Raw genomic sequence first — 57,671 nt, forward strand, 5'->3', positions numbered from 1 at the left:
ACTTTTTTATCTTCAAGTGAGTCGTGATCCACGGTAATACAAAGCGGAGTTCCCGCGGCATCCTGGCGACGATATCTACGGCCAATCGCATCTTTTTCGTCATACTGAACTCTAAAATCCCATTTTAATTCTTCTATAATTTCGTGCGCAAGCTCTGGCAAACCATCTTTTTTAACTAACGGAAGAACCGCGGCTTTAGTTGGTGCAAGAACAGCCGGTAGTTTTAGAACCGTTCTGCTGGTGCCGCCTTCCAGCTCTTCCTCTTTTAATGAAGCCGAAAAAACCGCTAAAAACATTCTATCTAAACCAATAGAAGTTTCAATTACATACGGCACATAATTTTCTTTCATTTCAGGGTCATAGAAACGCAGTTTCTTTCCTGAATGCTCTTCGTGTGCTTTTAAATCGAAATCTGTTCTTGAATGAATTCCTTCTAATTCTTTAAATCCGAATGGGAAATTAAATTCTATATCTGTAGCGGCATTCGCATAATGCGCCATTTTCTCATGATCGTGAAAACGGTAATTTTCTTCACCCAAACCTAAAGAAGCGTGCCACTTCTGGCGGGTTTCTTTCCAGTGCTCAAACCATTTTAATTCTTCACCGGGACGCACAAAAAATTGCATCTCCATTTGCTCAAATTCCCTTTGACGGAAGATAAACTGTCTCGCTACAATTTCATTTCTGAAAGCTTTTCCTATTTGTGCAATTCCAAAAGGAATCTTCATCCTTCCGGTTTTTTGCACGTTAGAAAAGTTCACAAAAATTCCCTGCGCAGTTTCAGGCCTTAAATATAAATCTGTGGCCGAATCGGCTGATGCTCCAAGTTTAGTTCCGAACATTAGGTTAAATTGCTTAACGTCGGTCCAGTTCTTAGAACCGCTTTCAGGACAGGCAATTCCCAACTCTTCAATTAACGCTTTTACATCGGCTAGATTCTCATCGGTAAGTGATTTGGCAAGGCGCTCAAGAATTTCTTTCTCCTCCTTTTTATACCGAAGCACCCTTGGGTTGGTTGTTACAAACTCTTCTTCATTAAACTTATCACCAAAACGTTTTTTCGCCTTTGCAATTTCCTTCTGCGCTTTTTGATTGATCTTTTCAGCATAATCTTCCACCAAAACATCGGCGCGATAACGCTTTTTAGAATCTTTGTTATCAATTAAAGGATCATTAAATGCATCTACGTGGCCAGAAGCCTTCCAGGTGGTTGGATGCATTAAGATTGCCGCATCTAAACCTACGATGTTCTGGTGCAGTTGCACCATACTTTTCCACCAGTAATCTTTGATGTTTTTCTTTAATTCGGCCCCGTTTTGCCCGTAATCATAAACGGCACTAAGTCCGTCGTATATTTCACTCGATGCAAAAATATACCCATACTCTTTAGCATGGGATATTACATTTTTAAAAAAGTCTTCTTGTTTTGCCATAGCGCAAAAATAAAAAAACCGCCCTGATAAACAGCAGGGCGGCCTTTGATTTTTAGGTTTTAATCCGGAATATTCATCAATTTCAATACTTACCTTTGTAATGACAAAGTTTCACTAACATTTTTAATATTAAAAATGAAGTTCAGCTAAGTCGGAATTAACCGCTTTAATTGCATTTTTACTTTATTTCAAGAATAGTGGCGGTTAATTATCTTAGGTTAAAAGAGGCCGTTCCCAATAAAGTTGCATTTGCATAAACATATACTTTATAGGTGCCTTCAAGTAATTTATCTTCGTTAGTATTAGCCAGTAAACAAACATCAAGTTCGTTATTCTCGTAGTAAACTTTTGAAGCCGCACTGTAAACCATTGCTCCACCTTCGTGTTCTACCACAATCTCGTCACCTACCAGTTCATTTTCAGGATTATAAACCTGTACGTACATATCTCTTTCTCCAGGACCGGCAAGATCGTTGGCTGTAATGGTAAAGCAGGTTCTCACCTGGTCTATTCTTCGAGTACGGTCGTTTTCTACTAATTTCCCGCTATTTCTAACAATCACACCTTCTCCTCTTAGATTGGTGATTTTTAACTGGGCTGCACGATCTACCTTATTAGAAAGATCCTGGTTTGTAGTTTGTAGAGAATCAGATATACGAGTACGTTCCTCTAAAACTACATTCGTACTGTCTAAAGTTTGAGACATCATTTGGTTTTGACGGTTCAAACTATCTACCACTCTAAACAAACGCTCTTTTTCAGCCTTCAGGTTTCCAATTTCACGACGATAGCGTGAGATCAATACCAGGTTAGCTTCATTATCTTCAACCGAATCCAGTAGACGTTCAATTCTATTCCTTGCATCTACAAGGTTCTGATCCATAATTTGATTTTCCTCAATGGCTTCATCGTATTTCACGATCAAATCATTAAGCTCATCTTCAATCACCTCTTTTTCTTTGGTAAGGATGGCCTTATTTTCTTTCTCTTCGTTATAGAATTTAATTGTATAAATACCCAGGGCCAGTAAGGCCACGGCTAAAACTCCCGTTAAGATCTTAAGCGCGGTGTTATTTTTCTTTTCGGTCATCATATAAATAAATTTTGTTTGTAAATTTAGGAGTTTATTAAGGCAAACTGCAAGGACTTAACAAATGTTTCACGATTTAGCCAACCTGTTCTATCCTAAGATCTGTAATTGTTGTGACAGCCCATTATTAAAAGCCGAACAAGTAATTTGCACTTCCTGTTTGCACCAACTCCCGGCTACTAATTATCACTTTGATAACGAGAACACCACCAAAAAAGTATTTGATGCACGATTAAGCATTGAAAATGCTACTTCTTTGCTATATTTTAGAAAGAAAGGAATAGTGCAAAATCTTATCCATAACCTTAAATATAAAAAGCAGGAAGAAGTTGGTGATTTCCTGGGAAACTGGCTTGGGGAAGAATTAATTACACATCAGGGTTTTAAAGCTGTTGATTGTGTCATTCCGGTTCCGCTTCATTCTCAGAAACTAAAGAAAAGAGGTTTTAACCAGGTTACAGAATTTGGAAAAGAACTCGCAAAAAAATTAGATGCCGAATTTATTGAAAACGTGCTGGTAAAGAAATCGACTTCCAGAACCCAAACATTTAAAAAACGCCTGAGTAGATGGGGCAGTATTGACGCTACATTTATGGTAGAAAACGCTGAAAAATTAGAAAACAAACACCTTCTACTAGTAGACGATCTCGTTACTACCGGCGCAACCCTGGAAGCATGCGGAACCAAACTTCTAAAAATTAAAAACACGAAATTAAGTATTGCTACGATGGCAATTACAGACTGATAGCCGCGTTAAAACCTAAAATAATTGTTTCTTTGTCTTTAGATTTCATTTTTTTATTATGCTGAAACGAATTCCCGGAATTTTAATAGTTGCTGCGCTGGTTTTGCTATGTGTACAATGTGCCAAAAAAGGAATGCCAGAAGGTGGCCCTGAAGATGAAGAACCACCAAAATTTATTAGAGCAAATCCTGAAAATTACAATACGAATTTCAATGCAGATGAAATAAGGATCTTTTTCAACGAGTACATAAAATTGGAAGATGCCCGGCAGCAAATAGTAATTTCACCGCCAATAGAACCACGCCCCAGCATCTTGCCAATGGGCTCGGCGCGTAAAGATGTGCGTATACAAAACCTGGATTCGCTTCAGGAAAACACCACTTATACCATTAATTTTGGGAAAAGTATTGTAGATAATAATGAAGGCAATCCGCTACCCTATTTCAAATACGTATTCTCTACCGGGGATTACCTGGATTCCTTAAAAATTTCAGGAACAATAAAAGATGCGTATCAAAAAGCCCCTTCAGAATTTATTTCGATTTTTTTATATGAAGTAGATTCTACTTTTTCAGATTCATTAGTTTATAAAGAAACGCCCAGATACATTACCTATACTTTAGACAGTACCGTAAATTTTGAGCTCGAAAATCTTAAGGAAGGTACTTATCAAATACTTGCTGTTGAAGACAAAAACGACAATTATAATTTTAACCCAAAGACCGAAAAAATAGGGTTTATAAAAAACTATATCACGCTTCCCACAGATTCCACTTACAACATTACTATTTTTAAAGAGCATTTAGATTTTGAAGCGGAACGTCCAAAATTGTTAAAAGGAAATCAGATACTTTTTGGTTACGAAGGCTCTAAAGGAATAGATAGTGTAGAAATTAATCTGCTAACTCCAAAACCGGAAGGCTTCCAGTCCCGAATTGTAAAAGATCGCAAAACTGATACGCTATACTATTGGTATAATATTAGACCAGAAAATGACAGTCTTTCTTTTGAAGTGGTAAGTCCAAAACGCCGTGATACCTTATTCACAAAGATAGCAGAAGCTGAACGGGATTCTCTTCAAATTACTTCAGAACCCACGGGATCTATAGAGTTTGAACAAAGTTATCGCTTACGAGCAAATACCCCAATTACCGGTTTTGATAGGGACTTGATTAGCATAAGGGATAGAGATTCTACTTTAGTACCTTTTAATGCTGAAATGCGTAGTCTGGAGAATGAAATCGTAATTTCTTTTGATAAAGAAGAAAGTAGTAAATACCAGGTAATGACCTTGCCCGGCGCGGTAACCGATCTTTTTGGGGAGACCAACGATACGATTAGAAATACACTTAGCACCAAATCTTATGCAGATTACGGGAGTATTATTTTAACACTCCAAAATGTTGACAGATTCCCGATTGTAGTCCAACTTACTAACGAAAAAGGTGAAGTTCAACAAGAAAAATATTCAACCGGCGAGAGTAATTTTCATTTCCGATTCCTGAAACCGGGAAAACACCTCATTAGGGTGATTTTTGATGAAAATGAAAATAGAAAATGGGATACCGGAGATTATCTTAAAAGAATACAACCCGAGGAAATTCAGTATTACCGCGATACCATAGAAGTAAGATCTAACTGGGATATGCCAGAGACTTTTACTTTAGACTAAATTCATCGCGATCCTGAAGAAACTTGAAATGACTTCGGGTTTCTTCCAGTTGCTTTTTATCCAGGGAAATTTCCTTTACAAAAGGTTCTTCCCTATCCAACTCGGTCATATTCTGGCCTAAACCATCGTATACAGAGGTATGCCCATTATATTCGGCTTTATTTCCATCTTTTCCGGTTCGGTTTACGCCAATGCAGTAACTCATATTTTCTATTGCGCGGGCTTTTAAAAGTACATCCCAGGCAAAAACCCGTTTCTTTGGCCAATTGGCAACATATATTAACAGGTCGTAATCTTCGGTATTCCTTGAAAAAACCGGGAATCGAAGGTCGTAGCATACTAACGGACAAATCTTCCAACCCTTATATTCCAAGACCAATCTTTCTTTTCCGGCGGTATAGGTTTTATGTTCATTGGCCAAAGTAAAAGTGTGGCGCTTATCATAGATTTTATAAGTTCCGTCAGGAAAAACAAAGAAAAGCCTGTTGTAATAATTATCATTTTCGGTAATGATAAGGCTTCCGGTTACCGCTGCATCTTTCAGTTTTGCCATTTCACGCATCCACTGTAAACTTAAACCATCGGTTTGTTCGGCCAGTCTTTCAGCATTCATGCTAAAACCGGTAGTGAACATTTCGGGCAGGATAATTAGATCTACATCTTCAGAAAGTGCTTTGATTTCTTTTGAAAAAAGACTTCTATTTTCCTGCGGATCTTCCCACTTTAAATTTGCCTGTATTATCGCGGTATTTAGTTTTTGTGCCATACCCAAAATTACCAAATTTTAAATTTCTGCTGCTAAATCCTTGTTAAACAATTGTAGAAAACTCGCATAATGGATAGTTTTAAAATGTAAAATCATACAATATGAAAGTACAAACTTTATTGAAAAAGGATTCTTATTCCAAAGCCGCCGGTCGCGGATTACTGGCCGGAGTTATTGGCGGATTAGCCGGAACAGCGGTAAAAAGCCTGGTAGAACATTTTTTAACTGTACGGGAAGTGGAGCAGCGTTCAGCTCAAATTAAAATTGTAGATGATCTTTCTACAAAAATCACCGGTTCTCCAATAAGTGTTGATAATGAAGAATTAGCCGAACAATTAGTGAATTTCCCAATTGGCGCCAGTGTTGGTGCGGCTTACGGTTTTGGCAAAAAAGACAATGAAAAATTAAATATTACAGACGGGATAATCTTAGGCGGTTCTACCTGGATCTCCACTCACGAAACATCCCTCCCAATGATGGGATTAGAACCAAAACCTACAGATGTTCCCATGAGAATGCAATTTAATGAACTATTTGCCCACGTTCTTTTTGGAATTACTACCGAAGTGGTTCGCAGTACAGTTTTGCAAAGATTAAACGAGAGAGATTAATTTTCCAGGCTTTTTAGCATTCTTTTAATCCTATCTTCCAGTTTTTCTGAAGATAATTTTTCCCGAAGTCTATCGGTAATAATCGGAAAAGAGAACGGTGTTGGTTTTTCGCATTTTTTCCAAATGATCTTTTGGTGATGAATGCGCTCTAAAGCCATTCTTAATCGGCCTTCTTCCAATTGATGCTCAAAAGTTTCCCTAAAGGATTGCAAATACAATAAATTATCATCTTCATAATCTTTAAAAACGCTGAACAACAATTGTGAGCTACTTTGCAAATGCTTGCTTTTAATCAATTTATTCGGGTAACCGGTAAAAACCATCCCGGCAATTACCGCAATATCCCTAAATTTTCGCCTGGCCATTTCTGTAGCGTTTAAACTCTTATAAAGATCATCCATCAAGAATTCTGCGGAAAAAAGATCGTTATCTAAAACCTGTTGCATATCAATTTCCTGGTCTGAGAGTAGTTCAAATCCGTAGTCGTTAAAGGCTATACTAAACGAAATAGGCGAAAGTAAACTGATGCGGTAAGCCAGTAAACTTCCCAAAGCCTCGTGGACAAAACGGCCCTCAAACGGATAAAATATTGCATGATAACCTTCGCGAGTCTTAAAAGTTTCTATTAAAAACTCATCTTGCCTGGGGATAATCGATTCTTTTTGCTGCCGTTCCAGAATTGGTTGTAAAGCTTTTAATTCCTCCGATTTTCCCTTAGAACCTGCAGCAGTTGAAGCTGAGGCCGCATACATTTCTTCCCGAAGCAACTCACTCATTTGCGCTGAGAAGGCCATTCTCCCGCCCATCCAACTAGGCACTTTAGAAGTTTTTTTCTTCGATTTTCTAACTAAAACTTGCATACTTTTTATACGCACTAATTCCAGGTTTCTTCCGGCGAAGGTAAATACATCACCAGGCGTAAGTTTGGAAATAAACCATTCTTCTATAGACCCTATAAATCCACCTTTTAAATATTTAACCGTGAGTACCGCGTCGCTTACAATCGTCCCAATTTGCAGTCGGTGACGCATAGCAATCCCGCGGTTATTTACTTTAAAAAGACCGTCTTCTTCAATTTCAATTTTCTTGTATTCATCATAAGCCTGCAAACTCTGGCTGCCTTTGGTAACGAAATTTAAGATCCATAACCATTCATCTTCAGTAATGCCCTGGAAACAAAACGTAGATTTAATTTCGGGCCAGATTTCCTTCGGAAAAAAACCATTAGAAACCGCTAAAGTTGTGAGGTATTGCACCAGAACATCAAAACTTAACAGATATGGAATTCTATCTTCTACAGCAGTCTTTTGTACCGCTTTTTGTAAAGCTGAAGCTTCAATAAGTTCTATAGCGTGTGTGGGTAAAAAATGAATTACACTTTCTTTTCCCGGTTGGTGGCCGCTTCTTCCAGCCCGTTGTAAAAACCTTGCCACACCCTTTGGTCCGCCAATTTGAATAATGGTTTCCACAGGTGCAAAATCCACTCCCAAATCAAGGCTAGAAGTGCAAACCACAGCTTTTAAAGTTTCATTTCTAATAGCCTGTTCAACCCAAAGCCTGGTTTCTTTATTAATGCTACCGTGATGCATCGCAACTTCCCCGGCAAACTCCGGATATTTATGCATTAATTTCTGAAACCAAAGTTCGCATTGCGAGCGAGTATTGGTAAAAAGCAGCGTGGTTCTGGAATTTTTAATAATCGGCACTACCTCATCAATCAAGTGCAAACCCAAATGGCCTCGCCAAGGAAACTTTTCCATTTTCTCCGGAATAATAGATTTCACGCTGATTTTCTTCTTTAGATTCGCCCTGATTAAAGTTGAATTTTGAAAGGCTTCGGAATCAGGACCGAGCAAAACCTCTCGTGCCTGTTCGAGATTACCAATCGTGGCCGAGATTCCCCAAATGCGTAGATCTTTTGAAACCGTTTTTAAACGAGACAAAGCAAGTTCCATTTGCACGCCGCGTTTAGTACCCAGTAATTCGTGCCATTCATCAACTACTACAGCATTTAGGTTTTTAAATGTTTTATCGTAGTTTTTTGAGGAAAGCAATAGCTGTAAACTTTCAGGTGTGGTAATAAGTAAATCGGGCATGGATTTTTTCTGCGCTGTGCGAACTTTTTGCGGGGTATCCCCTGTGCGAATTCCTACGGTTAAACCACTCTCAATTTCGTCAGCAAATCGTTGCGCCGACTGTTCAATTTCTACCGACAGGGCACGAAGTGGTGTGATCCAAATTGCTTTTAATCCTTTTTTTTGCTTCGTTTTATAATCGGGGTTTTTCTTAAGATAATCCAGTACTATAGGAACCCAAAGTGCATAGGTTTTTCCGCTACCTGTTGGTGCGTTTAAAAGTCCATTTTTTTTCTGCAAAAAAGCTGTCCAGGTTTGTTTCTGAAAAGCAAAAGGCTTCCATCCCTGATTAGAAAACCAGGTTTCGGCAATTTTTGTGAGTTCGTTTCTATTCATGTTTTAACCCTTCCGTCTTATCCAGCTAACGCTGAATAATCCACCTTCCCTTAAAAAGGGAATGAACGTTTTGATGTTTAAATTTACTCTTTTAGAGTTCCCCTCCTTTTTAAGGAAGGTGCCCAACAGGGTGGAGTGGTTCACTTTTTAAAATTATCCTCGATCTCTTTCAAAACCGAAGGCAAAAAATCAAACACCATTCTATTTTCAAACCGTATGACTTTAAATCCCCAATCTTCCAGTTTTTTAGTTCTTTTTTCATCTTTTTCTTCAGCGAGAGGATTTTTGTGCACATCCCCATCAAGTTCTATAATGAGTTGTTCTTCTGCGCAATAAAAATCCACTATAAAATTTTCTATACTATGTTGTCTCCTAAATTTTCTTCCCTTGAGCTTTCTTCGTTGTAACTGTTTCCATAAAAATGCTTCAGCAGGAGTTAAATTATTCCTTAAAGCTTTTCGGTAGGGTTCGAGATGTTTTCTATTATGGCTTGGTTTTTTCATTTTTTTTAATTTTCTCTGCAACCCTTCCATCTTATCCTGCTAACGCTGAATAATCCACCTTTCCTTAACAAGGGAAGGAGCGTTTTGTTGTTTTAATTTCCTTTTAGAGTTCCCCTCCTTTTTAAGGAGGGGTGCCCGATAGGGTGGGGTGGTTAATCCGGAATTAAATCCCGCAACTCACCCAATGTATTTGCTTCGTGTATGTTTTTATCGGTACGCCAGCGTACCATTCTGGGAAAACGGGTTGCTACCCCGCTTTTATGGCGTTTGGACTCTGCTATTCCTTCAAAAGCAATTTCAAAAACGTGGTGTGGTGTCACGCTTCTAACGGGTCCAAAACGCTCTAAAGTGTTTTTCTTGATCCACGCATCGAGTTTTCTAAATTCGGCATCGGTTAAACCGGAATAAGCTTTGGCAAAAGTTACCAGTTCCTTTTTATCATCATTCCACAAACCGAAAGTATAATCGGTAAATAAATTGCTTCGTCTTCCGTGACCACGCATGGCATAAGTGAGCACCGCATCTACCGTAAGCGGATCTACTTTCCACTTCCACCAGTCGCCTTTTTTTCTTCCCACTAAATATGGAGAATCCAATCTTTTCAACATCAAGCCTTCCGATTTTTCCTCCCGGGCACGTTCGCGTTCTTCGGCAACTTCAGCCCAATTTTTAAAAGAAATTCGTTCAGATAAATGCAATGGAACTTCTTCAGAAGAAACCCCGGCATAGAGTTTCTCCAGAATTTTTCTTCTTTCAACAAATGGCTCGGTTCTAATATCTACTCCTTTCCATTCCAAAACATCATAAGCTTTTAAAATTACCGGGGTTTTCTCCAGTAATTTTTTACTGATATTTTTTCTTCCAATTCTTGTTTGCAAATCTTTAAAGGTTCCAATTTTCCCGTCTGGAAAAGGCAAAATTTCTCCGTCTATTACCGTTCCGTTGGGAATTTTCCCCACGAAATCTTCAAATTCGGGATACTTATCGGTGACCAGTTCTTCCCCCCGGCTCCAAACAAAAAGTTCGTCATTCCTAATAATTACCTGAGAACGGATGCCGTCCCATTTATGCTCTGCACTCCAATTAGCCACATCTCCTAATTCTTCAATTTCATCATCTATGGCATAGGCCAGGTAAAACGGATAAGGTTTTGACAAATAATCTTCTTCGTTTTCTTCTAAAATCAGTTTTTTAAAAGTGGTTTTTTCAGGCTTCCAGTTACCCATCATCTTATAGGCAAGAATATCTTCGTCGATATCAGTTGCTTTTGAAAGTGCACGCGTCATTAATTTTTGACTTACACCTATGCGAAAACTTCCGGTGATGAGTTTGGTAAATACAAAACGCTCGTAATAATTAAGCTCCAGCCAGTTTTTATGCAAATAGTCCTTTTTTTCTGATTCGGCTTTAGGTTTTAACTCTAATATTTCCTGGAGGAATTGATTAAGGCTTTTTTCGGTATTTTCTTCGGCTGGCGGAATTACCAAAGCGATTGTTTCTGCCAGATCGCCAACAATATGATAAGATTCTTCAAATAGCCATAAAGGAATATTAGCCAATTCTGAAGCCCATTGGCGCATTAAAGTAGTATTTACAGGCCTTGGTGGCCTGCGATGTGATAAAATAGCGATAGTCCAAACCTTGTCTTTATCTGCGGCATTTTTAAAATAATGCGTTAAGGCCTCAACTTTTAGGGTAGTTTTGTTAGTGCTGTCCAGGGTTTTTATAAGCTCTGCAAAGTCCTTCATATTAGTTTAGTTTACTTACTTCTCGATTGCGCTCGAAGTGACAAAGCATTCAACTTTCTATTTCTTTTTTCGATTCTTCCTCTCCCATTTCCCCTTCGTATTGGGTTTCTTCGGTTCGGGCGTCAAAACCTAATTCTCTTAGATAACGTGAGAATATATCGGTATAACCGTGCGTGCAGATCACTTTTTCGGCCCCGGTGGCTTTTATAGATTTTAAAAGCCCCTGCCAATCGCAATGATCGGAAAGGACGAAGCCACGATCTATGGCTCGTCTTCTACGGGCTCCGCGGAAAGTCATCCAGCCGCTAGCAGAAGCCGTAACATAAGGCACCATTTTTTTAATCCACGGGCTGCCATGGGCGCTAGGTGGCGCCACAACTATATTCCCCTTAAATTCATTTTTCTTGGTATCACGGGTAACTCGCGTAGTTTCGGGCATTTCAGATAAAGGGCGAATCACTTCCGTCATATTCTCAATCGCGCCGTGAGTGTAAATTTTTCCTATGGAAGTATCTAGATGTTTTAGCAAACGCTGTGCTTTTCCGAGGGAGTATCCAAAAATCACAGAGGTTCTCCCATCTTCCTTATTTTGCTGCCACCAATTATTGATCTCGCTAAAAACTTCTGCCTGAGGTTGCCATTTAAACGCTGGTAATCCAAAAGTACATTCGGTGATAAATGTATGGCACTTTACCGGTTCATAAGGCACTGCTACCCCATCTTCCTCATCTTTGTAATCGCCGGTAAAAACCCAAACTTCGCCTTTATGCTCTACTCTAATCTGCGAAGAACCAATAATATGCCCGGCCGGATGCAGGGAAAATTTCACGCCATTAATGCTAAAAGTTTCGTTCCATTCTTTCCCGGAGACTTCAATTTCACCCAAGCGATGTTTTATAATAGGAACATTGCTGTGATGGGTAATGTATTTTTTATGCCCCCAGCGGGAATGATCTGCATGACCATGGGAAATAATGGCTTTATCTACCGGTTTCCAGGGATCCAGGTAAACATCTGCAGCTTCGCAGTAAATTCCTTTTTTATTAAAAGCGAGTAATGGTGGTTTCATTTTTCTTAAGTACTTGAATTGAAATTACCCAAAATGCCACGCCTAAAAAAAGGATTAAGAAAAGATTAGGGATTGATTAAAAGCTCAATATTTTAGAGATTTTTTGGTGAAAAATACTTTTAGCTTTAAGTATCTTTGTCGTATAAAATATATTTAAAATGTCATTTTCAGATTTATTTGGTTCGGGAGAACATCTTCGCAATATCAACCATTTCGCTTCTATTGTAAACCTGGCCAGTGTAGATGGTGAGATCAACGAAAAAGAGCGTGTACTTTTAGAGCGCTTTGCACGGAAGTTAGATATTAGCGAACAGGAATATAAAATGGTTATTAAGAATCCACAGGAATTTCCTATTAGCGCTTATAATAGTGTGGAAAAACGTTTAGAGCGTTTGCACGATCTTTTCAAGATTATTTTTGCAGATAATGAAATAGACCACGAAGAGGAAACCCTTATTAAGCGTTATGCTATAGGTCTTGGTTTTTCAAATGAGAATGCCGAAAAAATAATTAAAAGATCTATACAGATCTTTAGTGGACAACTAAATTTTGAAGATTACCAGTATCTATTAGATAAGTAAACAAGTTCGCAGCAAGCTTACGAAACATTTTTTTTGGAAAATTTAATTTGATTTCGAGACATCCCGACTCTTCGGGACGAAGCATTTAATCTCGATTATCGAGTAAAACATATAAATTATTTGGACTTGTGAAAGTCTGAAAAAACTTCAGGCTAAAATAATTCCTACACTTCGGGATTATTTTAGCCTGATATTTTTTATAAACTAAGTGGTTATGCTTTTTAACTATACTTCTGCATAAATTCTTCAGCCTTATCTACCATATTTTTACTTCCGCAGAAAAAAGGTGCACGCTCGTGTAATTCTTTTGGCTGAATGTCCATAATTCGATTAAATCCGTCGGTGGCTTTACCTCCGGCCTGTTCTACGATAAACGCCATTGGGTTACATTCATACAATAACCTAAGTTTACCATTATTGGCTTTAGAACTTTTTGGGTAGATAAAAATTCCGCCTTTGATCATATTCCTGTGAATATCTGAAACCATAGAACCAATATAGCGTGATGTGTAAGGCCTATCATCTTTTTCTTCCTGGCAAAATTTAATATATTTTTTAACGCCCTCCGGGAAGTGCACATAATTCCCTTCGTTCATAGAATAAATTCTTCCATTTTCTGGAAATTTCATGTCTGGATGCGATAAATACCAGGAACCCAGGGCAGGGTTTAAAGTGAACCCGTTCACGCCACAACCTGTGGTATAAACAAGCATGGTAGAAGTTCCGTAAATAATATAACCGGCTGCCACCTGTTTATTTCCCGGTTGCAAAAAATCTTCACTGGTTACCGGCGTGCCGATTGGAGTCACACGACGATAAACAGAAAAAATAGTTCCTACAGATACGTTAACATCAATATTAGAGCTCCCATCCAGCGGATCCATAAGGACTACATATTTATTTTTGTTGTCATTATTTTTTCCTGAAATAGTAATAAAATCGTCATTTTCTTCTGAAGCGATTCCGCAAACAATCTCCCGATTAATTAGCGTTTGAATAAAAGTTTCGTTGGCATAAACATCTAATTTCTGCTGGTCTTCACCCTGGATATTGGTATCGCCGTGCAAGCCTAAAATATCTACTAAACCTGCTTTATTCACTTCGTGATTTACCACTTTAGCCGCCAGGCGTAAGGACCTAATTAAACGGGATAGTTCTCCCGAAGAATAAGGAAAAGCCTCCTGATTTTCTATAATGAATTCCCCTAAAGTTTGATTTTTCTTAACCATTTTGAACCAATATCGTTATTTGCTTCAAAATTATTCATTTATTTTAGTTACTAAAACGTTTTCGCTATAAAGTATTGAAAATTCACAAAAATTTAAATCAGTCAAAAGCCTGGACTATTATTTCTAATATTTCCGGGAAATTTTTAGAATTATCTAAATTGAAATTTCATTCTTTACTTTTGTAGATAAAGCAAATTAAAATGGAATTTAAAATTAGAAAAGCAACACTGGAAGATATGCCGGCAGTTCTGGAACTTATAAAGGAACTGGCTGAATTTGAAAAGGAACCCGATGCGGTAATTATTTCGGCAGAAGACCTTAAAAGAGATGGTTTTGGTACCAATCCGGCCTTTACCTGTTTTGTAGCCGAGGCAGCCGGAAAGATTGAAGGAATGGCATTATGCTATTTTAGATATTCTACCTGGAAGGGAAAAACAATTCATCTTGAAGACCTTGTAGTTAGAGAAAGTATGCGTGGCAAAGGCTTGGGCAATGCGCTTTACACACGCGTAATTGAATTCGCAAAAGAACAGGGCGTAAAACGTACCGAATGGGTGGTTTTAGACTGGAATACCCACGCTCGTGACTTTTACAGTCGCAGTGGCGCCACCGTTTTTACCGACTGGTGTACTGTGCAAATGGAAGAGAACGCGATGAATAAATTTCTGGAGAAATCACGTTAATTATAAGCTAAGCCCGCTAAAATAGGCCCGCTTATTAAAATGTATTCCTATTTTTGTAGAAACACCAAATTTATGGAATACGTTATACGTGAAGCTAAGCGGGAAGATATGCCCGCGGTTTTAGAACTTATAAAAGAACTTGCTGCTTATGAAAAGGCTGCCGACCAGGTTGAAATTCGAGTGAGCGACCTTGAGCACGAGGGTTTTGATGAAGGCAACTTTAAATGTTTTGTAGCCGAAGTAGATGGAAAGATTGAAGGAATGGCACTTGTTTATTTTAGGTTTTCTACCTGGAAAGGCCGCACCGTTCACCTGGAAGACCTTATTGTTAGAGAAAGTATGCGCGGCACAGGACTTGGTGGCGCCCTTTACAAAAGAGTAGTAAAATATGGCCACGAAAATAGCGTTAGAAGAGTAGAATGGGTAGTTTCTGAAGGAAACAAAAATGCACAGGAATTTTACGAAAATACCGGGGCAGATATCAAGAAAAACTGGTATACCGTACATATGGATGAAACCGGAATCCAGAAAAATATCGATTAAAATTTTATGAAGGTTTTTAAGTTTGGAGGCGCATCGGTTAAGGATGCTGCCGGGGTAAAAAATGTTCAAAATGTACTAGAGAAAACCGGGAACGGTCCTAAAGTGATCGTGATCTCTGCGATGGGTAAAACCACTAACGCGCTTGAAATTGTAATTAAAGATTATCTTTTTGAAAAAGAAATTCCTAAAAGCCTCGAGGCGGTTGAAGAAACCCATTTTGAGATTTTAAACGAACTTTTTGAAGATACCAAAGCGTCAGTTTTCACTAAAGTTAATACACTTTTTACCGAGCTTAAAAATTTTCTTCAGCATAATAAATCTGAACAATACGATTTTGTTTACGACCAGGTAATTTGCTACGGTGAACTGGTTTCTACCACTATTGTAAGTGAATATTTGAATTCACAAAATGTAAATACCAATTGGGTTGATGCGCGTGAATTTATAAAAACCGATAGTGTTTACCGGGATGCCGGTGTAAACTGGGAAGAAACCCAGGAAGCAATTCAGCGCAACCTCAATTTAAACAAAATAAACATCACCCAGGGTTTTATAGGCTCAGATCCAAATAACTTTACTACCACGCTTGGGAGAGAAGGTAGTGATTATACCGCGGCAATTTTCGCCTATTGCTTAAATGCCGAAAATGTGACTATCTGGAAAGATGTGCCCGGGGTTTTAAATGCCGATCCGCGGGTATTTAAAGATCCAGAATTACTTCAGCATATTTCCTATGAAGAAGCTATAGAACTTGCCTTTTATGGAGCTTCGGTAATTCACCCGAAAACATTGCAGCCTCTTCAACAAAAAGAGATTCCGCTATTTGTAAAACCATTTTTAAAACCGGAGAGTGAAGGTACTAAAGTGGGAAAAGGAGCATTAATTTTTCCTGAAATTCCCTGTTTCATTGTAAAGAACGACCTGGTTTTAATATCGCTCTCTACCCTGGATTTTTCTTTTATGGTAGAAGAAAACATCAGTGAGATCTTTAGGCTTTTTCATGAGTATCAAATGAAAGTAGATTTAATTCAGAATTCTGCCATTAGTTTTTCGGTTTGTGTAGACAATAAATTCAACCAGTTAGAAAAACTTATTCAACATTTAAAAGCAAGATTTAAGGTAAGTTTTGTGCCAGGAGTTTCACTGTTCACCATTAGACACTTTAATGATGAAGCTATTGCCAGTCTTGAAGAAGACAAAGAAATTTTATTAAAGCAGCTTACCCATAATACCCTTCAAATTGTGACTCGCAATTGAATATTTTTTATTGCAACTAATTAAACCAACCAAAAAATGGGAATTGTAAGTGCCAGAGAGGTAGCCAAAGTAATGAACCTTGAAAAATTGGGATTTTTAGGAACTTCTATGGGTTGGCTAATTTTAAGAACCACAAAACTCTCCCGGCTTAATAAAGAATACCAAAAGCGCAAAAACCTCAACGGAATTGACTTTATAGATTCGATTTTAGAAGGTTTTGAAATCGATTTTGAAATTCCGGAGAAAGACCTAAAACGAATACCTAAATCTGGAGCATTTATTACAATTTCCAATCATCCACTTGGCGGAATTGATGGAATGATCTTGATGAAATTACTACTCAATCAACGTCCTGATTATAAGGTTATCGCAAACTTTCTACTTCATCGTTTAGACCCACTGCGCCCTTATATTATGCCGGTAAATCCTTTTGAAGATCACAAAGAGGCAAAATCGAGTTTAGGAGGAATTAAGGAGGCTATCTCCCATTTAAAAGAAGGTCACGCATTGGGAATGTTTCCCGCAGGAGAAGTTTCTACTTATAAAGATCAAAAAATAATTGTAGACAAAGCCTGGGAACCGGCTGCAATGAAACTTATACAAAAAGCCAAAGTTCCAGTAGTCCCAATTTATTTTCACGCCAAAAACTCTACTTTTTTCTACCGCTTAGCTTCTATGAGCGATATATTGCGCACGGCGAAACTGCCCAGTGAAATGCTCACACAAAAAAAGAGAAAAATTAAAGTGCGCATTGGCAATCCAATTGCAGTAGAAGACCAACTAGAACACTCTAATATAGAAGCTTTCACAGCATTTTTACGTCGAAAAACCTATATGCTAGCCAATGTTTTTGAAAAGAAAAATCTATTTGATAAAATTCCAAAGACTTTAAAACTTCAGAAAAACCCTAAAAAGATTGCGGGAGAAACGGCTGAAATCTTAATGGAAACAGAGGTTGAAAATTGCCGCAAAATGGACAAACGTTTACTGTCCAGTAAAAATTATGAAGTATTTCTGGCTAAAAAAGAAGTGATTCCGCATATCGTTGCTGAACTGGGTAGGTTACGCGAAATCACCTTTAGAGCAATTGGCGAAGGGACGAACAATGCTACCGATCTTGATAAATTTGATGATTATTATTACCACCTATTTTTATGGGATAATGAGGCCAAAAAAGTAGCCGGTGCTTACCGAATGGGAATGGGAAATGAAATTTATGCCACTCACGGGATTGATGGATTTTACCTTCAGGAACTTTTCAAATTTGAACCCGAGCTTCATAAAATGATGAGCCAGTCTATAGAAATGGGCAGGGCCTTTATTGTTAAAGACTATCAGCAAAAACCAATGCCGCTGTTTTTACTTTGGAAAGGCATTGTGCACTGTACTTTGCGTTTCCCTGAGCATAAATATCTTATTGGCGGTGTAAGCATCAGTAATAAATTTTCAAATTTCTCCAAGTCATTAATGATCGAGTTTATGAAATCGCATTACTACGATCCTTATATCGCACAGTATATTAAGCCGAAAAAAGAATTCAAAGTAAAACTAAAAGATGCCGATAAGGATATCCTTTTTGATGCCAGTAAAGCTGACTTAAACAAGTTCGATAAAATTATAGATGAAATTGAGCCCGAAAATATGCGGCTGCCGGTGTTGATCAAAAAATATATCAAACAAAATGCAAAAGTTGTGGCGTTTAATGTAGATCCGCTTTTTAATAACGCCGTAGACGGACTGATGTATATAAGAATCGCCGATTTACCTGAAAGTACCGTAAAACCAGTGATGGAAGAGTTTCAGAAAGAGCTTGAAAAGAAGTTCAATTTAAAACATTAAGCTGTTAATTTCATGTTATTCTGAAGCTTTCATTATGAAGGTTTTTAATTCATCCTTATCTTGAATTTGATAAAATTAAAGTTAGAAATGGAAAAGATACTAATAGCCGGTTCAACCGGACAAACAGGGAAAAGGGTTATTGAAATTTTAAATAATACCGAAAATTTTAAACCCATTGCCATGATTCGTAAAGAGGAGCAGAAGCAAATCTTTGACGATATGGATGTAGAAAGTGTAATGGCAGATCTTGAAGGCGAAATAGACCACGCTTTTAATGGAATAGATCGTGTTATTTTTGCTGCTGGTTCTGGTGGTAGTACTGGCCCGGAAAAGACAACCGCAGTAGACCAGGAAGGCGCAAAAAAAATGGTAGATGCAGCCAAAAAGCATAACGTAAAGAAGTTTATTATGCTTAGCGCTATGGGAACCGATAAGCCAGAAGAAGGTGGCGATCTTGAGCATTATCTAAGAGCGAAAAAAGAAGCCGATGATTATCTTGTAGACAGTGGAATTGTTTACACTATTGTACAGCCAGGAAGGCTTACCGACGATATGGGGCTTGCTAAAGTAAAATTAGCACCAAAACTAAATGAACGTGGTGAAATATCTCGTGATGATGTGGCATTTTTGTTAGTAATGTGCCTCGCCGATCCATTAGGAAAAAATATGGCTTTTCAGGCATTGGAAGGTGAAGAGTCTATTAAATCTGCGCTTGTAGAATTAAGCCAGAATAATTAAAAATATCTTTAGATAGAACTTATTAAAATGCTGTTTGGTAGTTCCCAAACAGCATTTTTTATTTTATAGATTGTCATTCACAAATTTCTCACACCAGTCTTTTATTTGGTTCCTGGTGCTTCTAAAAGCTTCCTGAATTTCTTCTTCTGAACCTTTTACCTTTGAAGGATCTTTAAAATTATGATGTAACCTTACCGCATTTTTCGACGGAATAAATGGGCAGTTTTCATTGGCATGATCGCAGACGGTAATAATAAAATCGAAGTCCATTTCTTTATATTCGTCTACATTATTGCTGGTATGATGAGAAATATCTATCCCATCTTCTTTCATAATGGCTACCGCTTTTTTATTTAAGCCGTGAGTTTCAATTCCGGCGCTATAAATATTAGCACGCGATTTGGCAAAATGCTCTAAATATCCTTGTGCCATCTGGCTTCTGCAGGAATTTCCGGTACACAGTACAAGTACGTTTTTCATAAAAAATAAATTAACAGCAGCCACCGCCGGGAGCACATTCATTTACACTCAGCTCTTCCGATTGGGCTACACCGCAGGCTTCCTTAGCTTTACAATCGGTTGGATTTATATCTAACTTGATCAATAGGTTGCCATTTTTAATTGCAAAACCGGTTACAAATAATTGTGCGGTATGAAAGTTAGCATTGCTATATTCAAACTTCACCTCAGCATCCATATCGTAAGATTTCATTTGGCCTACTCTATCAAGAATTGCCAGGGCTTTGGAAACCTTCATAAATTCAGTTTTCCCAATTTCTTCCGGACTTTCCCAGAGTTGAATAATGGTTTCGTTCCAGGCATCAGTTCCGGCTCCGCAATCTACCGAGTCGATTTTTAAATGTTTTACTTCGATTATATGGTAATTAGCTCCTACCAACAGGTTAGGTGCATATTCAAAAAGTAAAGGTTTTGCCTGGTGAGATTTGAGTAAATCGAATAATTCTGAAGTTTTCATAGCTCTATATATTAATATATCGCAATATTACGATTAATATAATTTATAAAAAATATAATGCCAATTTTTATTCCTGAAAAATAAGTGTAGATAAAAATAACCCCTCCGCCTATCGGCACCTCCGCTTAAGAAAAGGGGAGGAACTCTAAAATTTTATAAAAAAGCCCTGTCATTAGGCTCCCAAAGTTCTATTTTATTTCCTTCCAGATCCATTATCCAACCGAATTTCCCTTCTTCTACTTTCTGGATTTCATCCATTACTTCAACTCCTTCTTCCTTTAAAGTTTCCAGCAGTTCTTCAAGATCTTCAACGCGATAATTCATCATAAAATCCTTTTCTGAAGGTTTAAAATGCTCGGTATCTTCCTTAAAAGGGCTCCATTGCGTAGAACATTTATTCCCATTTTCGTCCAGCCACCAAAACGTGCATCCCCATTGATCTGTATTTAGACCAAGATGCTTGCTGTACCATTCTTTTAACGCTTTTGGGTCTTTCGTTTTAAAGAAAACTCCGCCTATTCCCGTAACTCTTTTATTCATATTTTCTGAATTAATTTTTATGAAAATACGCTAATTCGGTTGAAATAATCTCTGTATGATCAATTACTTAACAAGCTTCAGATTACTCAGCTTACCATCCCCTTTTTGCAATTACGAAAGCTCATAAAAAAACCTCACAGATCTCATAAGCCTGTGAGGTTTATACTTTATCTACTTTCAAGAAAATTACTTCTATTCTCCTTTTCCGAATTTATCAATAATTTTTCCAGCAATTACACTCGCCAGTCTTTCGTGAGATTCCTTGGTCCAACCCGCAACGTGAGGACTTAAAATCACATTATTCAAGAACATAAGTTCACGCATTGCATCTGGAATTTGATTTTCTATACTTAGCGAAACGTTCTTTTTATTAGAAAAAAGACTTTCAAAAGAAGCTTTTTCATATTCTAAAACATCAAGCCCGGCACCGAGTACACGTCCATCTTTCAAGGCATCTACAAGATCTGCGGTTATTACATTCTTTCCTCGGGCAGTATTGATAAACCAAAATGGCTTTTTATAAGCATCAATAAATTCTTTATTGATCATTTGGTCGGTTTCAGGCGTCCATGGTGTGTGCAAGCTCACTACATCACATTTCTCTCGAAATTCCTCTAAAGATACCTGGCGTACGTGTTCATCGCCTAAACCCTCTTTAATATCGTAGCAAATTACCTCAACATCAAATCCGCGAAGTTTTTTTGCGAAGGCTTTTCCCATATTTCCATAGCCTACAATTCCAACGGTTTTCCCATCTAATTCAAGGCCCCTATTTTCTTCACGGTGCCAAAGTCCGTCCCGAACTTCCCTATCGGCTTTATTCAGTTTATTAAAAAGGGAAAGTAGCATTGCCAGGGTATGTTCCCCAACGGCATTTCGGTTTCCTTCTGGCGCAGAAAATAAAGTGATTCCGTGAGCTTCGGCATACTCCACGTCAATATTTTCAAGACCCGCTCCTACCCTGGCTATAAATTTTAAATTAGGAGCAGCATCAATAAACTCCCGATCTATGGTATAGCGGCTTCTAATCACGATCCCATCGTACAAATGCTGATTCTCCAGCGTTTCTTCGCGGGACTGGCTAAAACCTTCGATGTTTTGATGCCCGGCATCTTGTAATTGTTTGATTAAGGTTGGATGATTGGTATCTGAATGTAAAATAATCATTGCTCTAAATTGAGTTTTTATTTTTATAAATAACGGCCGCCGGGAGAAAGCGCAAAAAAGGCTACTCCTCGTTAATTAAATTAGGTTGAAAAATGGAATAATTATATGAAAATGATGGCGGTTTCATCTTTGTACTCACTAAGTGAGATTTTATAAGGCTGAATGAAAAATTTTCACGTCAAGCTAGATAAACTTATTTCAGCTTCTATAATGTTAGATCCTGAAATAAGTTTAGGATAACGTTTTGGACAGCCTGATTATGTTTTTCAAATTAGTGTAGCCTGCAAACTTCTTACAGGCATTTTAATAATGAACCGGCAAAGTTAAAGAATGATTTTTGTAATGAGAAACCTAAGGGGTTTAACTTAAAACCCAAGCACCAATTTAGAAATATAGAAAAAGAGAAAAATTCCGAAGATATCATTACTCGTGGTGATAAAAGGTCCCGTAGCAATGGCAGGGTCAATACCCTGTTTGTTTAAAATGATGGGTACAAAAGTTCCCACCAAAGCGGCAACAATAATTACTGAAAGTAAAGAAGCAGCTATAGTTACACTTACCAATTGATCCTGACCTACAATTAACCCAAATAAAATAACCAGGATTCCCAACGCGACTCCATTTATTAAACTAAGACCTACTTCCTTTACTAAACGCTGTAATAAGCTACCACGTAAATTATCATTCGCAAGTCCCTGAACAATTATGGCACTGGATTGAACACCTACATTTCCCGCCATCGCGGCGATTAAAGGCGTAAAAAAGAATAAAATCGGGAATTGTTCGAGAGCCTCTTCAAAACCTTTCATAATATAAACACTGCCCAGGCCACCAAAAAGGCCCAGCACTAACCAAGGTAAGCGCGCTCTTGTTAATCTTAACAGACTATCATCGGCTTCTACATTTTCAGAGATACCCGAAGCCATTTGGTAATCTTTTTCGGCTTCTTCTTTTATAAAATCTACAATATCATCAATAGTAATTCTTCCTACCAGGCGTCCCATTTCATCTACTACAGGGATAGCTTCAAGGTCATACTTTTGCATAATTCTAGCTACTTCATCGCCCTCGGTATGCACATTTACAAAGTCTACCTGCGGTATATACACATCGCTAATATTAGCGTGACTTGGCGCGGTAAGTAAATCTTTTAATGACAGTCGCCCTTTTAATTTATTTTTACTATCAACTACATAGATAGAATGTACCCGGGTCACATTTTCGGCTTGCTCACGCATCTCTGTCATACAACCGGTCACACTCCAGCTCTCCTGTACTTTCACCAGCTCTTTAGCCATAAGACCACCGGCAGAATCTTCATCATAACGAAGCAGCTCTACAATATTATCGGCGTGTTCCTCGTCTACGAGTTCTGCGATAACGTTTTGCTGGCGTTCAGGAGAAAGTTCAGAAATAATATCGGCAGCATCATCGGTATCCATTTCTTCCAGCTCTTCGGCAATTTCTTTAGCCGAAAGGGTATCTAAAATACGCTCCCGAACGCCTTCTTCCAGCTCCATTAAAGCTTCGGCTGTTTTCTGGCTGTCTAAAAGTTTAACCACATACGTGGCTTCTTCCAGAGAAAGTTCGGTTATAATTTCGGCAATATCAGCGTGGTGTACATCTTCGAGATGCAATAACAATTCCTCGTTATTCTCTTCGGCAACAAGAAATTTTATTTTCTCAATTAATTCACTGCTGATTTGAAATTGCATAAGGCTGAATTTTAAGGGTCAAATCGATAAATTCCCGGAAACCTAGTTGTTCCGGGCGTTTTCCAAATATAATATCTTCCCTTAGATTATCGGGTAAATCGAAACTTTTTAAACTATTTCGCAAGGTTTTTCTACGCTGCTGAAATGCTGTTTTTACGACTCTAAAAAACAGTTTTTCATCACAAGGTAGGCTAAAATCTTCCTTTCGGGTTAATCGCAATACTCCGCTATCTACTTTTGGCGGCGGATTAAATACTGAAGGTGGCACGGTAAACAAATACTCGGCTTCATAAAAAGCCTGCACCAGTACCGAGAGGATTCCGTAGGTTTTATTGCCTTCTTTCTCACAAATTCGCTTAGCAACTTCCTTTTGAAACATTCCTGAAAATTCAGGAATTTGATGTTTTAACTCTAAAACCTTAAAAACAATTTGGGTTGAAATATTATAAGGAAAATTTCCAATAACCGCAAAAGCTTCATCTCGAAAAACCGTTCCCAGGTCGTATTTTAGAAAATCGTATTGATGAATTCTATCTTCAAGTTGTGGGTAATGCTCCTGAAGGTAAGTAACACTTTCTGTATCAATTTCAATTACGTGAACTTCAGCATCCTGTTTGAGAAGATATTTGGTTAAAACGCCCATTCCCGGGCCTATTTCCAAAACTTTATTATAGCCTTTATAGCTAAGCGTTTCAGCTATGTCCTGCGCCACACTTTCATCGGTCAAAAAATGCTGGCCAAGGTGTTTTTTAGCTCTTACATCACCATCCTGTGCCTGAGGTGTTTTACCTTTCTTTTTGTATTTCCCCATAAATTATTGTTCGCTAATTACTTGCATCTCGGTTCTAAAAGCGACGAATTTACCTTCAAAAACTTTACTTTTTCCTCTCATTCTATCAGCATCCTCTTCGTAATATTTCTCCAATTCAGCCTTACTTTCAGCTGTATATTGAACAGAATAGGTGATGCCACCCATAGTTTCGGTGACCATTACACGCGTCATTAAAGCTTTTTTGAACTTCCCGGTATCCAACATCTCGGGAATATGTTCCTGTTTCATCCATTTTAACCACTCGTCGTGAATAGCTTCTTCTACATTTATGGTAACGTTGTATATGTACATGTTGATTTTTTAAGGTGTTTCTTCGTAATCTCCTCTAAGCGCGCGGTACTTTTTGCGGGCTTCCACAAAATAAATACTGTCGGCAAAGTTAAAGATTATTTGCTCGTAATATTCTTTGGCTTTTTCAGGGTTTTCCAGCTCATTTGCATATAATTCTGCTAAATAATAATGGGCGTTATCAGCCAGAATATCAGCATTAAAATTCTCAATAATTGCAAGATAATTGTCCTCAGCCTTTTCCGGTTGTCCTGTTTCTTCAAATAGTTGAGCTTGCTTGAGCAAAGCTTCATCTTCTATTTTTTCGCCTTTATGAAGGTTTAAAATTTCTTCAAAAAGTTGAATTGCTTCTAAATTTTTCTCCTGAAAAGCCAGCAAATCGGCGCGAGCATATTTTTTAAGCGCAGTTTGAGTGGTATCTTCTATAGAATTATCTTCAATAAGCAAACTCAGCTCCATCGCGTCATTAGCGATAAGTTGCGAAGTAGAAGATTTTAAAATATCGAGTTGCTGTTTGGCCCATTTAAAATCTCCTTTATAATAGCTGGTTTTAGCCACTTTAAAACGTGCATTTTGCGAAATTTGGTCGTTTTTTACCAAATTTTGAACCTGGGAATAATAAATAAGGGCTTCGTTAAATTTCTCCTGAAGCACTAAAATATCTGCAAGCGCCAGTTTAATCATCGCTTTATCAAAATCGCGATTAGCCTGCTCTGAAAGCCTTTTTAATAAGCCGATAGCTTCTTCCTGCTTATCCTGTTTAAAGGCCAGAAAATTGGCAAAATCTATTTGCAAAGCCAGGGTGTTGAGACCGGTTCCAAACTGCTCCAGCAGTTCAGCATATCTTTTTTCTACTTCTGCATAGTTTCTCTCATTTTCATTTTTCAGCTGTATTTTTAACAAAAACTGATTTCCTTGTAAAACCAAATTTTCTACAGGTGCTTCTTGAATTACGTATTCAACAATTTCTGTTGCAGCTTCAAAATCTGAAGCTTCCTTGGCCATAATTGCAAGGTTTAAAATGCTCTGTAAACTTTTATCACTTCTTCTATAAATAGCTTTTTCCTGCGAAAAGGCTTTTAAAAATTCCTCTTCCTGGGTAAAAAGCCAGCTGAGCATTTCGTTATAAAGCAACCTGGGATTTTTTTGCAGCTTAGTAAGCAATAACCTTCTGAAAATGGTATTGGCTTCACTTGAAGCATCTGCTGAGATATACTTGCCGAATTCTCGATTGGCGATTGGGAAAAAGTCGGGATTCGCTTCTATAAGTTCCAGGTAATTCTCAAACATAAGTTCGGTTTTACCCTGTTCCCCGTAAATTCTTGCCAGTTGCATATTAAAGTTTAGCTCATTATTTAGCTGCATTGCCTTTTCATAGGTTTCTGCAGCATATTTTAGCAAACTATATTTCTGAAAGGTTCTGGCTATGGAATAGGCGTAATTAGGACGAGCGTCTACAGCGCTTAAGGCTTCTGCATAGAATTGCTCTGCTCTTTCTGTATTTTGCTGAAGTTCATAATTATGTCCCAACTCTATTAAAAGTGTTGGATTATTTGCTGAATTATTCAATTTCTGCCGAAGTAATTCTTCTGATCTTTTAAAATTCTCCAGTTGCTGATGACTTTGCACCACCCCGAAAAAATAGGAAGTATTCTGCGGATTTTCCTCTAGTAATTCCTCGTAGGTTTTAAGCGCTTTCTCAAATTCTCCCTGGTCGAAAAAATTACGCGCCAATACCTCAGATTGCGCAAGGGCACCTGAAATTGAGCAAATAAAAACGAGAAAAAATAAGACAGAGCGCATCCTGTAAATATAAGGATTTGACCTGTGAATAATTATGTTTAGCCGCTTAATCTATAAGATCGAAACCTGTGTAAGGCACCAAGACATCAGGAACTTTAATTCCGTCTTCGGTTTGATAGTTCTCCAGAATTCCTGCAAGAACACGCGGCAGGGCCAAAGCACTTCCATTAAGTGTGTGCACCAATTCCTTTTTTCCTTCCTTATTCTTATAGCGAAGTTTAAGTCGGTTAGCCTGGAAAGTTTCAAAATTTGAAACCGAGCTAATTTCCAACCAACGATCTTGTGCGGTAGAAAAAACCTCAAAATCGTAAGTAAGCGCTGAAGTAAAACCAAGATCACCACCACAAAGCCTTAAAATTCGGTAAGGTAATTTTAGATCGGCCAGAATATCTTTAATATGCTCAACCATATTATCTAAAGCCGCATAAGAATCTTCAGGTTTTTCAATTCTTACCAGCTCCACTTTATCAAATTGATGTAAACGATTAAGTCCGCGAACGTGGGCGCCATAAGAACCTGCTTCCCGTCTAAAACATGGAGTGTAGCCGGTACATGCAATTGGAAAATCTTTATCGGTTAACAAACGGTCGCGATACATATTCGTCATAGGCACCTCGGCAGTTGGGATCATATAAAGATCATCGGCCGGGATGTGATACATTTGACCTTCTTTATCCGGTAATTGTCCCGTTCCTAAACCTGAAGCTTCATTGATCATTAAGGGTAATTGATATTCGGTATAACCGGCATCAATAGCTTTATCTAAAAAATAAGTGATCAAAGCTCTTTGTAAACGTGCGCCTTTCCCTTTATACACAGGGAAACCTGCACCGGTTACTTTATTACCCAGTTCAAAATCTATAATATCGTATTTCTTGGCAAGTTCCCAATGTGGAAGCGAACCTTCAGCAAGCACAGGTACATCCCCCTCTTTAAAGATCTCTTCGTTATCATCTTCGGAAGTTCCTGCAGGCACAGATTCGTGGGGAACGTTAGGAATAGTATAAAGCAAAGTTTCCAGTTTTGCTACAGTTTCAGAAAGCTCCTCTGAAAGTGCTTTAGAATCTTCCTTTAGATTCCCGGTTTTTTCTTTGATGAGATTGGCTTTTTGATGTTCACCATTTTTAAACATCATCCCAATTTCTTTGGAAAGCCTGTTAGATTCAGCTAAAATATCATCGAGTTTCACCTGGGTTGCCCGACGTTTTTCGTCTAACTGCAATACCTCCTCAAGAATACTTTCGGCTTCAAAATTTCGTTTTTTGAGTGCCTTAATGAATTCCTGCTTATTTTCCCTGATATTATTAACCTGTAACATAGCTTTCTATTTCCTAATTTGAAGCTGCAAATGTAAGAAAAGCACTGAAGAATTCTAGTCTAATTTTGAAGGTAAAATCCAGTCGTGATGCTTAAAATGATGCCATTTTTCGGCGGCAAGATCTACTTTTGGATCAATAAACGGCTCATAAGGACGACCGTTGATGCTTATTTTAGATTTCACAAACACCTGCACGTCTTTTCCTTTTTCGGCATAATCTTCCTTAAGATGCTGCGCAAACTGCCACATCATATCTGGCTTACTGGTTACAGATCGCATTTGCTTTCTAGTTAAATAGCGAGCTTTGTTCACGTGAATGGTATCGGTTGTTCCTTTTTCCACCACTTTAAAAGTGGTTTTTCCAGAACGGGAACGCAACATCATCCGCCAGCTTAGTCTATGCCCTTCTTCTGTCCAGAGTACATTATCCTTAAAAAACCAGTGCCTAAGCGGTAAACCAATTTGGATAACGAACCAAAGCGCGAGAACCACAATTAGTGGTTTTTTATAGGAAGGCACTATAATTTCCCCTTTATCGTAATGTGGTTTTTTGTTCCGAAGAATGTATTTATTGATTTTTTCTGAAGGAAAAAAGAACAAACAAAAAGCCAGGGACAAATATGGAAAGATCCCAATATGAAAAATAAAACTATTAAAAAGATGAAAGAAAATGGCGAGGATAAAAGCCGGCATTCTTGTTCGTTTCCATAAAAGTGCAGGAATAATTAATAAATCGAATATTAACCCGAAATACGTAATAACATACCTAACCCAGGTCTGCTGAAGTATTTCTCCTACCAACCAATAATCGGCTTTTCCGCGCATGAGCATAGCGGGTAAGGTACCGTCAAGCCAATCTGGGTATAACTTTGCAACTGATGCATAGGTATATACAATCCATAATTGCAGCACAATAAAAAGCCAGACCCATTGCGGCATGGCAATTTTTCTAAATTCTGGGTTTTTCCAGGCGTCAATGGAGAGATATCGATGTGCGGGCAAAAAAAACATAATTCCGCATAACAGCATCAGCAAATAATAATGATTGTTATAGGAAGATTTTTGCATCAGGTAAACCGATGCCCACATTATGGTATAGCAAAATATACTGAAACGGTACTTAAAGCCCAGCATTACAAAAATGCCAAAAAGACCCATTAGTCCGTAGTAAAACAACATTCCATTACCCGGCAGCGGTTGCAAGAATTCAAAACCTATAAAATTAAAAGTAAAGTCGGGCTCAATGAGAGTTCTACGAATCCAACCGGTGAAAATTGCGCCAACGGCTTCAATGGTAATAAGCAAGCCAAAAATAATTCGGAAAGCAATAAGCGCCGAATTATCTACTTGCTTAAAAAGCCATTTATTGAGCATAATTATCTCTAATGTATTGCCTTGAAAAAGCTTCGTCCTGTTTCATTGCGATTTTTAAAGCATTTACAGAATCAAATTTTTTCTCATCGCGAATCCTTACCAGCATTTCTATTTTTAGCTCGATGCCATAAAGATCCCTGTCCAGGTTAAAGAAATAAGTTTCTATGGTTTGGTCTTTTCCTCCCACCGTGGGATTGGTGCCAATATTCATCATTCCAAAGAAGCGTTCTCCTTTAATTTTAGAACACACAACATACACCCCGTTTTTCGGAATTAACTTATAATCTTCTTCAATATTTAAATTAGCGGTAGGATAATTAAATTCTTTTCCCAATCCACGGCCTTTTACCACCTTTCCGGTTAAGCAAAAAGGAGATTGCATATAACTATTAGCCTTTTCTACCCGCCCTTCTAGAAGCGCATTTCTAATTTTTGTAGAACTAACCGCGACCTGATCTACTTCTTGTTTGGTGATCTCTTCTACATCAAAACCATATTCTTCACCAAACTGTTTTAAGGTATTGATATCTGCGGTACGATTTCTACCAAAACGATGATCGTAACCAATAATTACTTTTTTTGCTTTTAAACGATTTACCAGAATATCACGAACAAATTCTTGCGCGGTAAGTCTTGAAAATTGTTGGGTAAAAGGATGCACCACCAAATGATCTATCCCTGTTTTTTCAAGGATTTCGGTACGTTCTTCTATAGTATTTATAAGTTTTAACCCGCTTTCTTTTTGCAGAACCATTCTTGGGTGCGGAAAAAAAGTAAAGATAACAGATTCAAGGTTTTCAATTTTGGCGGCATCTACCAGCCGTTTTATAATTTTTTGATGCCCGGCGTGAACCCCGTCAAAAGTACCGATGGTGACTACGGTTTGTTTCTCACCTTTAAAAGCATTTGCTCCTTTATGTATTTTCAAGGCCAACTTATTTTCCGTTAAATGAATTCATAGTATTTGAAACGCCTGCAGTGCCAAAAGATTTTACCAATTCGGCTGATTTCTGTAAACGTTCTGGCAATTCTTTTCTCTCTTCTTCTCCCCATTCTCCTAAAACATAATCTACCTGCTGGCCTTTAGAAAACTCATCACTAATTCCAAATCTAAACCTATTGTATTTTGTGGTGTTTAAGGTATTTTGAATGTCTTTTAAGCCGTTATGGCCACCATCACTACCTTTGGTTTTTAGCCGAATAGTACCGAATGCTAAATTTAAATCATCTGTAATTACCAATAAATTCTGTAATTCAATTTTCTCTTTTTGAAGCCAGTAGTTAACAGCCTTCCCGCTTAAATTCATATAAGTTGAAGGTTTTAGCATTATAAAGGTTCGGCCTTTAAACTTAAATGTAGCTATATCTCCTAATTTTTCTGTAGAAAAACTCACCTCTTCCTTTTCGGCTATATAATCTAATATTTTGAATCCAATATTGTGACGGGTGTTCTCATACTTAGGACCTGGATTTCCCAGTCCTACGATCAAAAATTTCTTCATGGGATCTTGTTCTTCTTCCTGGGGCTTTTTCTTACTGAGTATTTTTCCGAAGAAAGACAGCATAACAATTGTTTTGGTAAAGATAAAATTATTAGAATATCTAACTAAAAGTTTTTACCCGATAATCCAGATTTAAATGCTGAACTGGCTTCCCAGGTTGCTTGTTAAGATTTATTTTGAAAGACTTTTAAAACAAAAAAAGCACCCCCTTTGGGATGCTTTTAAATTTTTGTTGAAAAAAGAAAAGATTAATTGTCTTCTCCTTCTTTAACTGCAGCAACATCATCTGTTTCAGTAGATGGTACTTCATCTGCTGGTACTTCGTCTTCATCTTCGTCGTCCTCAAGGGCAACAATGTTACGTGAAGTTCTAACCTGGCAAATTACTGTGTTGTCTGGATGCTGAATCTCGTAAGACTCGTCTGCAACTGCAGTAACATAAAGTTTTTGACCAATTTTAAGTTTGGTTACATCTGCAGTAATATAATCTGGCAATTCGTTAGCCAAACCTCTTACTTTTAAACGACGTAGGTTGTAACGTAAAACACCACCATTTTTAACCCCTCTCGCAACACCTTCGGTATGGATAGGAATTTCCATAGTGATTGGTTTATCCTCACTAATCTGGTAGAAATCTACGTGCAAAATAGCATCGGTAACCGGGTGGAATTGGATATCCTGAAGAATAGCGTTAAACTTCTCGCCGTCTTCAAACTTAATTTCCACTGTATGCACATCTGGGGTGTACACAAGGTTATTAAACGAAATTTCTTCTGTTGCAAAGTGCAACGGCTTGGCATCTCCCCCGTATAATACGCAAGGAACCTGTCCAGCATTACGTAGGGCCTTCGTGGCTTTCTTTCCTACGCTTTCTCTTTTAGATCCGTTGATCGTAATTGATTTCATTGTTGAAAAATTTTAGGCTGCAAAAGTAGCGCTTTTTTCCTTTCTATAAAACCCTGACTTAAAATTCTTTAAAAAGAAAATTATAATTGAGAATTCAAGCTAAAAAACTGAATATTAACTATGAATAATGGGTTTGATTACATAATAAATTTAGAACTAATAGATTCATTGTTATGTACCCTATTCATAACATCGGCAAAAAGATTGGCACAGCTTACAACCTTAATTTTAGGACTATCTTGTTTTAAAGGAATAGAATCGGTAACAATTAATTCCTGAAGTTTTGATTTTTCAATTCGCTCGTAAGCCTCTCCAGAAAGTACTGGGTGCGTGCAAATAGCGCGTACACTTTTAGCGCCACGCTCCATCATTACATCAGCAGCTTTAGTAAGTGTTCCGGCAGTATCTACCATATCATCTACCAAGACCACATTTTTTCCTTCTACATTACCAATTAGTTCCATATGTGAAATCGTATTGGCTTTGGCTCTTTGTTTATAACAGATAACCACATCGCTTTCCAGGGCTTTGGAATAAGCATATGCCCGTTTAGAACCACCCATATCTGGTGATGCAATGGTTAAATTATCAAATCCTAATTTTCTTAAATGCGGAAGAAATATTGTAGAAGCAAATAAATGGTCTACAGGTTTCTCAAAGAATCCCTGAATTTGATCGGCGTGCAAATCCATAGTAATAATCCTGGTTGCCCCGGCAGTTTCAAGAATACTTGCAATCATTTTTGCCGCGATTGGCACTCTAGGTTTATCCTTTCTATCCTGGCGCGCCCAACCAAAATACGGTAGCACGGCAGTAATATGCCTGGCTGATGCTCTTTTTGCAGCGTCCAGCATTAATAGCATTTCCATTAAATGATCTGATCCCGGATGGGTAGATCCTATAATAAAAACTCGAGATCCGCGAACCGATTCTTCAAAAGAAGGCTGAAATTCTCCATCACTATAAGTAGAGGTGATAACATTTCCTAATTTGGTACCGTAAGCAGCCGCTATTTTTGTAGCTAAAGCCTTACTCTGCGTACAGGAAAAAATTTTTGCTTCGGTAGTTGCTTCTGACATTTTTGTGTTGTGTTTGAGTGTTTGTTGGGATTATGTTGTGTGGCCCCAAATTTATAAATTTATTTCTTTCTGGACAGGCTTTAAAACAAGCTACTTCGTGTTAAAAAATAGGATTTTAGCATTAGCCGATTAAAGCGGGGAAAATTAAAGCAAATACCCGGGAAATTTAAAGTTGTAATATTCGGAAGCTATGGATAAACCCGTATATGGTTTATTATCAGAAAAATATTAACTTTAAAAGAAAAAATGATTCAACAGCAATATGCTTTAATTTTAATACCCTTTATTATGAGCAGTTTACTCATTTTCGACTTTAGTACTACAAATGACTGGTCGGGTTGGGAAGTAGAAAACGATGTGGTGATGGGAGGAAATTCTTCCAGCCAACTGGAACGCAGTCCTGAAGGCAATGCTGTTTTTAAAGGTACCGTTTCCCTGGAAAACAATGGAGGTTTTGCTTCATTGCAATACCATTTTCCTTCTAAAAACATCAAAAATTACACTAAAGCATTTATTAAAATAAAAGGAGACGGAAAGGAATATCAGTTCAGGGTGAAGTCTAATCTAAACGATAGAGCTTCCTATATCTACACTTTCAAAACTACAGGAGACTGGCAAACTGTGGAGATTCCATTAAATAAATTGACGCCAACCTTCAGAGGCCGAAAACTGGATATCCCTAACTTTCCTGGAGATGAAATTCAGGAAGTGCGGTTTTTAATTGGAAATAAAAGGGCTGAAGACTTCCGACTTATAATTGACAGGATCGAGTTGAAGTAAAATTTGATTAAACCGATAAATTAGCAACTTTAATCATTCCCAATAAGCTTTTAATAGCAGTAAAATAGTTTCAAAAAATTCATTTCAGCCTTCACCTTATCCCTTTCGAAAAAAAGCAAAAAAAAACGTGCGGAGTAGGTAAATTTTTATAATTTTGCCGTCCACTTGCTCGAGTGGCGGAACTGGTAGACGCGCTGGATTCAAAATCCAGTAACTTCGGTTGTGCGGGTTCGATTCCCGCCTCGAGTACTTTTAACATATTAAATTCAATCAAAACCCCGTAAACTGCACTGTTTACGGGGTTTTTCTTTTTTATTGATATCAAATAATATCATTTGAATAGGTATTAAAAGTGTCTCATTCGGTGGCACTTGACAAATTAAAAAAGGTGCGCCCGAATCGTCGTAAAGTACTGTTAAATAACATATTACAAATGAACTTATTAAATTTTTTAGGCTAAATTTATTTGATTTTAAAACCTAAAAAGATGCAAGATTTATTTTCAGTATTGTTTTACGTAAGAAAAAGTAAGAATAAAAGTGCTACTCATGCTATGGTTTACCTCAGAATTACATATGAAGGTAAACGAGCTGAAGCTAGTACAATGAGGAAAGTTAATCTTTCAAAATGGAACGCTAAGGCTAATAAAATGAGTGGTACTTCTGCTGAAGCCAAACAAGTAAATCGGAATCTTGATATCATTAAGAATCGCATCTATGAGATTTATCAGAAATTTTTAGAAAATGGCGAAGAAATAACAGCAGTAAACATTAAAGATGAGTTTCTCGGTAAAAACAAAGATGACAAAAGAATTCTCAAAATCTTCGAAGATCATAACCTACGAATGGAAAAACTGGTTGATAAAGATTATTCCTTTAGAACACTGCAACGCTACAAAACCACAAAAAAACATTTAACCAACTTTATATCATCCAGTTATAAAGCCGATGATTTTCGTGTAAAGGATATTGACATTAAATTCATCAATAGTTTTATGTATTACCTCAAAACAGAACTTAACCATTCTCATAATTCGGCATTAAAATATTTAGCCTATTTGAAAAAAATTGTTCGAATTGCAGTTGCTAATGGATGGCTGGAAAAGGATCCTTTTTATAATTTCAAGCAAAAGCGTCAGGTTATTGACCGAGAGTTCTTGACTAAAGAGGAAATCATTAAAATAATGGAAAAAACTTTTACCATTCAAAGAATGGAACAAGTTAGGGATGCATTTCTGTTCTCTTGTTATACCGGGTGTTCTTATTCCGATATTAAAAAGCTAACTAAACAGAATATTATTAAAGGAATTGATGGCAGCCAATGGTTAAAGTTTAAAAGAACAAAAACCAGATCCTTAAGCAGCGTTCCTCTTTTAACAGTGCCGGAAGAGCTTATTAAAAAATATGAGGACTTTGATAATCCTAAAGGAACTTTGTTACCGGTACTATCAAACCAAAAAACGAATGGTTATTTAAAAGAAATAGCTGATTTATGTGAAATTCAAAAAAAACTAACATTTCATGTTGCCAGGCATACCTTTGCCACCACCGTAACCCTTTCAAATGGAGTACCAATAGAAAGCGTAAGCAAAATGCTTGGGCATAGATCTATAAAAATTACTCAACACTACGCAAAAGTATTAGATGAAAAATTAAGCGAGGATATGAATAATTTGAAAAACCGAATGGCGGCTAGTGAAAATAAAAGAAAGCTTAAATAGCTGATTTTCTTCAAGCAACTGACTTCGAATTTCAATTTTCAATAATTCGTTCCGGGTAATCGGTAATAATTCCATCTACGTTTAATTCAATCATTTTTTTAATGGCTTTGGGCTCATTTACTGTCCACGGAATTAATTTCATTTCCATACTTTTAATAGAATCAACAAAAGCAGTGTCTTTTACCATTTCATAATGTGGGCTATAGATTTCTGGCTGGAAATCGAGTAAAGCCAGATTTTTTTCAATGCCCTCAGTATATATTAAATAGGCAGTTTCCACTTCAGGATAACTTTTATGAATTTCATTTAAAATGTTCACATCAAAAGATTGTAAATTCATCTTTTGCTCAATATTCTTATTTTGGATTACTTCCATCACAAGATTCACGAATTCTTCCGGGGCTGGTTGATAATTACCATATTTATCTTCTGAACTTTTTAATTCAATATTATAGCTCACAGGTTGCAAATTATTTTCTGCTATATAAGTTTCTACAGAATCTATAGCTTCCGATAGTAACGGCTTGTAGGTTTTTTGTTTTTGCTGATTTGGAAATAATCGATTCCCTTTAGAGCCCGAATCAAACTTTTTAATGCTATCGTAAGGCATCTTGTAAATATTAAAGCTTTCTTGCTTGTCTATGGAAATACTATCTCCTGAAGGGGTCAGGACATAAAGTGAATGCATAAATGGCTCGTGAGACACCACTACTTTTTTATCTTTAGAAATAACCACATCCAGTTCAATAACATCAACGCCCTTTTTTACCGCGCTGATAAAGGCGGGAATGGTATTTTCGGGAAAATTGCCCCTATCGCCACGATGGCCCTGCACCTGTACCTGGAGCTCTTCTTCATTTTTCTGAATTTTCGCCCCTTCTTCCTGTTTATTCTTACAAGACAGGCTAATCAAAAGGAAGGCAAACAATACCGTTTTTATAATTTTCATATTCATAACTTTAAAAAAGGCCCACCCGTAAATATAGAGAACTGTGGGCAGGCCTAACAAACTAAACACTGGAATTAAAACTCAACTATTTAATAGGTTTTGCAATGCGATAGCTGTCGCTTGCCATATGTACTTTACCGAACATATCAGTAGCTTTTATTTCTATGGTATGTTTCCCGGTCTCAAGATCCGTAGGAATATTTCCGCGCCACAAATGTTCACTTTTAATAGGATTAGAAGACCTCCTACCCGGCATTAGTTCTTCGGTTAGGTCCCATTCATAAACCATTTCCACATAAGACGGATCATATTCTTCCATATACTGCATGTCCTTCCATTCCCCATTATCAATTCTATATAGGACTTTATCGCCCTCGGTTCCCATAAAAAAATTCACAAAAATTCCTGCTTTAGTTCTTCTGCCCTTAGCAACTACCTTAGGCGCAAAAACTTCCATTTGATAGTTGGCTGGTTTACCCGCAACCTTATAATCTATGTTATACTCGTTTCCATTGAAATTTAAAAACGCATAACCTTTAGGAGTTCCATCTCTCATTGTTGAAATCGGAATATTATTTTCATCTAATTTTCCTGTATACCAGTCACCCGAAGTTGTACCAACATTATAATGATGGTGTGGTTCAGCCTGCATCCATCCCTCTTCCTTTCCAAAGAAATCCTGGCGTTGTATATGCGTATGGGCTGAAAGCGAAAGGGTGTTAGGAAAGTCTTTTAAAAGTTCAAAAAGCCTTTCCCTGTCTTCATCTCTAAAAGTATCCACACCATCTGGTTCACTTAAGGGAATATGCATAGCAAGAACTACTAAATGGTCTTTAGGAACATGCTTTAAGTCATTTTCTATAAATTGAAACTGGTCCTCTCTAAAACCTCCCCAATAACCTTTACCATCCCGAGGGTCTGGATACAAGACATCATCTAAAACAAGAAAATGTACCTTTCCGTAGTTGAAAGCATAATTGGCAGGGCCAAAATGTGCTTCATAAGTTTCATCAGAAAGCGTATCGCTTTCCACATCGAAATTGATATCGTGGTTTCCCAGTAAATTATACCAGGGAATACCTACCTGCTTGACAGCTTTTATATAAGGATTAAAAAGATCAAGATCATTACCTACCAAATCACCGAGACTTAATCCGAAAGGTACATTCTCTATACCTTCTACCTCTGCTACGATACCATCTGCAAAATAATCAACTTCCTGTTGGGAATATGGCTGCGGATCCCCAAAAACTAGTGAGGTAAAATCTTCTTTTTCATCGGAAGGAATTAAGGCAAAATCAATTGATTTAGGCAGTTTTCCGGTAGGTTCAACACCGGGAAATTCGAGATTTGGAGAACCTTCAGGTTTATGGATATAGAAAAATTGCGGCAAATTATCAGCATTTTTTGCCACACGATATCCTGAAGGTTTGATTACCGAAATTATCATATCCTTACTAAGCGGTAATTCATATTTCCCTTTACTGTTAGTTAGTGTCACTTCTCTCCCATTGGTCAAGGCTACTTTCTCTATACCTTTTTCCCCGGAATCCATTTTCCCATTTTGATTGATATCTTCAAACACGGTGCCGGCAGCAAGATCTTGGGCTGAAACGGAAAATATTCCCAAAAGGCAAATGCCTGTAATTATAAATTTTATCATCCTGTTTTTTATTTTAAAAATTCACTGATTTATTACCAACCCGGGTTTTGCTCTAAATTGTCATTTAACTCAAGATCTTCCATCGGTATTGGGTAATAATAATCTCTATTTTCATCGAAGCTTCCGCCCTCGAATAAAAGCAGGTTTCCTGAATTACCTTCTGTAAGGGGTCTTTCATTAATATTTATGGTGGAAGTTACTTCATCTGGCGCCCCGGAAGTATCTCCATCGTGAACATATACATCAAAATTGCCATCATTATTAAAATCATGAGCACCTAATTCTGAAAAATATATACCCCTTATTGGTTTTTCAACTTTATTGCCTTCTTTCCATCTCATAAGATCATCCCAGCGCAGCCCTTCGTTTACCATCTCGACTCTTCGTTCACGACGAATTTCCAGGATCACCCCTTTGTTTGGTCCTTCAATATTCTCATAAAGGCTTTCCTGATAAGGGTCGGGATTAGCATTCGCTTCCGCCATATTCAAATGTGGCAAACCTACACGATCACGTAATTTATTAATTGACATATCTAAATCGCCCTGTGTCAATGTCCCAATTTCTGCCTTGGCCTCAGCATAAATTAACAATGCCTCTGCATATCGGAAAAGTATAACATCATTAAATGAACCACCCGAACCCCATTGCGGACCTTTAGGAGGTAATCCTTTTATCACTCTGTAGCCTGTTCTGGTTATGTCTAAATCTACCGGCTCAGGATCCTGCGACCCATAGGTTGCAAAATCAGGTCCTGCTGTAGTTTGTGTCAACCTGGGATCCCGATTTTGCATCTCTTCATAAAAACTCAGTGTTTCATAGCCAGATTGATTGGTAAACGGTGTTCCGTCAGTCATTAAATAACTATTGACCAGTTCTTTTGTAAGCCCCCATCTTCCTTGGGTTGGTGCAGTCATCCTATAAGCCAGATCGTGTGTTCTTAATCCAAATTCATAATCCACAGCTAAAATAGTTTCAGTGGTATTCTGATTTTCCATTGCAAACAGGTCTAGATATGCCTGCTCTTCACCGCCACTAGTATAAAGGGTGTAAGCGCCCGAATCCATCAATTCCTTTGCTGCAGATGAAGATTCTTCTATAAATCTTTCATAATCATCCAAGCCATGATATTTTCTAAATGTTCCTTCATGAAGAGCAATTCTAGCTTTTAATATAAGTGCCGTATATTTTGTTATACGATTTAATTCCTTTTCAGCCGGAATATTTTCAATGGCATAATCAATATCGGCCATAATGGAATCCATTACTAATTCTCGTGAATCCCTTGCTTTAGTTAATAATTCTTCATCATCCTGATTTATCACTTCACTATACCATGGTACATCTCCAAACCTCTTTACTTTTTCGAAATAGAAGTAAGCCCTAAAAAATCGCGCTATTCCGGAGTATTTGGCTGTGGCGCCAGGATCATCTACCCTATCATAATTCTCTAAAAAATAGTTGATCCTTCTTAGATAGCCCCAGGACCATCCACCGCTACCCCTGTCTGTAGGGACAATACGTGCTCCTCTTAATCTTTCACCAGCACTTACCCCTAAAATATTGTCTGAGTCGGAATCATCTATATACACAGATTTTGTTGGGAGAACGGCATACAAATCATTCGTATATGCCTCTAAATCGGCACCTGTGTTGAAAAATTCTTCTGCAGTTACTGCATCACCAGGTGGTTGTTCGAGTATATCGGCCTCACAACCTGCAATTATAAACGGTGTGATCAGTAATACCAATACTTGAATTATTCTTCGTGTTTTTTTCATTTTTTTATATTTATCACTATTAGTGTATCTGTTTTTACAATCTTCTAAAATTTATAAAGCAAATTATAGATTGATTTGAATACCTGCAGAATAAGTCTTCCCCATTGGGTATAATTGTGTGTTTGTAGCAGATCTTCCACTCACACCATTTGGGTTAGAGTAACTAACATGTGCTCCTACCTCTTCGGGGTCTAGGTATTTAGTTAAACCTCCAAAAGTCCAGGTGAATATGTTCTCGCCGCTCACAAAAAAACGAAGTCTTTTAATATTAATTTTCTTAGTAAGGGTGGGTGGAATGGTATAACCCACAGTAAGATTTTTAATCCTGAGATAGCCTATGTTTTCTAAAAAGTGGTCATTATAGTTATATGACATACGGCCATTACTTAAAGCGCTGTAGGCTCTTTGTCTCTGAGGGAATATTCTATTGGGATCGTTAGGTTGAGCCGGATCCCATACCTGATTTAAAAGATCTTTTCTTATAAAAGATGTATATGGTCTATGAAATGTAGCCCAATATAAAGGACCGTTTGGGTACCAATCCTGTTTGGCGACTCCTTGTCCAATAACGTTCAGGTCAAAGTTTTTCCACGAAGCATTTATATTAAATCCGAATGGAAACTGTGGCATTGCATTACCAATAGGCACTAGATCTCCAGGGTCTTCAAGGGTATTATTTCCATTATCAATACTACCATCCCCATCAGTATCTACATATCTAAGATCTCCCCCTCGCAAGCGGTTCCAATCACTATTTGATCCGTAATCAAGTATCCCTCTATAAACTCTAAAGAGGTTATCTCTTCCATATTCATTTTGGAAGGCGGCGGCTTCTTCGTCTGATTGAAATTGACCATCTACCCGATAACCCCATATTTCACCTATTTGCTGACCTTCCCAAAAGGTGCTTAATAAACCGTTTGGGTTATCAAATTTTGTAATTATAGCTTGGTTATTTGAAACATTGGCTTGTGCACTAAGGGCTAGTTTAGAACCTAACACATTAAATTCATCATTATAACCTAAGGTCGCCTCAAATCCTCTGTTCCGCATTGCTGCGTAATTTCTACGAGGTTCTGATGCACCAAAAACTGCGGGAAGCGGTTGTCCCGGTAGATACATATCCCGTGTATTACGTTCATACCATTCAACAGAGGCAGTTAGTTTATCCTCTAGAAATCCCATATCAACACCTACATTTGTTGATGTGATTTTTTCCCAGCCAATATTAGCCGGTAATGGAGAAGGTACTCTGGCATAATTACCCTGTTCTCCATCAAATAACCACGAGGTTCTACCCATTCCTATTAGTTGCCTGAAGGTATTTACCCCTACATTCTGATTCCCTAATTTACCATAGGATGCTTTAAGCTTTAATGAGGATATTGCGCTTTCTAATGGTGTCCAAAAATTTTCTTTATCAATTATCCAACCTGCGCCTACAGATGGAAAAAGCCCCCATCGGTTTTCTTCTGGGAAGCGCGATGAACCATCGTAACGCGCGTTAACTTCCAATATGTATTTGCCATCATAATCATAGTTAAATCGTCCAAAATAGCCTTGAATAGCCCATTCTAATGTGGAACCTTCCATATCAAGCATTGTTGTTCCAAAAGCAATATTAGCTTTGTCCTGGGTGAGCAGGTCTTCAATTCTCATTCCCACTCTATCACGGTCAAACTCCTCCTGGTTAAAACCGAGCATTAGCTTGAAATTATGCTTTTCTGCAATGTCCCTGGTATAGGTTCCATAAATGTTTATAGTAGTATAATTATCCTTCCAGCGATACTCATTATGTCTATTTAATCCTTGCCCTTCTAACAACTCCAGCTTTTCACCAGCCAGATAACTAAATGGCTTATAGGAAAATGTGCGATCTGTCCGATCAATACTATAATTATAATTCATATTAAGTACTAATCCCTCGATTGGCTTAAGCTCTGCTCCAAGGGTATTAGTTAAATTTTCATACTGCCATTGCCGGTGTGCAGCGCCTTCTTTTAAGGCACCTAAACGTCCAACATATCCATTCCTGGTTCGACCAACACTTACACCATAGCCGTCAACGAAGGCAGGATGATTAGGAAAAAGATCACGCCATTTACTCACCCCAAATTCGTCACCCCAACCATTTTTAGTTCCTGCATATTGTTCATCATACCTACTACTAAATCTGCTCAATGCATTTAACTTTAACCAGTTGTATGGAGTCGCACTCAGTTTAAGCTGTAGATTATAGCGTCTCATCTCAGCATCCTGGATATTTTGAATTTTTTCACGCTCATAGCTTCTTGCTGAGATAATACCGGTTAATTTATCAGAGCCACCAGAAACAGAGATATTATTTATTTGGTGTGACCTACGATCTTTAAACAAGACATCATAGAAATCGGTATTTCCAAAAAACTTATAGGTGCCATCCGGTTGTTGCTCATAAAAAGGTTCTCTTTCACCATTACCAACTTGTTCGGCAATTTCCCAATCATCATCTTCATAACATACATAACAACCGCTATGATATGAGCCAATTGCATCATCGACCCATCTTGCATAGGTAGCTGGATTAGTTACAAAGTCAGTACGAGCAATATTTGTAGTAAAACCAGTATTGTTAGAGTACTGAACATTAAATTCACCTGCCTCTCCAGATTTAGTAGTGATTAGCACCACTCCAAAAGAACCTCGTGCCCCATAAATTGCTGCCGCTCCAGCATCTTTTAAAACAGTTACACTTTCAATGTCATTTGGATTTATATTGGCAATATCCGCTTCTATACCATCTACGATAATAAGAGGAGACCCTCCATTTATAGAATTAAAACCACGAATATTTATTTCGGGAGTTTCGGAAGGATCACCACCTGATGACGACCTAATATTCAAACCGGGTACAGTTCCCTGCAGAGAACTGGCTATATCTGCCGATGGTCGAGTTACAACGTCGCCAATCTCTGCGGTACTAACCGAATTAACAACATTTTCTGATTTTTGAGTACCGTAACCCACAACCACAACTTCGTTGAGGCTTTCTGAATCCGGAACCATTGTTATTTCAAACGTGGATTGAGACTCAACAGTAACTTCTTTTGACTTATATCCTAAAAAAGAAAAAACAAGAATTGCGTCCTGGTCCGGTACTCTTAAGGTAAACTCTCCATCAAAATTAGTGATTGTTCCTTTAGAAGATCCTTTAATTTGTACAGTTACTCCCGGCAAAGGCAATCCGGTTTCATCCAGAACTTTTCCTTGAATAGTTTGTTGAAAATCAACAGATTCAAGGATTGTCCCCGGATTAAAATTGGAAGCAAAAGCTTCCGAGAAAATCAATAGAAAGCATATGACATATACTTTCTTTAAAAAAAATTGTATTTTTGTGTCCATTACAAGTGGCTATAAATTAATTGTTTGTAGTCTTAATTAAGCCCATTCTGTTGCAGCAGAATGGGCTGTTTTTTTCGCTAATTCAAAGGCTTATCTTTTCTTATAAATATTTATTTAGAGTTAGATTCTAATGTGTCTGATATTTGATTTCAAAACTATAAGTTGCTTTCTCCGCGAAGATTTTCTTATGTTTAAGTTTATATTAACTAAATTTTAAATTAGCCTAAAAAGGAGTGGCAGAAGATCTAAACAGTTTGTCCATTTTAGATTTATCTTTTTTGAAGGGTATAGCTCTTAAAAAAAGAATAGCTTAATACAAACTAATTTACTTTTTTCATCTTAAGCATTTTCCTTTTGCATTCCAGTTAAAACTTAGTGCAGCTCAGGATGAATAAAAAGTGCTATGAATTTTATTTACTTCTTCCAGCGCCATCGCATTACCTTTTGATGACATTCATTTTCAAGTTTTGAAATTATAGAGGAGTTATAAATAGCAAGGCGGTTTATGTACTCCGGTTAATTTCAAGGCTTGTTCCTTTAGCAGCAAAAAGTAATGCGGTGTAAGAAAGACTTTAAAAAACACTGAAATCCTGATCGGTAAATTTTAGTTACTACCAGGCGGACTTGAGTCAAAAAGCTTAAGCTATTGCATCAAATTTACCAATTCATTTTCAAAGCTTTTTGGCTCGTGTCCAAGACCATTTATAATGAACCTCTTTTATTGAAACAAAGCTTTTGCGGAGTGAAGATAAAAGTGGTGAATGGCTGAGGTAACACTATATAAATTAAACTATAAATAATATGTTCTATATAGAACTTCGCATAATATCTTTAGATTGCTTTTCAGACAAGCTTAGCACCGAAGTTATATTGTATTAGTTCGAGAATTTAAGACTAAGTTAAAATGGAAAGGTTAGAGGATAATTTTTAATTTTACTCTCAATTCAAATCTGAATCATAGATGATAAAACAAATATTACTGATCTTACTAGGTATATTCTTCCTCCTAAATGGATTAAATCATTTTTTAAACTCAAAAATTTTAGAAGAATATGCTGAGAAAAGGAGCCTCCTAGCCTCAAAATTAATGATCAAATTAAGTGGCATATTATTATGTTTTGGTGGAATAACTTTAATCTCAGGTTTTTATCTTCTGTATGGTATTATCGGGTTATGTATATTTTTACTTATTGCCTCTGTAACTATACATAAATTCTGGGGATTAGAGAACAGAGAGATCATGATGCTAGAATCCATGCATTTTGCAAAAAATTGGGCATAATTTTTGAGCTCCTCTATATAGGTGATTCACTATTGAAGGTATAGAAAATCCTCTAAGAGAAATTAATTATGCTACACTTTCCAATCTTCGGTCTGGAACAATCCACATAACAGCCACGACTACAAAACAGGCTATTGAAATCCAGTAATTTAGAAACGCTGCGGGAATTGCAATTAAATAAATGATAATTGATAGATGTTCTTTAGCTCCTCGCTGTGTTAGCTTCCTTAAGGGAAAGTTTTCGTCGTGAAATTTAATTAACTGTATTTCCAATATCCAGTAAGCTATTGCTGCCATAAGTAATATAAATCCATATAAAGCAATAGGTAAAGCTGCGGTATAATTCTCCCCTATCCAGCTGGTAGCAAAAGGAATTAATGATAACCAAAACAATAAATGTAAATTACCCCATAAAATCTTCCCGTTAACTTTTTGGGTAACCTGTAACAAATGATGGTGATTATTCCAGTAGATTCCCAGGTAAATAAAGCTTAACAAATAACTTAGAAATATGGGAAATGTTTCCAACAAGCTCTTTAAATCAGTTTCCTCAGGAGCTTTCATTTCCAAAACCATAATGGTGATCACAATAGCCAATACTCCATCACTAAAAGCTTCCAGTCTTCCGGTTTTCATGAGTAATTAATTTGGTAGTGGAACAAATTCAGTTTCTCCAGGCACTTTAGGAAAGTTTTGATTTTTCCAGTCTTCCCTGGCTTTAGCAATGATATTTTTATCAGAAGCTACAAAATTCCAATGGATGTGTCTTTCCTCTTTAAAAGGTTCTCCTCCCAGAATATAAATAGTTGTATCCTTATCCATTTCAAATTCACATAGTTTATGATCTTTGGCAACCAAAATTTGTTTTGGTTCATAAGTATTCCCATCACTATTAATTTTGCCTTCCAGAATATAGATACCTGATTCTCCGAAAAGATCAATACTTAGATTCAGTTTTCTTTTTTCACTACTTTTCAATTCCAGAAGAAATAATTTACTATATACGGGAACAGGAGATTTTTTGCCGAAGCATTCCCCGGCAATTAATTTATAAGAAATTTTGTTTTCAGTCCACTGTGGAATTTCCTGTTTTTCGATATGACTAAAAGAAGGTTCTATATTTTCCAATTCTTTAGGAAGACCAACCCATATCTGTAGGCCATGTAAAGACTTTTCTTTGTCTCGTAATGAACCTGGGGTACGTTCGGAATGCACGACTCCATTACCTGCTGTCATCCAATTAACAGCACCAGGGTTTATTTCTATCTCATTTCCTAAGCTATCACGATGCATGATTCTGCCCTCAAAGAGATAAGTGAGGGTAGATAGTCCAACATGCGGATGCGGGGGCACATCAAAGTTTTGGTCTTTTGTCATGCTAACCGGCCCCATATGATCTATGAATACAAAAGGGCCTATCATTCTTTTTTCGCGGAAAGGTAAAAGTCTACCTACAAGGAAATTTCCTATTTCGGCAGCTCTTTCAGGAACTATCATTTTTATATTAGACATAAAATATGAACTATGAAGTTGATATAATTAAATTAAAAGAAATTAGCCAGAACCATACATTCTGGCTAATTGAAAATACGATTTTACACTCATTAATCTTCAAGGTAACCGAATTTTCCCATATTAAAATCATTGATAGCCTCCCTAATTTCCTGCTTAGTGTTCATTACAAATGGACCTTGAGCTGCGATAGGTTCGTTAATTGGCTCTCCACTTAAAATTAGAGCAACAGATTTTTCCAGGGCTTCAACAGTAAAAGATTCACCTTCATTCTCGAAAAGCACAAAATGATCTGTTAGTGCAATTTCTGAATCATTCACTTTTATGCTCCCCTCAATAACCAATACCCCGGTATTATAATGAGAAGGAAATGAGAAGCTTGCCTTAGCTTTTTCATTTAACCTGGCATTAAACATATGCAAGGGGGTAAATGTACTTGCCGGTCCTTTAGAGTCATTGTAGTTTCCAGCAATAACTTCTATAAGCCCTGCATCACCAGGTAATGAATGGATTGCCATTTCAGCTTGCGAAATTGCCTGGTATTTAGGTTTTGACATTTTATCCTTTGCCGGCAGGTTGACCCATAATTGAACCATTTGGAAGTCGCCACCTCTCTTACTAAATTCTGCCTCATGATATTCTTTATGAAGAACTCCCGAAGCGGCTGTCATCCATTGAACATCTCCTTCACCTATAATTCCACCGCCACCACTACTATCATGATGTGCAACTTTGCCTTTGTAGGCAATAGTTACGGTTTCGAATCCCCGATGTGGATGTACGCCAACTCCCTTTGGTTTATCTGAGGGAGGAAAAGTAAATTTTGAATTGTAGTCCAACAATATAAAAGGACTCATTCGCTCCATATCCATTCTAAAACCACTAGGGATAAAGTTATGGACCCTAAAGCCATCTCCTACAAAATGAGGATTGGGTGGGCTTGCAACTAATTCTATATTTTTAGTTTTCATATCATAAAATTTTAATTTGAAACAAAATTCTTTTAATGCCTATCAATTTTGATGCAACCTGGAAATAAACTGATATTCCGGATGCTTATCTATATACGATTTGATAAAAGGACAATATGGTTTTACTTCTAGTTGCTGTTTTTTAGCAAATTCTAAAACATTCCTGGCTAAAAAAGATCCTACTCCCTTCCCGCTTAATTCCTTTGGAACTTCAGTATGTATCAAACTAATCACATCTTTGTGTAGTTTGTAATTTACAAAGGCAATTTGGTCATTCAGCTTGACTTCAAATCTATGATCAACGGTATTTTGGTATAAAGTATATGCCATAATTTCTAATATTTACTACAAAGTTAGAAGCTAAGGTCCAAATAGCTCTTGATCTATGGTAAGAAGTAAAATTAGGGTCTATCAGCCAGACCTTTGCGCACCCTGCTTAAACTTTCAGGGGTTATGCCAAGGTAAGAAGCCACCATCCACTGGGGTATCCTAAGTTGCAAGTCTGGATACAACTTAACGAATTCCAAATATCTGGTTTTTGCGGAAGCACTGAGGAGCAGATTAATTCGTTGATTTAAATGGCGGATATGGTTATGTAGTAAAATTTCATTTTTCTCTCTGAAGCTAGGTGTTAGCTCTGCAATTTTATTTATGATCTTGTCATTAATAGGAATCAAATGAGAATTCTCAATAGTTTCAATATAAAATTTAGAGGGTTCCTTGAAGAATACACTATCCCTATCACTGACCAGCCAGTTCTCTGATGCGAATTGTAGGATGTGCTCTTTTCCATTTTCAGAAAGGGAATATAAACGCAATAAGCCCTTTTCAACAAAGAAAGTATGATTGCATATTTCCCCCGGTTTTAGGAGAAAGGATCCTGCTGAAATTTTCTTGATCTCGGCTAATTCTTTGATATAGGCAAGGTCTGACTCCTGGACACCAAACTTTTCTATTAAGTACTGAGAAAAATTCATAGCATACCGTGTTGAAAGAGTTTATTCAAATTTATTAAGAAAATCAGATCAAAAAGGAAAAAGTGGGCATTCTTTCATATTTTCTATGGAATTTCTCCCGAAAAAATGTAGGCCATTGAAAATAGAACAAACTCAATGTTCATTAACTTCTTCCAGTGCTATCTAAACCAACTTTTGATACCTCTTATCTTCAAGCTTTGAAATCCTGATCGTTGAATTTTAGTTACTATCAAGCGGACTTGAGTTAAAAAGCTCAAACTAGAGAATCAAATTTACCTATTCATCTTAAAAGCTTTTTGGCTCGTGTCCAAGACCATTTATAATGAACCTCTTTTATTGAAACTAAGCTTTTGCGCAGTGTAGATAAAAGTGGTGAATGGCACTGTTAATTAAACTTTTCCGTGAAAAAATCACCGGTATCACTGGGCTGGAAACATTTTTCCGTGAAAAATTATTTTCAAATTTTCCAGACTAAAATAATTTCACCTTATTTACCATCATAAAGCCCTAAAATTTACGAAAATGACTACCCAACACAGCGTAGCGTGTTATCCTCTTGCTGTCATTTTCTATTATGGTTTAAAATTTTGATCTACCTAAATTATGGAATAGTTGTAACGATTCTTATGTTTTCATTACCTATCAATAAATTAATCATTCCATGACATTTTCTCAATGGTTTCTACTTTTCGTAGGAATTCAAGTGATCCATTTCTTAGGTACCTTTAAACTCTATAAAAAAGCAGGAAGAAAACCCTGGGAAGCAGCAATTCCTATTTATAATGCTGTGGTTTTAATGAAAATTATAAACAGGCCTTGGTGGTGGACTATTTTATTATTTATTCCAATTGTAAACCTTATAATGTTCCCTGTCCTTTGGGTGGAAACAGTTAGAAGTTTTGGGAAACATTCAAAATTAGACACATGGTTGGCAATATTAACCTTTGGGTTTTATATTTATTACCTCAATTATTTCCTGGATGTTTCCTATATAAACGACAGAAGCCTTAAACCAAGAACTTCCGTTGGTGAATGGGTTAGTTCTATTCTATTCGGGATTATTGCGGCCACAATTGTGCACACTTACTTTATACAGCCATATACCATACCATCTTCATCCTTAGAAAAAACCTTATTAGTAGGTGATTTTTTATTGGTTAGTAAGATCAATTATGGAGCAAGGATACCTATGACTACCATTGCGGCGCCAATGGTTCATGATACTATCCCCGGCTTAGGTAAATCGTACCTTTTTAATGATGAGAAAGAGGAAAAAAATTCTTCCTGGATCAATAAATTTCAATTCCCATATTTGAGATTTCCCGGTTTTGAAAAAATTGAAAGAAATGATTTAGTAGTGTTCAACCAGCCAGCGGATACTCTCTTGGATATGAATGATTTTAGTCCAGAGCGTAATTATTATAAGCCTGTCGATAAAAAAACCAATCTGGTAAAAAGGGCTGTTGGGGTACCTGGGGACACTTTAGAAATCAAGGAGGGATATATCTATATAAATGGTAAGCGAACAGTTTTACCCGATCGAGCAAAACCTCAATATAACTTTTTTATAAATACTCAGGGACAAGCAATAGACCAAAACTTACTGAATAAAAGATATGGAGCTCGGGAAGGTTTGAAATATCCAACTGGAAAATTCGCATTAAATAAAGATGGAGGCTATTTGTTAACCCTTACCGATTCTGAAGCAAATTTGATCAGTAAAAATCCAGTGGTTAAAGACGTTAGAAAACTATTAAGTAAACCGGGTGAACCTCAAAGTGTATTTCCATATATAGACACCTTATCCTGGAATTTGGATAACTACGGCCCTATTTATATTCCAAAGAAAGGCTCAACCGTCAAATTAAATAAAAGCAACTTACCTTTTTATAAAAGAATTATTAGCGAATATGAGGACAACCAGATACAAATAAAAAACGGTGAGATATTTATAAATGGTTTACAAACGGACGCTTATACATTTAAGCAGGATTATTACTGGATGATGGGTGATAACCGTCAGAATTCATTAGATGCCCGGAAATGGGGATATGTTCCATTTGATCATGTAGTTGGTAAGCCTGTATTTATCTGGTTAAGCTTAAATAATATGGAGGAAGGATGGAATAAAATCAGATGGGATAGGATGTTTACCACAGTTGGAGGCGAAGGGAAACCACGGTCATATTTAGTATATTTTATTGTCTTACTATTAATAATTTTTGGTATTCAAAAAGTTTTAAAAAATAAACGACATTAAAGGAGTTAAAGCTAAACCTTCCTTTAATCCATTTGCTTTTTTAAAATTTGTCGCAAATAATCGCCTGTTTATAAGGCTTTCCAAGCCATTTGTCGCAAATTGATAAAAAACAATAGGTACCATATGAAATAAGTGTCTAAAAATGAGCAATTTACAAAATTGTAACACCGTGCAACGTGTTACCCTCTTGCTATTCGATTTCGTCCCGCAGGCGGGACAAAATTTTTCATACATGTTGGTTTGCACCAACTGCTTTTTTAAAAAAGGAATGAAGAAAAGTCCTATTCCTTTTTGAAGCATTTTATTATTTAGCGAAAGTCAAAACCGAAGAATTTCTGTAATGATATAAAACAGAAAATCAACACTTTAAAATACTGTTTCCGGGGTGTTTTTGAAAATGAAATTTTCGTATGATTTGGTGTATTTTGAATTAATTTGAGGTAAAAATTTCAATTTGTTTCAATTCAAGAATTTTGAAAACGCAGATTTTTGAATACGGAGACGAAAAACCATTTAAAAATTTCCAGTGTTGTCTTTAAAAAATATATCCAATTTTGGAATTAATAATCTACCCTTCATTGAATTAAGTTTTTTGAATTTTAAACATAGACTAAATCAAAGCTTTTTAAGGTTTTGAACTGAGGCTACCGCTTCCTTTTTTATTTACTTCCTATAGCGCCGTCAAATTACCTTTTTTCGATGCATTTGTTTTACAACATCCTGGCCTGGTAAAGCGTATAAAAAGAGTAGGCAAAGCCGAATCGGCTTTATGCCGCTGTCCAGGAAAGGATGTTGTTATTTGCATCCTAAAAAGGGGAGGGGCGTAAGGATGATATTTGCATATGGATCAGGAAAAACCACCACTTTGTGAGGAAGAAGGACCATGATCTGACCTCAACCTAGCGGACTTCATCGAAAAATTTTGAGAGGAATGAAGCGTTCCGATTTTTCATCGGGTTAGCGTAATGGAAGTCGCAATTTCTTCGATGGTGTCCAAGACCTTTGTAGAGAAGCGCTTTTCCCGGAATGAAGCTTTTGCGAAATGTAGTGGGAATGGGCTGAACGGGTTTGAATTATGCTGCCAATTGTAAAAGCTACTCTATCAACTTTTTAATTTCAGCTAAGGAACCTGAATTCCCTTCGTAGATTATTTCAAAATCTTCATTTAATAAAATAAAAGTGGGATACTTCGTTATATTCATACCTGCAATTATGCTGCCTTTTCGATTATTGCTATTAATAAAAAAATGCTGCCAGGACATATCATTCTCCATACTGAATTCTTTCACGTCACTTATATTTTTGTCAAGAGCAAAACTCATTAGATTTACCTTTTCTGAAAATTCATTATGAAAATCCTTCAGTTCGGGAAGACCTTTAATACAAGGAGCACACCAGGTACCCCAAAAGTCAAGTAGCGTGTATGGCTTATTTTTATTGATAGACTCTAATAAGTTGACCTTTTTAGATTCTAATGTAAGTAAGTTGAAGTTATCAATCTTATCACCAATTCTATACCCGGTAAATTTCTCGGTATCAATATCTATCTTTTTCAGTGTAAGTTTGGCTAAATCTCCTGAAACACTTTCAATTTCATAAAATTTATTGCCAGCCCGCAATGTATCTGAGATTGAATACAAAAAATTATCAGATTTTCTGCTTTTAGGATTTGTAATGGAGTTTGGTATTATTTTTAATCGCATAAATTCTCCATACAATCCTTGAACTCCGAATGAATAATCCATATCGTTCAATTGATGCTCTCCCTTTTTGTAATCTATAAACTTCAGCATTACAGTATACTCATTCGTAGTATCATCTAATACATTATCTTCAAATAAATAAATGTGCGGATGCTTAGTTTCTGGATATATTTTGATGCCTCTTTTTAGACTATAAATTTCATCATTTAGAAAGACTTCATAAGGGAGATTTAGGACTGGAATATTTTCATTTTTTTCAATATGTTTTTTATTTCTATAATCTATCTGAAATTCTAGGGTTTCATCATTTGCAAAATTATTATCGTGATCCAGATCTGCTATTATTAGCTGTTTGTTCCCCCTAAAACCAGAAAAAATGTTTAACTGAAAATACAAAGTGTCTACTCTTGCAGATAAATTTTTTAATTCACTAGCTTCAAATGTTTCAAGTGCTTTGTCCTTTCTGATAAATCCATCTTCGTAAAGATTTTGAATGAAAGGCTTTAATTGAAAATTTTTGGTAACTATTCTAAATGAGTCTACTGACGGTAATCCTTTAAATTTCTGTAGTTTTTTATCATAATATTCTGGATATTTTTTTTCTAAAGAATACACCGGTGTTTCTGAAAAAAGTGGTTCAAAACTAAATAGCTCATCAGATGTATTTTTAAGATCAATTACTATTTTATTACTGTCCTTATCTTCAGATTCTGGGGTTTTTAAAGCTTCTTTACAGCTTACTAAAAGACTTAAAAAGATTATTAAAAAGAGAGACTTTTCAATTTTTCCTAATATGGCACCTATTGTTTTGATGTGCTTTGTAATTGGTTTTTTTTCCTGATTAGTCTTATAAGAGTGATAAGTCAATAGTCTGTTTTTTTAAAATAAGTAAGAAATTTGGTTATGAACTCCTTATCAAGTTTCTTAAAGGTAATTTTAATTGCATTCGACTTTGTAAAATTTACTGTTCTTAAAAAATGAAATTGGATAACCTTATTTAAAAATATCAAATTTTCGTCGAAGGAAGGCATTAAATTAGGGAATTCCTTACTAGCAATAGTAAGTGCTGATAGATTTTTAAGTTTTCAACTATGCTCGGCTTAAGATCTTTTTCTAATGAAATTAAGAGATACCCACGCGTTGTATATGCTAAGCGCATTTAGTGAGTGAAATGTTCAGCTCACCTTGCGGGTGTACAAGCACCCTCGAAAATATTTTAACCAATGATCAGTTCAATACCGGCTTTTTCGGCCTTGTATTTTATTTTGGTCATTAGATCATAATAGCCCCAGTTTCTTAGCACAAATGCTTCCTCTTTGGCGAGTTCAATTTTTTGCTCCTGGTCTACTAAAATGAGCGTTCCTGCCTGGTGTTTTACGCAGAAATCTATTAGTTCTCGGCTGTATACGTGCAGTCGCTGGTTCACATAATTGCGTTCCTTATCTTTAAACCTGGCTGCCGCTTTTGTTTTCCGTTTATGCCCATTACCAGACCTGGCATACTTCACACCCTCCCGGGTTCTTCTTCTGGCGGCTTGTATAGCCAACCTCCGATATAGAAATTCTTCCCTGCTCCCTATGCTAAGCTTTGCCTTACCAATTTTCACTATAATTGGATACTCCAGGGACAACCTGGCTTCTGCAAACACCTCTGGCCTTAGTTGGTGTTTTTCTTTCTCCATTTCAAAGGCGGCCATCATAAAGATCTTACCATCTTTTAACTTGAGATAAGAAGTGCGCATTTTAATCTCGCCCTTTGTTAACTGGTGCATTAATTTCCATTTGTCATTAAATGCTCTGCCGATATAGGTTTTTACCGGGATGGAAAAGAACCGAAAGCAAAAGGCACTTTTCTCAGGATTGAATTCCAGCCCACAAACACCCTCCATGGTAAAGGGAAAGGCCATTTCTTTTTTGAAATTTTGCAGGGAACGCTCGCCTTTCCAGTATTCCTCCCGGTTTTTCTTAAAGGAACTTTGAATGATGCTATTGAGTTGGGATAAAATGTTGGTGGGCATTTTCCCTTTATAGCGATCAGATACCAACCGGTAGGTGGTATTCATCCGCGACCGGTTAAAGATACCCAGTTCATCTTTTTTCTCGTCCACCAGCTTATACTTCACCCCTTCTGATAGATAGAAAAACTCCTGGATCATTTCCTGAACATATAGATGGGAAACGATAAGGTTCGCAGCTTTATGACAGCGGTAACGCCATTGGTACAGTTTACTTTTAGCCTCCTGGCGTTCTTCCTGGGTTGGCAGGTCGATCTCTAACCGGATACTACGGGTGAGTGTAATTGTGTCCTTTCCCATCACTAAGCCGATTGTTGTTGTTCGTGTTTTAATTGCATCAGCTTATAGGCGGACATAAATTCCTGGTGCACTTCCTTTTCGGAAAGGTTCAATTCTTTGGCAATAGCTGCAAAGGAGTATTGTCTTTCCGTGCGCAGCTGCAAGACCTTTTCCTGTTCCTGGGTCATCTCCCTCTGAATCTTTACTGCCAGAACTGGTTTTGGTTTTGTTTCCTGAATACTCCGCTGGCAAATGATATTTTTAATATCCACGATAGCCTTTTTTACCTCGTTGCTGGTGTGGGTAATACTGGTTCCCATTAATTGACCAATAGCTTTATAGCGAAAATCATACTTTAAACAGAGTTCAATCAGGCGTCGTCTTTCAGGACTGAGTAAGGGTAAAACACGACTTATCCGGTCAAAAGCTTTTTGTTGAATCTCGTGATTTAATAAGTGCAGATCATCTTTTTCTGGATCATAACCGTGCAAATACTCCTGGTAGTTTTCGAAACTTTCTAAGGAATTGACGGTTTTGAAAAATTTATTTTTAGGACGAACATAGTAGGTGTAGCATTCCCTCTTCATTACCATTCGTAGGAAATAGTAAATATGTTCGGGTCGTTCTATCCGATCCCTTTTCTCCCATAGTATTAGAAAGGTATCCTGCACCAGGGTTTCCACGGCAAAATCATCATCCAGAATTTGCTTGCCCACCCAGAAGATATTGCGGTGGTACTTTGTATGGATAAACTCCAAGGCATCGGGATGTCCTTGTTGTAATAATTCAAAAATACGCTGTAACATAAGCAGTCGCTTTTAAGTGGAGGTAACAACCTCAAGGTTTTAAATGGATTAGCTTAAGCGAATTCCTACAAGTTGTAAAGAGAAGGTAGCTTTGAAAGTAAGTCGAAAAAGAAAGGGCATGAGACTTAACTTATTGTATCAGAGGTACTGGTATACCATGGAACGACAAGTAAGCTCACGCCCGGGTCGTGAGCATTACCACTTATCATCTCGTTCCTTAAAAATTACCAGTTTTCTGACACAAGATTCAAAGCGAATGCTTCTAATATTTTACTTAAAGAAGTTTCGCAAATATATTAATATGAGATAAATATATAAATAAAATATTTATGTTGTAATATATTCCAACATAATTTGTAAAATATTTGATCATCTTAGTTGTAGATAGGGCTACAATGCAGAACAAAAATTACAAAGAAGACTTTTTACTTAAGTTTGGAGAGAATTTCGGCAAGATTCGGCGGAGTAAAAGTTTAAGTTTTAGATCCTTATCGCAAAAATGCGATATAGATTATGCAGATCTAAACAAAATTGAAAGAGGAAAGAGAAATATTACGCTTACCACTATAATTGAGTTAGCAAGAGGACTTGATATTCACGCTCGAGAATTATTTGATTTTAGCTTTACTCTAAAAGATTTGGAAAAATAATTTTCATATTTTAAATCCTACTATCCCTCTTTAAATTCTTCCTTAATCTACTTTAACACCAATAATTTATATTTAACAAAAACTGCGTTTATCCCGGTATATTTCTTATTAAATAAGTAAATTGTTCAGGATATAACGAGTTGGGCAGCATTTTACAGATATGAGTTTAAGAAGAATATTTCTGACTTTTTCACTAATCATTATTTTCAGTTGTCAAGAAAATGAGAAAACACAGAAAATCGATATAGCAAAGGAGATTATGGGTTTGACTTCCAGTTCCGATCAAGAAGCATTTTTAGAAAGAATACATAAAACAGATCAAGATATTAGAAACGGAGAGAGTTCAGAAATTCTACTTAAATACGGAAAGAACTCAAAAGAATTGCAAAAGTTATATAGGAAAATGGATTCTGTAGATCAATTAAATTTGAAAAGAGTAGATCTTTACTTAAATACTTTTCAATATCCAGACAAGAAAAGGTTTTCTCACAGTGCTAATATCGCACCGTGGCTGGTAATTCACCATTCATCAGATATTAATACTAGAAATAAATACTTCCAAATTCTCAAAAAAGCTTATTTAGATAATGACATCAATTCAAATCAGTTCGAATTATATTTAGGAAGAACATACCAGCTAAAAACAGGAGATTACCCCACACAAGAAGGAGCATATAAATCAGAAGACAAAATTAACCGATTAATTAAAGAACTAAGTTTAGAGTAATAAAACGCAGCCCAACATCGGTTCATCGCAAATAACGGGTATAGCAAAAAAAGTGTAATTTTAGAAACCAGTAAAGAAAAGTGTTAATCCGACAAGTCCGCGTCCCTACTCCCGCAACTTGCGATAACCGCAACCGTTGTACGCAAGCATTGACGAAGAAGGATTTAAGAAAATAATTAATAAAAAAAACAATTATGAAATATTCAATTCTTACACTGATATTTTTCGCTCCATTATTTATAGCTGCCCAAAGTTCTGATTATAAAGTATCTTCCTATAAGACAGAAGGAACTAAGGCACCCAATACTCATTACATTGGAGAAGCTTGGTTAAATCCTCTAATTCACGATGATGAAGAATTAGGTTACAACATTACCAAAGCAACCTTCAAAGCTAACTCAACTTTAGATTGGCACAAACACGGTTCTGTTCAAGTTTTAGTAATTGTAGATGGTGAAGCCTACTATCAAGAAAAGGGTAAAAAGCCTATAATTCTAAAAGAGGGAGATGTAATTAGATGCGAAAAAGAAACTGAGCATTGGCACTCATCTACTAAAGAATGTGATGTTACATATTTAGCATTCTATAGCGGAGAAAAACCAACAGAATGGACAGAAGTCTTAACTCAGGACTATTACGATCAAGTTCCTAAAATGCTAGAAACTAAATCACAAAATTAAAAAACATAAAAAATTTTAGACAAGATGATGGGAACGCAATGCCAGCGCACAACAACGGCTCATCGCAAATAACGGGTATTCAGGAAAAAGTGTAATTTTAGAAACCAAGAAAGAAAATAACTAATCCGACAAATCCGCGTCTTTACTCCCGCAACTTGCTATAGCCGAGACAGTTAGCCACAATTACCATAATGAGCATAGAAATAACACTTTATACAAAGAAAGCAACAAAATCTAGTTTGATCAAATATTTACGAGATCACGATTTTTATAAAGTAAAACACTTCATAGACTCTTTTAATGATGAAAACAATCTTCATTATATGTGGTTCGGCTCAAAAAATAATGAATCAACTACTGGAGTAGAATCAACAATCATTAAAGTAGATAATGACTTAAAAAAACAGTTTAAATGCTCAGACTGGATTTTGCACACAAGAACAAAATCCAATGGAAGTTTTGAAGATAAAGCGAAACAAAACGAGATAATAAAAAGTGCTAGAAAGCAGTTCGGAGGAACATTTTATAATGATGGATATGGAACAAACAGATATATTGACTTAAATGACTATCCGAGATTTCAACCTCACGAAAAAGCAATTTCTAATATAAGAGAGAATGCATTAGAAAAGCTATTTCAAATTACCAATAGTGTAGAGAATTACGAAAACTCGCTAAGCGATAATTTACAGAGTATTAATATTCCTGCATTGAAAGATTTACTGAAGACTAAAGATCCAAGCGTAACTTTATATAATAGTTTAATCCCATTTCTAGTATCGGTAATTGAGTATTTCTTCGGAGAAATTTTTATAGCAATTATAAGATATGATCCCGTTGCGAAGGAATTAATTGCTAAAGAAAACTTTAAAATCGGAATTTCGGAAGTTGTGAAAATTGAAAATAAAGAAAAATCAATTGAGGAGAGCGTAGCTGAGAACTATAATTTTCAAAATCTCGATAGTATAAATAAAGTTTACAATAAGTTTGTTCAAATAGATATATTTTCAATTCTAAGTAAACGAAAAAAAGTTAACGGTAAAATTTTAAGAATTTTAA

51 protein-coding genes and 1 tRNA gene (2 of these 52 only partly in view) are annotated in these 57,671 nt (G+C 36.8%); 18 read left to right on the forward strand and 34 right to left on the reverse strand.

Annotated features, from left to right (window positions below; genetic code table 11):
* Together APB85_RS04235 and APB85_RS04240 are read right to left on the reverse strand one after the other, a co-directional pair.
* Positions 1 to 1,433 carry the 5' portion of a glycine--tRNA ligase gene (locus APB85_RS04235; protein ID WP_057482791.1) on the reverse strand. It extends 106 nt beyond the left edge of the window, so the window shows 1,433 of its 1,539 coding nt (coding positions 1-1,433); the start codon lies at positions 1,431 to 1,433; its stop codon lies beyond the left edge, outside the window.
* A gap of 208 nt (positions 1,434 to 1,641) precedes the next feature.
* Entirely contained in the window at positions 1,642 to 2,526 is an 885-nt protein-coding gene (locus APB85_RS04240; RefSeq protein WP_057482790.1) for a hypothetical protein, read from the reverse strand.
* A gap of 61 nt (positions 2,527 to 2,587) precedes the next feature.
* On the opposite strand from APB85_RS04240, the gene APB85_RS04245 reads away from it, so the two are divergent.
* Positions 2,588 to 3,268, forward strand: coding sequence for a ComF family protein (locus tag APB85_RS04245; protein ID WP_057482789.1), 681 nt, complete (start codon positions 2,588 to 2,590; stop codon positions 3,266 to 3,268).
* Between the two features lie 58 nt (positions 3,269 to 3,326).
* On the forward strand, positions 3,327 to 4,940 hold the full coding sequence (locus tag APB85_RS04250) for an Ig-like domain-containing protein (protein WP_057482788.1): 1,614 nt from the start codon (positions 3,327 to 3,329) through the stop codon (positions 4,938 to 4,940).
* On the opposite strand, the gene APB85_RS04255 is transcribed toward APB85_RS04250, so the two are convergent.
* Complete coding sequence (locus APB85_RS04255; protein WP_057482787.1) at positions 4,927 to 5,706, reverse strand: amidohydrolase; 780 nt, start codon at positions 5,704 to 5,706, stop codon at positions 4,927 to 4,929. The two genes, APB85_RS04250 and APB85_RS04255, sit on opposite strands and share 14 nt — an antisense overlap.
* A 101-nt stretch (positions 5,707 to 5,807) precedes the next feature.
* On the opposite strand from APB85_RS04255, the gene APB85_RS04260 reads away from it, so the two are divergent.
* A complete protein-coding gene (locus APB85_RS04260) occupies positions 5,808 to 6,317 on the forward strand; it encodes a DUF1440 domain-containing protein (RefSeq protein WP_057482786.1) in 510 nt (169 codons plus the stop codon).
* On the opposite strand, the gene APB85_RS04265 is transcribed toward APB85_RS04260, so the two are convergent.
* The 4 genes from APB85_RS04265 to APB85_RS04280 form a co-directional block, all read right to left on the reverse strand.
* Positions 6,314 to 8,788: a ligase-associated DNA damage response DEXH box helicase gene (locus tag APB85_RS04265; RefSeq protein WP_057482785.1), complete on the reverse strand. Its 2,475-nt coding sequence runs from the start codon at positions 8,786 to 8,788 to the stop codon at positions 6,314 to 6,316. The genes APB85_RS04260 and APB85_RS04265 overlap by 4 nt on opposite strands.
* 140 nt (positions 8,789 to 8,928) lie before the next feature.
* On the reverse strand, positions 8,929 to 9,291 hold the full coding sequence (locus tag APB85_RS04270; protein ID WP_057482993.1) for an endonuclease domain-containing protein: 363 nt from the start codon (positions 9,289 to 9,291) through the stop codon (positions 8,929 to 8,931).
* A 152-nt stretch (positions 9,292 to 9,443) separates the two neighbouring features.
* A complete protein-coding gene (locus tag APB85_RS04275) occupies positions 9,444 to 11,039 on the reverse strand; it encodes an ATP-dependent DNA ligase (protein ID WP_057482784.1) in 1,596 nt (531 codons plus the stop codon).
* A 49-nt stretch (positions 11,040 to 11,088) separates the two neighbouring features.
* Complete coding sequence (locus tag APB85_RS04280) at positions 11,089 to 12,108, reverse strand: ligase-associated DNA damage response exonuclease (protein WP_057482783.1); 1,020 nt, start codon at positions 12,106 to 12,108, stop codon at positions 11,089 to 11,091.
* Positions 12,109 to 12,266: 158 nt separating this feature from the next.
* Here APB85_RS04280 and APB85_RS04285 point away from each other — a divergent pair, with 158 nt between their 5' ends.
* Positions 12,267 to 12,689 carry a tellurite resistance TerB family protein gene (locus APB85_RS04285; RefSeq protein ID WP_057482782.1) on the forward strand — a complete coding sequence of 141 codons (423 nt, stop codon included), beginning with the start codon at positions 12,267 to 12,269 and terminating at the stop codon, positions 12,687 to 12,689.
* A 221-nt stretch (positions 12,690 to 12,910) separates the two neighbouring features.
* On the opposite strand, the gene fbp is transcribed toward APB85_RS04285, so the two are convergent.
* Positions 12,911 to 13,918, reverse strand: coding sequence for a class 1 fructose-bisphosphatase (fbp, locus tag APB85_RS04290; protein WP_057482781.1), 1,008 nt, complete (start codon positions 13,916 to 13,918; stop codon positions 12,911 to 12,913).
* Between the two features lie 200 nt (positions 13,919 to 14,118).
* On the opposite strand from fbp, the gene APB85_RS04295 reads away from it, so the two are divergent.
* From APB85_RS04295 to APB85_RS04315, 5 genes are all read left to right on the forward strand, one after another.
* The gene (locus APB85_RS04295; RefSeq protein WP_057482780.1) at positions 14,119 to 14,601 is read left to right on the forward strand and encodes a GNAT family N-acetyltransferase; all 483 of its coding nucleotides are present in this window, start codon (positions 14,119 to 14,121) and stop codon (positions 14,599 to 14,601) included.
* A gap of 72 nt (positions 14,602 to 14,673) precedes the next feature.
* A complete protein-coding gene (locus tag APB85_RS04300) occupies positions 14,674 to 15,144 on the forward strand; it encodes a GNAT family N-acetyltransferase (RefSeq protein WP_057482779.1) in 471 nt (156 codons plus the stop codon).
* 6 nt (positions 15,145 to 15,150) lie between these two features.
* Positions 15,151 to 16,401, forward strand: a complete 1,251-nt coding sequence (locus APB85_RS04305) for an aspartate kinase (RefSeq protein WP_057482778.1) — start codon at positions 15,151 to 15,153, stop codon at positions 16,399 to 16,401.
* A 36-nt stretch (positions 16,402 to 16,437) separates the two neighbouring features.
* Entirely contained in the window at positions 16,438 to 18,240 is a 1,803-nt protein-coding gene (locus tag APB85_RS04310; protein WP_057482777.1) for a GNAT family N-acyltransferase, read from the forward strand.
* 87 nt (positions 18,241 to 18,327) lie between these two features.
* Positions 18,328 to 18,978, forward strand: coding sequence for an SDR family oxidoreductase (locus tag APB85_RS04315; RefSeq protein WP_057482776.1), 651 nt, complete (start codon positions 18,328 to 18,330; stop codon positions 18,976 to 18,978).
* A 63-nt stretch (positions 18,979 to 19,041) separates the two neighbouring features.
* On the opposite strand, the gene APB85_RS04320 is transcribed toward APB85_RS04315, so the two are convergent.
* The 14 genes from APB85_RS04320 to APB85_RS04385 form a co-directional block, all read right to left on the reverse strand.
* Positions 19,042 to 19,458: an arsenate reductase ArsC gene (locus tag APB85_RS04320; protein WP_057482775.1), complete on the reverse strand. Its 417-nt coding sequence runs from the start codon at positions 19,456 to 19,458 to the stop codon at positions 19,042 to 19,044.
* Between the two features lie 10 nt (positions 19,459 to 19,468).
* On the reverse strand, positions 19,469 to 19,954 hold the full coding sequence (locus APB85_RS04325) for a DUF6428 family protein (RefSeq protein ID WP_057482774.1): 486 nt from the start codon (positions 19,952 to 19,954) through the stop codon (positions 19,469 to 19,471).
* 153 nt (positions 19,955 to 20,107) lie between these two features.
* Entirely contained in the window at positions 20,108 to 20,494 is a 387-nt protein-coding gene (locus APB85_RS04330) for a VOC family protein (RefSeq protein WP_057482773.1), read from the reverse strand.
* Between the two features lie 192 nt (positions 20,495 to 20,686).
* Entirely contained in the window at positions 20,687 to 21,661 is a 975-nt protein-coding gene (locus APB85_RS04335; RefSeq protein ID WP_057482772.1) for a 2-hydroxyacid dehydrogenase, read from the reverse strand.
* A gap of 365 nt (positions 21,662 to 22,026) precedes the next feature.
* On the reverse strand, positions 22,027 to 23,376 hold the full coding sequence (gene mgtE, locus APB85_RS04340) for a magnesium transporter (RefSeq protein ID WP_057482771.1): 1,350 nt from the start codon (positions 23,374 to 23,376) through the stop codon (positions 22,027 to 22,029).
* Positions 23,354 to 24,187, reverse strand: a complete 834-nt coding sequence (gene rsmA, locus APB85_RS04345) for a 16S rRNA (adenine(1518)-N(6)/adenine(1519)-N(6))-dimethyltransferase RsmA (RefSeq protein WP_057482770.1) — start codon at positions 24,185 to 24,187, stop codon at positions 23,354 to 23,356. Before rsmA ends, mgtE begins: the two co-directional genes overlap by 23 nt.
* 3 nt (positions 24,188 to 24,190) lie before the next feature.
* On the reverse strand, positions 24,191 to 24,499 hold the full coding sequence (locus tag APB85_RS04350) for a DUF4286 family protein (RefSeq protein ID WP_057482769.1): 309 nt from the start codon (positions 24,497 to 24,499) through the stop codon (positions 24,191 to 24,193).
* Positions 24,500 to 24,508: 9 nt separating this feature from the next.
* Positions 24,509 to 26,299, reverse strand: a complete 1,791-nt coding sequence (locus tag APB85_RS04355; RefSeq protein WP_057482768.1) for a tetratricopeptide repeat protein — start codon at positions 26,297 to 26,299, stop codon at positions 24,509 to 24,511.
* Between the two features lie 46 nt (positions 26,300 to 26,345).
* A complete protein-coding gene (gene serS, locus APB85_RS04360) occupies positions 26,346 to 27,617 on the reverse strand; it encodes a serine--tRNA ligase (protein WP_057482767.1) in 1,272 nt (423 codons plus the stop codon).
* A 54-nt stretch (positions 27,618 to 27,671) separates the two neighbouring features.
* Complete coding sequence (locus APB85_RS04365) at positions 27,672 to 28,991, reverse strand: HTTM domain-containing protein (RefSeq protein ID WP_057482766.1); 1,320 nt, start codon at positions 28,989 to 28,991, stop codon at positions 27,672 to 27,674.
* Positions 28,981 to 29,919, reverse strand: a complete 939-nt coding sequence (locus APB85_RS04370; protein ID WP_057482992.1) for a bifunctional riboflavin kinase/FAD synthetase — start codon at positions 29,917 to 29,919, stop codon at positions 28,981 to 28,983. The genes APB85_RS04365 and APB85_RS04370 overlap by 11 nt, the downstream gene beginning before the upstream one ends.
* Positions 29,920 to 29,926: 7 nt before the next feature.
* Positions 29,927 to 30,556, reverse strand: a complete 630-nt coding sequence (gene pth / locus APB85_RS04375; RefSeq protein WP_057482765.1) for an aminoacyl-tRNA hydrolase — start codon at positions 30,554 to 30,556, stop codon at positions 29,927 to 29,929.
* Positions 30,557 to 30,741: 185 nt separating this feature from the next.
* Complete coding sequence (locus APB85_RS04380) at positions 30,742 to 31,398, reverse strand: 50S ribosomal protein L25/general stress protein Ctc (protein ID WP_057482764.1); 657 nt, start codon at positions 31,396 to 31,398, stop codon at positions 30,742 to 30,744.
* A gap of 137 nt (positions 31,399 to 31,535) precedes the next feature.
* Positions 31,536 to 32,477 carry a ribose-phosphate pyrophosphokinase gene (locus APB85_RS04385; RefSeq protein WP_057482763.1) on the reverse strand — a complete coding sequence of 314 codons (942 nt, stop codon included), beginning with the start codon at positions 32,475 to 32,477 and terminating at the stop codon, positions 31,536 to 31,538.
* Between the two features lie 288 nt (positions 32,478 to 32,765).
* Between APB85_RS04385 and APB85_RS04390 the strand changes: the two genes are divergently transcribed.
* From APB85_RS04390 to APB85_RS04400, 3 genes are all read left to right on the forward strand, one after another.
* Positions 32,766 to 33,257, forward strand: coding sequence for a CIA30 family protein (locus APB85_RS04390; protein WP_229792210.1), 492 nt, complete (start codon positions 32,766 to 32,768; stop codon positions 33,255 to 33,257).
* A 167-nt stretch (positions 33,258 to 33,424) separates the two neighbouring features.
* A tRNA-Leu gene (locus APB85_RS04395) sits at positions 33,425 to 33,506 on the forward strand.
* Positions 33,507 to 33,744: 238 nt separating this feature from the next.
* Positions 33,745 to 34,977, forward strand: coding sequence for a site-specific integrase (locus tag APB85_RS04400; protein WP_057482761.1), 1,233 nt, complete (start codon positions 33,745 to 33,747; stop codon positions 34,975 to 34,977).
* 31 nt (positions 34,978 to 35,008) lie between these two features.
* On the opposite strand, the gene APB85_RS04405 is transcribed toward APB85_RS04400, so the two are convergent.
* From APB85_RS04405 to APB85_RS04420, 4 genes are all read right to left on the reverse strand, one after another.
* Entirely contained in the window at positions 35,009 to 35,926 is a 918-nt protein-coding gene (locus APB85_RS04405; RefSeq protein ID WP_057482760.1) for a glycerophosphodiester phosphodiesterase family protein, read from the reverse strand.
* Positions 35,927 to 36,011: 85 nt separating this feature from the next.
* Positions 36,012 to 37,589, reverse strand: coding sequence for a calcineurin-like phosphoesterase C-terminal domain-containing protein (locus APB85_RS04410; protein WP_057482759.1), 1,578 nt, complete (start codon positions 37,587 to 37,589; stop codon positions 36,012 to 36,014).
* A 32-nt stretch (positions 37,590 to 37,621) separates the two neighbouring features.
* Positions 37,622 to 39,370, reverse strand: a complete 1,749-nt coding sequence (locus APB85_RS04415; RefSeq protein WP_057482758.1) for a RagB/SusD family nutrient uptake outer membrane protein — start codon at positions 39,368 to 39,370, stop codon at positions 37,622 to 37,624.
* 63 nt (positions 39,371 to 39,433) lie between these two features.
* Entirely contained in the window at positions 39,434 to 42,697 is a 3,264-nt protein-coding gene (locus APB85_RS04420) for a SusC/RagA family TonB-linked outer membrane protein (protein WP_057482757.1), read from the reverse strand.
* Between the two features lie 1,015 nt (positions 42,698 to 43,712).
* Between APB85_RS04420 and APB85_RS04425 the strand changes: the two genes are divergently transcribed.
* Positions 43,713 to 44,033: a DoxX family membrane protein gene (locus APB85_RS04425; protein ID WP_057482756.1), complete on the forward strand. Its 321-nt coding sequence runs from the start codon at positions 43,713 to 43,715 to the stop codon at positions 44,031 to 44,033.
* A 66-nt stretch (positions 44,034 to 44,099) separates the two neighbouring features.
* Here the strand turns inward: APB85_RS04425 and APB85_RS04430 are convergent, their stop codons facing one another.
* The 5 genes from APB85_RS04430 to APB85_RS04450 form a co-directional block, all read right to left on the reverse strand.
* Positions 44,100 to 44,669, reverse strand: a complete 570-nt coding sequence (locus APB85_RS04430) for a TMEM175 family protein (protein WP_057482755.1) — start codon at positions 44,667 to 44,669, stop codon at positions 44,100 to 44,102.
* A gap of 6 nt (positions 44,670 to 44,675) precedes the next feature.
* Positions 44,676 to 45,545 carry a pirin family protein gene (locus APB85_RS04435; protein ID WP_057482753.1) on the reverse strand — a complete coding sequence of 290 codons (870 nt, stop codon included), beginning with the start codon at positions 45,543 to 45,545 and terminating at the stop codon, positions 44,676 to 44,678.
* A 92-nt stretch (positions 45,546 to 45,637) separates the two neighbouring features.
* Complete coding sequence (locus APB85_RS04440) at positions 45,638 to 46,516, reverse strand: pirin family protein (RefSeq protein WP_057482751.1); 879 nt, start codon at positions 46,514 to 46,516, stop codon at positions 45,638 to 45,640.
* Between the two features lie 42 nt (positions 46,517 to 46,558).
* Positions 46,559 to 46,846, reverse strand: coding sequence for a GNAT family N-acetyltransferase (locus tag APB85_RS04445; protein WP_057482749.1), 288 nt, complete (start codon positions 46,844 to 46,846; stop codon positions 46,559 to 46,561).
* 71 nt (positions 46,847 to 46,917) lie between these two features.
* The gene (locus APB85_RS04450; RefSeq protein WP_057482748.1) at positions 46,918 to 47,493 is read right to left on the reverse strand and encodes a Crp/Fnr family transcriptional regulator; all 576 of its coding nucleotides are present in this window, start codon (positions 47,491 to 47,493) and stop codon (positions 46,918 to 46,920) included.
* A gap of 661 nt (positions 47,494 to 48,154) precedes the next feature.
* On the opposite strand from APB85_RS04450, the gene lepB reads away from it, so the two are divergent.
* Positions 48,155 to 49,753, forward strand: coding sequence for a signal peptidase I (gene lepB / locus APB85_RS04455; RefSeq protein ID WP_057482747.1), 1,599 nt, complete (start codon positions 48,155 to 48,157; stop codon positions 49,751 to 49,753).
* 1,094 nt (positions 49,754 to 50,847) lie between these two features.
* Here lepB and APB85_RS04465 read toward each other — a convergent pair.
* The 3 genes from APB85_RS04465 to APB85_RS04475 all read right to left on the reverse strand — a co-directional run bounded on the left by APB85_RS04465 (position 50,848) and on the right by APB85_RS04475 (position 54,555).
* Entirely contained in the window at positions 50,848 to 52,323 is a 1,476-nt protein-coding gene (locus APB85_RS04465) for a TlpA family protein disulfide reductase (RefSeq protein WP_057482745.1), read from the reverse strand.
* Between the two features lie 349 nt (positions 52,324 to 52,672).
* Positions 52,673 to 53,770: a hypothetical protein gene (locus APB85_RS04470; protein WP_057482744.1), complete on the reverse strand. Its 1,098-nt coding sequence runs from the start codon at positions 53,768 to 53,770 to the stop codon at positions 52,673 to 52,675.
* A 2-nt stretch (positions 53,771 to 53,772) separates the two neighbouring features.
* Positions 53,773 to 54,555, reverse strand: a complete 783-nt coding sequence (locus APB85_RS04475; protein ID WP_057482743.1) for an RNA polymerase sigma factor — start codon at positions 54,553 to 54,555, stop codon at positions 53,773 to 53,775.
* Positions 54,556 to 54,920: 365 nt separating this feature from the next.
* Between APB85_RS04475 and APB85_RS04480 the strand changes: the two genes are divergently transcribed.
* From APB85_RS04480 to APB85_RS04495, 4 genes are all read left to right on the forward strand, one after another.
* The gene (locus APB85_RS04480; protein WP_229792211.1) at positions 54,921 to 55,205 is read left to right on the forward strand and encodes a helix-turn-helix domain-containing protein; all 285 of its coding nucleotides are present in this window, start codon (positions 54,921 to 54,923) and stop codon (positions 55,203 to 55,205) included.
* 160 nt (positions 55,206 to 55,365) lie between these two features.
* Positions 55,366 to 55,932 (forward strand): hypothetical protein, encoded by a 567-nt coding sequence (locus tag APB85_RS04485; protein ID WP_057482741.1) that lies wholly within the window; start codon positions 55,366 to 55,368, stop codon positions 55,930 to 55,932.
* Positions 55,933 to 56,126: 194 nt separating this feature from the next.
* The gene (locus tag APB85_RS04490) at positions 56,127 to 56,612 is read left to right on the forward strand and encodes a cupin domain-containing protein (protein WP_057482740.1); all 486 of its coding nucleotides are present in this window, start codon (positions 56,127 to 56,129) and stop codon (positions 56,610 to 56,612) included.
* Between the two features lie 191 nt (positions 56,613 to 56,803).
* Positions 56,804 to 57,671 carry the 5' portion of a HEPN domain-containing protein gene (locus APB85_RS04495; protein WP_057482739.1) on the forward strand. 170 nt of this gene lie beyond the right edge of the window, so only the first 868 of its 1,038 coding nucleotides appear in the window; its start codon is at positions 56,804 to 56,806; its stop codon lies off the right edge, out of view.

Source organism: Salegentibacter mishustinae (assembly GCF_002900095.1).
Classification (GTDB): Bacteria; Bacteroidota; Bacteroidia; order Flavobacteriales; family Flavobacteriaceae; genus Salegentibacter; species Salegentibacter mishustinae.

What these genes read in the sequence shown, in the direction of transcription:
- APB85_RS04295 (WP_057482780.1), top strand. Translation starts at nt 14,119, where the DNA reads ATGGAATTTAAAATTAGAAAAGCAACACTGGAAGATATGCCGGCAGTT.
- APB85_RS04365 (WP_057482766.1), bottom strand. Translation starts at nt 28,991, where the DNA reads ATGCTCAATAAATGGCTTTTTAAGCAAGTAGATAATTCGGCGCTTATT.
- APB85_RS04300 (WP_057482779.1), top strand. Translation starts at nt 14,674, where the DNA reads ATGGAATACGTTATACGTGAAGCTAAGCGGGAAGATATGCCCGCGGTT.
- APB85_RS04280 (WP_057482783.1), bottom strand. Translation starts at nt 12,108, where the DNA reads ATGAAACCACCATTACTCGCTTTTAATAAAAAAGGAATTTACTGCGAA.
- APB85_RS04255 (WP_057482787.1), bottom strand. Translation starts at nt 5,706, where the DNA reads ATGGCACAAAAACTAAATACCGCGATAATACAGGCAAATTTAAAGTGG.
- APB85_RS04470 (WP_057482744.1), bottom strand. Translation starts at nt 53,770, where the DNA reads ATGGGAAAGGACACAATTACACTCACCCGTAGTATCCGGTTAGAGATC.
- APB85_RS04320 (WP_057482775.1), bottom strand. Translation starts at nt 19,458, where the DNA reads ATGAAAAACGTACTTGTACTGTGTACCGGAAATTCCTGCAGAAGCCAG.
- APB85_RS04410 (WP_057482759.1), bottom strand. Translation starts at nt 37,589, where the DNA reads ATGATAAAATTTATAATTACAGGCATTTGCCTTTTGGGAATATTTTCC.
- APB85_RS04425 (WP_057482756.1), top strand. Translation starts at nt 43,713, where the DNA reads ATGATAAAACAAATATTACTGATCTTACTAGGTATATTCTTCCTCCTA.
- APB85_RS04390 (WP_229792210.1), top strand. Translation starts at nt 32,766, where the DNA reads ATGAGCAGTTTACTCATTTTCGACTTTAGTACTACAAATGACTGGTCG.
- fbp (WP_057482781.1), bottom strand. Translation starts at nt 13,918, where the DNA reads ATGGTTAAGAAAAATCAAACTTTAGGGGAATTCATTATAGAAAATCAG.
- APB85_RS04305 (WP_057482778.1), top strand. Translation starts at nt 15,151, where the DNA reads ATGAAGGTTTTTAAGTTTGGAGGCGCATCGGTTAAGGATGCTGCCGGG.
- lepB (WP_057482747.1), top strand. Translation starts at nt 48,155, where the DNA reads ATGACATTTTCTCAATGGTTTCTACTTTTCGTAGGAATTCAAGTGATC.
- APB85_RS04335 (WP_057482772.1), bottom strand. Translation starts at nt 21,661, where the DNA reads ATGATTATTTTACATTCAGATACCAATCATCCAACCTTAATCAAACAA.
- APB85_RS04250 (WP_057482788.1), top strand. Translation starts at nt 3,327, where the DNA reads ATGCTGAAACGAATTCCCGGAATTTTAATAGTTGCTGCGCTGGTTTTG.
- APB85_RS04405 (WP_057482760.1), bottom strand. Translation starts at nt 35,926, where the DNA reads ATGAAAATTATAAAAACGGTATTGTTTGCCTTCCTTTTGATTAGCCTG.
- APB85_RS04275 (WP_057482784.1), bottom strand. Translation starts at nt 11,039, where the DNA reads ATGAAGGACTTTGCAGAGCTTATAAAAACCCTGGACAGCACTAACAAA.
- APB85_RS04435 (WP_057482753.1), bottom strand. Translation starts at nt 45,545, where the DNA reads ATGTCTAATATAAAAATGATAGTTCCTGAAAGAGCTGCCGAAATAGGA.
- APB85_RS04490 (WP_057482740.1), top strand. Translation starts at nt 56,127, where the DNA reads ATGAAATATTCAATTCTTACACTGATATTTTTCGCTCCATTATTTATA.
- APB85_RS04285 (WP_057482782.1), top strand. Translation starts at nt 12,267, where the DNA reads ATGTCATTTTCAGATTTATTTGGTTCGGGAGAACATCTTCGCAATATC.
- rsmA (WP_057482770.1), bottom strand. Translation starts at nt 24,187, where the DNA reads ATGGGGAAATACAAAAAGAAAGGTAAAACACCTCAGGCACAGGATGGT.
- APB85_RS04445 (WP_057482749.1), bottom strand. Translation starts at nt 46,846, where the DNA reads ATGGCATATACTTTATACCAAAATACCGTTGATCATAGATTTGAAGTC.
- mgtE (WP_057482771.1), bottom strand. Translation starts at nt 23,376, where the DNA reads ATGCAATTTCAAATCAGCAGTGAATTAATTGAGAAAATAAAATTTCTT.
- APB85_RS04245 (WP_057482789.1), top strand. Translation starts at nt 2,588, where the DNA reads ATGTTTCACGATTTAGCCAACCTGTTCTATCCTAAGATCTGTAATTGT.
- APB85_RS04265 (WP_057482785.1), bottom strand. Translation starts at nt 8,788, where the DNA reads ATGAATAGAAACGAACTCACAAAAATTGCCGAAACCTGGTTTTCTAAT.
- APB85_RS04315 (WP_057482776.1), top strand. Translation starts at nt 18,328, where the DNA reads ATGGAAAAGATACTAATAGCCGGTTCAACCGGACAAACAGGGAAAAGG.
- APB85_RS04350 (WP_057482769.1), bottom strand. Translation starts at nt 24,499, where the DNA reads ATGTACATATACAACGTTACCATAAATGTAGAAGAAGCTATTCACGAC.
- serS (WP_057482767.1), bottom strand. Translation starts at nt 27,617, where the DNA reads ATGTTACAGGTTAATAATATCAGGGAAAATAAGCAGGAATTCATTAAG.
- APB85_RS04310 (WP_057482777.1), top strand. Translation starts at nt 16,438, where the DNA reads ATGGGAATTGTAAGTGCCAGAGAGGTAGCCAAAGTAATGAACCTTGAA.
- pth (WP_057482765.1), bottom strand. Translation starts at nt 30,556, where the DNA reads ATGCTGTCTTTCTTCGGAAAAATACTCAGTAAGAAAAAGCCCCAGGAA.
- APB85_RS04260 (WP_057482786.1), top strand. Translation starts at nt 5,808, where the DNA reads ATGAAAGTACAAACTTTATTGAAAAAGGATTCTTATTCCAAAGCCGCC.
- APB85_RS04270 (WP_057482993.1), bottom strand. Translation starts at nt 9,291, where the DNA reads ATGAAAAAACCAAGCCATAATAGAAAACATCTCGAACCCTACCGAAAA.
- APB85_RS04380 (WP_057482764.1), bottom strand. Translation starts at nt 31,398, where the DNA reads ATGAAATCAATTACGATCAACGGATCTAAAAGAGAAAGCGTAGGAAAG.
- APB85_RS04355 (WP_057482768.1), bottom strand. Translation starts at nt 26,299, where the DNA reads ATGCGCTCTGTCTTATTTTTTCTCGTTTTTATTTGCTCAATTTCAGGT.
- APB85_RS04415 (WP_057482758.1), bottom strand. Translation starts at nt 39,370, where the DNA reads ATGAAAAAAACACGAAGAATAATTCAAGTATTGGTATTACTGATCACA.
- APB85_RS04485 (WP_057482741.1), top strand. Translation starts at nt 55,366, where the DNA reads ATGAGTTTAAGAAGAATATTTCTGACTTTTTCACTAATCATTATTTTC.
- APB85_RS04240 (WP_057482790.1), bottom strand. Translation starts at nt 2,526, where the DNA reads ATGATGACCGAAAAGAAAAATAACACCGCGCTTAAGATCTTAACGGGA.
- APB85_RS04475 (WP_057482743.1), bottom strand. Translation starts at nt 54,555, where the DNA reads ATGTTACAGCGTATTTTTGAATTATTACAACAAGGACATCCCGATGCC.
- APB85_RS04430 (WP_057482755.1), bottom strand. Translation starts at nt 44,669, where the DNA reads ATGAAAACCGGAAGACTGGAAGCTTTTAGTGATGGAGTATTGGCTATT.
- APB85_RS04400 (WP_057482761.1), top strand. Translation starts at nt 33,745, where the DNA reads ATGCAAGATTTATTTTCAGTATTGTTTTACGTAAGAAAAAGTAAGAAT.
- APB85_RS04385 (WP_057482763.1), bottom strand. Translation starts at nt 32,477, where the DNA reads ATGTCAGAAGCAACTACCGAAGCAAAAATTTTTTCCTGTACGCAGAGT.
- APB85_RS04325 (WP_057482774.1), bottom strand. Translation starts at nt 19,954, where the DNA reads ATGAAAACTTCAGAATTATTCGATTTACTCAAATCTCACCAGGCAAAA.
- APB85_RS04450 (WP_057482748.1), bottom strand. Translation starts at nt 47,493, where the DNA reads ATGAATTTTTCTCAGTACTTAATAGAAAAGTTTGGTGTCCAGGAGTCA.
- APB85_RS04330 (WP_057482773.1), bottom strand. Translation starts at nt 20,494, where the DNA reads ATGAATAAAAGAGTTACGGGAATAGGCGGAGTTTTCTTTAAAACGAAA.
- APB85_RS04440 (WP_057482751.1), bottom strand. Translation starts at nt 46,516, where the DNA reads ATGAAAACTAAAAATATAGAATTAGTTGCAAGCCCACCCAATCCTCAT.